This window comes from Pseudomonas vancouverensis, from assembly GCF_004348895.1.
Lineage (GTDB): Bacteria > Pseudomonadota > Gammaproteobacteria > Pseudomonadales > Pseudomonadaceae > Aquipseudomonas > Aquipseudomonas vancouverensis.
This window is the reverse complement of the sequence record NZ_RRZK01000009.1, coordinates 230,687-288,224: the sequence shown is the minus strand read 5'-3', so window position 1 is coordinate 288,224 and position 57,538 is coordinate 230,687. Positions and strand designations below refer to the sequence as shown.

Sequence of the window (57,538 nt, the reverse complement as noted above, 5' to 3'; positions counted from 1 at the left end):
GTATTACGGTCACTTCAAATGCAACCTGCGGCGGATTGCCGATTACCCGAACCTGTCGAACTGGTTGCGTGAGATTTATCAGTGGCCGGGCATCGCCGAGACAGTCGATTTCACCCACATCAAGCACCATTACTACGCCAGCCACCGGACCATCAATCCGACCGGCATCGTGCCGAAAGGTCCGGCGCAGGACTTCAATGCGCCGCATGATCGCGAGCGGCTGAGTGGGAAAGGGGTTTGGCGCACGCATCGGAGCTGATCCGAAAATCGCAGCGATTATAAGGGCCTCTTCGCGAGCAAGCTCGCTCCCACATTTGACCGAGTACTCACTTAGGAGCACGGCTAAATGTGGGAGCGCTTGCACGCGAATGGGACGACTCAGTCCTTAAAGCTGACCCTGAGCCCCTTCAAACCACGCCAGCTTCTCGCGCAATTGCACCACTTCACCAACGATCACCAGGGTCGGCGCATGCACTTCATGCTCCGCCACCAAGCGTGGCAAATCGGCCAGGGTCCCGGTAAACACCCGCTGATTGACCGTGGTGCCCTGCTGAATCAACGCCGCCGGGGTATCAGCCGCACGGCCGTGCTTGATCAATTGCTCACAGATGATCGGCAAGCCGACCAGGCCCATGTAGAACACCAGGGTCTGCGCCGGCGCGACCAGATCGGCCCAGGGCAGATCAGTCGAACCATCCTTCAAATGCCCGGTAACGAAACGCACGGACTGCGCATAGTCACGATGGGTCAACGGAATCCCGGCATAGGCCGCGCAACCGCTGGCTGCGGTGATACCCGGCACGACCTGGAACGGGATGCCGTGGGCCGCCAGCTCTTCGATCTCTTCACCGCCGCGACCGAAGATGAACGGATCACCGCCTTTCAAGCGCACCACCCGCTTGCCCTGCCTGGCCAGCTCCACCAATTGCTGGTTGATCTGATCCTGCGGCACGGCGTGATCGGCGCGACGCTTGCCGACATAGATGCGTTCGGCATCACGACGGCACAGCTCGAGAATCGCCGGGGCGACCAAGCGGTCATACAGCACCACGTCCGCTTGCTGCATCAGGCGCAAGGCGCGGAAGGTCAGCAGATCCGGATCCCCCGGCCCTGCGCCCACCAGATACACCTCACCGGTGGCCACCGTCGCTTCACCGTCGATCTTCGCCTGCAGCAGACGCTCGGCCTCGGCGCCCTGCCCGGCCAGTTGCCGATCGGCAATCGGTCCCTGGAACACGTCCTCCCAGAACGCGCGGCGCTGCTGCACGTCGGGAAACAGGCCTTTAACCTGATCACGAAAACGCGCGGCCAAACCGGCCAGATGACCGAAGCTCGAAGGAATCCAGGTTTCGATCTTGGCGCGAATCAGCCGGGCCAGCACCGGCGCATCGCCGCCGCTGGACACCGCAATGATCAGTGGCGAACGGTCGACAATGGCCGGGAAGATCACGCTGCACAGGGCTGGTGCGTCCACCACATTGACCGGTACACACCGCCGATGAGCATCGGCGGAGACTTGCGCGTTCAAGGCTTCATCGTCGGTGGCGGCAATGATCAGCCCGCATCCGTCCAGATCCCCTTCGGCATAACCACGCAGCAGGCATTCGCCGCCGCTGCCGGCCACCAGTTCGCGCAATTGCGTTTCGATTTCAGGTGCAACCACCCGCAGCAGCGCACCGGCATCGGCCAGCAGGCGGGATTTGCGCAAGGCAATCTCCCCCCCACCGACGACCAACACACGACTGCCGCGAAGGTTGTGAAACAGCGGCAGATATTTCATTTAGCCGATGACCTCAAGGCCACCCATGTACGGCTTCAGAACGTCCGGAACACGGATAGAACCGTCGGCCTGCTGGTAGTTTTCCAGCACCGCGACCAGGGTACGACCGACCGCCAGGCCGGAACCGTTGAGGGTGTGCACCAGCTCCGGCTTGCCGGTTTCCGGGTTGCGGAAACGCGCTTGCATACGACGGGCCTGGAAGTCGCCGCAGTTGGAGCACGAGGAGATTTCGCGGTATTTGTCCTGGCTTGGAATCCACACTTCCAGGTCGTAAGTCTTGACTGCGCTGAAGCCCATGTCGCCGGTGCACAGCGCCAGGGTGCGGTAAGGCAGGCCCAGCAGTTGCAGGACTTTCTCGGCGTTGGCGGTCAGGCCTTCCAGCGCTTCCATCGACTGCGATGGCTCGACGATCTGCACCATTTCAACCTTGTCGAACTGGTGCTGACGGATCATGCCGCGGGTGTCGCGACCCGATGCACCGGCTTCGCTGCGGAAGCACGGGGTGTGGGCGACGAACTTGATCGGCAGTTGCTTGGCGTCGACGATTTCGCCGGCAACGATGTTGGTCAGCGACACTTCAGCGGTCGGGATCAGGTACAGATCGGCTTCGCCTTCGCGGGCGATCTTGAACAGGTCTTCTTCGAACTTTGGCAACTGACCGGTGCCTTGCAACGCCGGCGCCTGGACCAGATAAGGCGTGTACGCCTCTTCGTAGCCGTGCTCGGTCACGTGCAGGTTGATCATGAATTGCGCCAGGGCGCGATGCAGACGGGCAATCGGGCCGCGCAGCAGGGCGAAACGTGCGCCGGACAGCTTGGCGGCGGTTTCAAAATCCAGCCAGCCGAACTTCTCGCCCAGGGCGACGTGGTCCTGGACCGGGAAATCGAAGGCCGTCGGCGTGCCCCAGCGGCGCACTTCAACGTTGCCGTCTTCATCTTCGCCCACCGGTACCGATTCGTGCGGCAGGTTCGGGATACCGAGCAGGATCGAGTCCAGTTCGGTCTGGATCGCGTCCAGTTCGACCTTGCCGGCGCTCAATTCGCCCGCCATGCGCTCGACATCCGCCATCAGCGGCGCGATATCTTCGCCGCGCTGCTTGGCCTGACCGATGGATTTGGAACGCGCGTTACGCTCAGCCTGCAGTGCTTCGGTGCGGGTCTGGACGGTCTTGCGCTGTTCTTCCAGCGCTTCGATGCGCGCAACATCCAGCACAAAGCCACGGGATGCCAGGCGGTCCGCTACGTCCTGAAGGTTGCTACGTAACAGTTTGGAGTCGAGCATGTCGGTTTCTCGTTATCAAAGTTTGGTCAGGGACAGGCCGGCCCAGGTGGCGAGCAGCCCGCCGAATACGCTGAGTGCCGCATAGCCCAGGGCCAGCGGCACCTGCCCGCTTTCCAGCAGGCGCACCGTATCCAGTGAAAAGGATGAAAAAGTCGTCAGCCCCCCGAGGAAGCCGACCATCAACCCGGCGCGCACCTCGATGGGCACCTCCGGGCGTATCAAAAACAGGCCGTATAGAACGCCGATCAGCAAACAGCCCACGATATTAACGGCCAGCGTCGCGGTATAGAAGTGCCGCGGCCAATTAGCGTTGATCCAGTTGCCGGTAGCAAAGCGCAGCAAGGTGCCGGCCATCCCGCCGACTGAGACAGCAACTATCAGTGGAAGCACTATTTTCTCCGCTGCCGAGGGCTTAATCGATCGAGTTTTGCCAGGTGATTGAGCTTTTCGCCGATTTTCAGCTCCAGGCCACGGGGCACGGGCTGATAGAACGGGATCGGTTGCAGTTCTTCCGGGAAATAATCTTCCCCGGCGGCGTAGGCATCGGGTTCATCGTGGGCATAGCGGTATTCGTCGCCATATCCCAATTGCTTCATCAGCTTGGTCGGTGCATTACGCAAATGCAGGGGCACCTCCAACGAGCCGTGTTCGGCGGCGGCGCGCAACGCCGTTTTGAAGCCCATGTACACGGCGTTGCTCTTCGGCGCGCAAGCCAGATAGGTGATGGCTTGCGCAACCGCCAGTTCGCCTTCCGGGCTGCCCAGGCGCTCTTGCACTTCCCACGCTGCCAGGCACAGGCTCAGGGCACGCGGGTCGGCATTGCCGATGTCTTCGCTGGCCATGCGCACGACACGTCGGGCCAGGTACAACGGATCGCAGCCGCCGTCGATCATCCGCGCAAACCAGTACAGCGCGCCGTCCGGGTTGGAACCACGCACGGACTTGTGCAGCGCAGAAATCTGGTCGTAAAAGGCTTCGCCGCCCTTGTCGAATCGCCGACGGGTATCGCCGAGCAGGCTTTGCAGGAGGTCAATGCCCATCTCGCTGTTGTCTTCGGCAAGGTCCGAAGCGTTTTCCAGCAGATTGAGCAAGCGCCGGCCATCGCCATCGGCTGCAGAGAGCAGCATCTGGAAACCTTCATCGCTCAACGTCAGATTGCGCTTGCCCAGCCCACGCTCCTCAGTGAGTGCGCGATGCACCAGTTTGCGCAGGGCCGCCTCATCGAGGCTTTTCAGCACGTAGACCCGGGCCCGGGAGAGCAAGGCGTTGTTGAGTTCGAACGACGGGTTTTCGGTGGTCGCGCCGATGAAAATCAGCGTGCCGTCTTCGACGTAGGGCAGGAAGGCGTCCTGTTGCGACTTGTTGAAGCGATGCACTTCGTCGACGAACAGGATGGTGCGCTTGCCGTACTGCCCGGCCTGCTGCTTGGCGATTTCCACCGCCTGGCGGATCTCCTTGACGCCAGCCAGTACCGCCGACACCGTTTCGAAGTGCGCATCCGAGACTTCCGCGAGCAAACGCGCGAGGGTGGTCTTGCCCACACCCGGCGGCCCCCAGAAAATCATCGAATGCAGCGCACCCTGCTCCAGCGCTTCGCGCAAGGGCTTGCCGCGAGCGAGCACGTGCTCCTGACCGACGTACTCGTCCAGGTTGGTTGCGCGCAAGCGTGCAGCCAGAGGTTGGGCGATGGGGGCGCTGCGAAACAGATCCATGACGTAGTGTTAAACCTCTGATGTCGATCCTGTAGGAGCTCGCTCCTACAGGGTTTCTGCGTTTTATTCTTGGATGACGTCCGCACCTTTAGGGATGTCGAACTTGAACTTGGACGCAGGGATCGGTTCGTTGGCCTTCACACCGGTGAACAGGATATTGGTGCGCTGACCGACGCTGTCGATCAACTGCATGTCGTTCACCAGGCCGTTGCGGAACGACAGGCGCAGGCTGTCAAACAGGGTGTCCTTGGTCTTCGGCTTCAAGGTGAAATCAATCACGCCGCCGGCCTCTTTCGCGCTGATGTCGAAGCTCTGGCTGATCTTGGATACGTCACCCGACAACAACAATGCCGGGGTCTGGGTCAGGCGCTGATCGAGATTCTTGATAGTCGCCTGTTCCAGGTCCGGGTCCCACAGGGTGACTTTCTTGCCGTCGGAGACCATGGTCTGTTCGGCCGGCGCATCGGTGTGCCAGTAGAACAGGCCGGGGCGTTGCAGCGACATGTCGCCGGCGGTTTCCTGCAACTGGGTGCCGGTACCATCAAGGGTCAGTTGGGAGAAACGCGCCGACAAGGTCTGGGATTTTTCCAGCAGTTGGGTCAGGCGTGCCACATCCTTGTCATCGGCGTGGGCCGAGAGCGTGGTCAAAGCCAGTACCGGCAGCAACAGCATGCGGATCAAACGCATGGGAGTCCTCATAACATTCGTGGGAATTCGACAGGTGCCTCAAGGCACCTGCCGTTCAATATCAGGTCAGTCGCGCACCGGGCCCGGGGCCAGGACTTCACGCGAACCGTTGGTGTTCATGGACGTCACGACCCCGGCCATTTCCATGGCTTCGATCATGCGGGCGGCGCGGTTATAGCCAATTTTCAGCTTGCGCTGAACTGCGGAAATGGACGCACGGCGGCTTTCCAGCACGAACTGCACCGCCTCGTCGTACAGCGCGTCGGCTTCCGGATCATCGCCGTCACCGCCACCACTGCTGCCTTCGAAACCGCTGCCAGCTTCTTCGACGCCATTGAGGATGTCGTCGTTGTATTCCGGCGCGCCACGCAGTTTCCAGGCTTCCACCACGCGGTGAACTTCATCGTCGGAAACAAACGCGCCATGCACGCGAATCGGCAGGCTGGTGCCCGGCGGCATGTAGAGCATGTCACCGTGACCCAGCAACTGCTCGGCACCGCCCTGGTCGATGATGGTCCGCGAGTCGATCTTGCTCGACACCTGGAACGCCATGCGGGTCGGGATGTTGGCCTTGATCAGACCGGTGATCACGTCCACCGAAGGTCGCTGGGTCGCCAGGATCAGGTGAATACCGGCGGCACGGGCTTTCTGCGCAATCCGCGCAATCAGCTCTTCGACCTTCTTGCCGACGATCATCATCATGTCGGCAAATTCGTCCACCACCACAACGATGGTCGGCAGCTTGCTCAGCAGCGGTGCCTCGTCATGAATGCTTTCGCGCTTGTACAGCGGATCGCTCAATGGCTCGCCGGCGTCTTGTGCTTCCTTGACCTTGGCGTTGAAGCCCGACAGGTTGCGCACGCCCATCTTCGCCATCAATTTGTAGCGGCGCTCCATCTCGGCAACGCTCCAGCGCAGGGCGTTGGCGGCGTCCTTCATGTCGGTAACCACCGGGCACAGCAGGTGCGGAATGCCTTCGTAGATCGACAGCTCGAGCATTTTCGGGTCGATCATGATCAGCTTGGCGTCTTCCGGGCCGGACTTGAACAGGATCGACAGGATCATCGCGTTCACACCCACCGACTTACCGGAACCGGTGGTACCGGCCACCAGCAGGTGCGGCATCTTCGCCAGGTCGGTGATGACCGGTTTGCCACCGATGTCATGCCCCAATGCCAGTGTGACCGGCGATTTGAAGTTATCGTACTCGGGGGTCGACAGTACCTCGGAGAAGCGCACGATCTGCCGGTCTTCGTTGGGAATCTCGATACCGACCGTAGTCTTGCCCGGGATCACCTCGACCACACGGACGCTGGTGACGGCCAGGGAACGCGCCAGGTCTTTGGCCAGGTTGGCAATGCGGCTGACTTTTACACCCGCCGCAGGCTGGATTTCGTAACGAGTAATCACCGGGCCTGGGTGAATCGAGTCCACCGTGACTTCGACGCCGAATTCCTTGAGCTTGATTTCCAGCAGGTGGCCGACGGCCGCCAGGGATTCCGGCGAGTAATTGAGTTGTTTCTTCTCTGCGGGATCGAGGATCGAGATCGGCGGCAATGTGCCTTCAACCGCGCTGTCGACAAATAAAGGCGCCTGCTTCTCTTTTTCCACACGTTTGCTTGGAGCCGCTGGCTTGACCGGAGCCGGGGCAATCACCGGCGGCACCTGTTTCTCCCGCTCGGACATGTGTTTGCTCAACGCCTGCTCGCGCTCGATCAGGCGCTCCTTGACCTTGGCCTGCTCACGCTTATCGGTGACTGTCGGCGCGACCACCTCATCTACGCGGTCGTCGACTTCGCGCAACTGGGCAACCAGTTGTTTGCGCTCGGTCCGTGCCGACCACCAGCGATTGGCGGCGCCCTGGAAGAGTTCGAACAGATCGAGGGTGATCTTACCGGTGACGTCCATGACCTTGAACCAAGACAGGTCGGTGAATACGGTCAGGCCGAACAGGAACAAGGCGATGAACAGCAGCGTGCTGCCCTGGATGTTCAGGGCGTTCTTGGCCAAATCGCCCAGGCTTTCGCCCAGCGCCCCGCCCGCGCCGGCCGGGAGACCGGTCGCGGCATGAAAATGAATATGCGCCAGCGCCGCGCCAGACAACACCAGGAACACCAGGCCGATCAGGCGCCAGGAGAACAGCCAGCCGCTCCACTGCCAGGGTTCGTGACGCTGACGGAAGATCTGGTAAGCCTTGATCGCCAGCAGCAACGGGAAGATATAGGCGAAGTATCCCAGGACCATGAACAGGATATCGGCGCTGTAGGAGCCTGCCGGCCCGCCGAAATTCTGCACGTCGTCGATCTTGCTGTTGTGGCTCCAGCCCGGATCGTCCTTGCCATAGGTCAGCAAGGCCATCATCAGGAACAGGCACAACGCACCGATGGCGATCAACGCACCTTCCTTGAGCCGGTAGTGCAGTTGTTGGCGCCAGAGTGGAACGACGGCTGGTTTAGGTGCTGCGGTGGATTTCTTCAAAACGCTTCTTTTCCTGCGCCAAGGGCGCGTCCATCTGATGAATGTGTATAGAACTGCCAAAAAAACTGCCAAAACAGGCAGGTAAAAAAAAAGTTAACGCACGTAACCGGGACTACTTTTAACACTGCCATCCGGCTTTTATAAACACGGCGCACACTGAATATATGTAACACGCCGGGCATTGTACGGGTTTGTCCGTACGACGCCATGTTTCAAACCCTCGGGTGTAGCATAGTCAACAGCACATGGCATGCTGCTCAATTTGAGCATGCATTCTCTTTTGTGACAAAGGCTTATGAGGTGTTTTTATGAGCGAAGCGAAGCATTCCCGTCTGATTATCCTGGGTTCCGGCCCTGCCGGTTACAGCGCAGCCGTTTATGCCGCCCGCGCCAACCTCAAACCCGTTGTCATTACCGGCATACAGGCAGGTGGCCAGCTCACCACCACAGTCGAAGTCGACAACTGGCCCGGCGATGTCGAAGGTCTCACCGGCCCGGTCTTGATGGAGCGCATGCAAAAACACGCCGAGCGCTTTGCCACCGAGATTGTTTACGACCATATCCATACTGCCAAGTTGCAACAGCGCCCGTTCGAATTGATCGGCGATGGTGCAACTTATACCTGCGACGCCTTGATTATTGCGACCGGTGCTTCGGCGCAATATCTGGGCCTGCCCTCGGAGGAAGCCTTTGCCGGCAAGGGAGTTTCCGCCTGCGCGACCTGCGATGGCTTCTTTTATCGCAATCAGGTGGTCGCCGTGGTGGGCGGTGGTAATACAGCCGTCGAAGAAGCGTTGTACCTGGCCAATATTGCCAAAGAAGTGCACCTGATCCATCGTCGCGACAAATTGCGCGCGGAAAAAATCCTGCAGGACAAACTCTTCGAAAAGGCGGCGAACGGTAATGTTCGCCTGCACTGGAATGAAAATCTGGATGAAGTCCTGGGCGATGCCAGCGGCGTGACCGGCGCCCGGTTGCGCAACAGTCAAACCGGCGAAACCAGAGAACTGCCGCTGACCGGCGTATTTATCGCGATCGGCCACAAACCCAATACCGACCTGTTCACCGGTCAACTGGAAATGCGCGACGGCTATCTGCTGGTCAAGGGTGGCCGGGATGGCAACGCAACGGCCACCGAGATTGCAGGCGTATTCGCCGCAGGCGACGTGGCTGATCACGTCTACCGCCAAGCGGTCACCTCAGCCGGGGCGGGTTGCATGGCGGCACTGGACGCCGAAAAATACCTCGACGACATTCCCGCCGTTTGAAGGCAAACTTCAGGGCGGGTCATTACCCGCCCTACCCTCCTCTTCTGCAAGCCCGGACGCCATGCTGACTTGGTTACAACGCAACACCCTGACCTTTCCGCCACTGGAAAAGGCCATGCGCGAACCCAACGGGTTGCTGGCTGCCGGCGGTGACTTGTCCGCTGACCGCCTGGTCAGTGCCTACCGCCATGGCTGCTTCCCGTGGTTTTCCGAAGGCCAGCCAATCCTCTGGTGGTCGCCCGATCCGCGCACCGTGTTATTTCCCGACGAACTGCACGTCTCGCGCAGCCTGAATAAATTGCTTCGCCAGCAACGCTATCAGGTCTCCTTCGACGAGGATTTCGCTGCCGTCATCCGCGCCTGCGCCGCACCTCGGGAATACGCCGACGGCACCTGGATAACCGAAGCGATGCAAGATGCCTATATCGAATTGCACCGACGTGGTCATGCGCACTCAGTGGAAGTGTGGGACGGCGACGAACTGGTCGGCGGCTTGTATGGCCTGGCGATGGGTCGGTTGTTTTTCGGTGAGTCGATGTTCAGCCGCGCCGACAACGCCTCGAAATTCGGCTTTGCCACGCTGGTGCGTCATCTGAAAGACTCGGGCTTCGTGTTGATTGATTGCCAGATGCCAACCGATCATCTGCACAGCCTGGGCGCACGAGCGATACCTCGTCGCGAGTTTGCGAACTATCTGGCCAGACACCTGGATGAATCTAACTCTGCCACTTGGGTTTGCTGAGCGACTTTTGCGCGCGTGGCTTACAATTAATCGAAAGCATTATCCCGAGGGCTGATCATGACCGAGTTGGCGCGTTTGAAGTTCTATGCCACTCAGCCGCACTCTTGCAGTTATCTGCCCGAGGAACAGGCCACGACCCTGTTTCTGGACCCTAGCCAGCCCATGGATGTGCATGTCTATGCAGATCTGTCCGAGATGGGTTTTCGTCGCAGTGGCGACCATCTCTACCGGCCGCATTGCCAGAATTGCAATGCCTGCGTACCTGCCCGCATCCCTGTGGCCCAGTTCATGCCCAATCGGCAACAGAAGCGCATCTTCAAGCGCAATGCCGATTTGCAGGTACGCCCTGCCAAACCCGGCTTCAACGAAGAATACTTCGATCTTTATCAACGCTACATCGAACAGCGCCATGCCGATGGCGACATGTACCCCCCGAGCCGTGACCAGTTCTCGACCTTTCTGGTGCGCGACCTGCCGTTTTCCCGCTTCTACGAATTCCGCCTCGACGGACGGCTGCTCGCCATCGCCGTGACCGACCTGCTGCCCAATGGCCTGTCGGCGGTTTATACCTTCTACGAACCCACCGAAGAACGCCGCAGCCTGGGGCGTTTCGCGATCCTTTGGCAAATCAGCGAAGCCAGGCGCCTGGGCCTGGAGGCGGTTTACCTGGGCTACTGGATCAAAAACTGCAAAAAGATGAATTACAAGACTCAATATCGCCCCATTGAACTGCTGATAAACCAGCGCTGGGTCGTTCTGAATTAGAGCAAACCCTAAACCCCTTGGCTTAAACCCCATTTTTCGGGCACAATGCACGCCGCTTTTGCCTGGCGCAGTTGCACCGGGCCATTCATTGGACACCGAGGGCTTTACTGCATGTCGAAAGAAGACAGCTTCGAAATGGAAGGCACTGTCGTCGACACCCTGCCCAACACCATGTTTCGTGTGGAGTTGGAAAATGGGCACGTCGTAACCGCGCACATCTCCGGCAAGATGCGCAAGAACTACATCCGTATTCTTACCGGCGACAAAGTGCGCGTCGAGCTGACTCCCTATGACTTGAGCAAAGGGCGCATTACCTACCGCGCTCGTTAATCAGGTCAATACAAGACGCCCGGCATATGCCGGGCGTTTTTGTTTGTCTGCGGTTTGTTGGTTTCGTTGGTTTGGAGTGAATATCCGTTTCTGCGGTAACGGATATACACTCAATCCAAAAAGCAAAAAAGGCGCCCGAAGGCGCCTTTCGCTTTCAACAGCCGTCAGGCCATCTCCGCCGTAGTCTCAAACTCAAAGGTCAGCTCGCCATCCTTGATGTCGATGTGCACCACACCACCATGCTCAGCCAGCTCACCAAAGAGAATCTCCTCCGCCAGCGGACGCTTGATCTTGTCCTGGATCAAGCGAGCCATCGGACGAGCACCCATTGCCACATCGTAACCACCTTCGGCCAGCCAGCTGCGAGCCGCATCGGTGACTTCCAGCAACACGCGCTTGTCTTCCAGTTGCGCCTGAAGTTCGGTAAGGAACTTGTCCACCACGCTCTTGATAACCTCATGACTGAGGCGACCAAACTGGATGATGGTGTCCAGACGGTTGCGGAACTCCGGCGTGAAGCTCTTCTTGATCACTTCCATTGCATCGGAAGAGTGATCCTGGAAGGTGAAACCGATCGAAGCACGCGCCGCCGTTTCGGCACCGGCGTTGGTCGTCATGATGACGATCACGTTACGGAAATCCGCCTTGCGCCCGTTGTTGTCGGTCAGGGTGCCGTGGTCCATCACCTGCAACAGCAGGTTGAAGACTTCCGGATGCGCCTTCTCGATTTCATCGAGCAACAGCACGCAGTGTGGCTGCTTGGTGATGGCTTCGGTCAGCAGACCGCCCTGGTCGAACCCGACATAACCTGGAGGCGCACCGATCAGACGCGATACGGTGTGGCGTTCCATGTATTCGGACATGTCGAAACGAATCAGCTCGACGCCCAGCGCCTTGGCCAACTGCCGTGCCGCTTCGGTTTTACCGACACCGGTCGGTCCTGCGAACAGGAACGAACCGACAGGCTTGTCAGGGGATTTCAGGCCGGCACGGGACAGCTTGATCGCGGTCGCCAGGGAGTCGATTGCCGCATCCTGACCGAATACCGTGAGTTTGAGGTCACGCTCCAGGTTACGCAGCAGCTCCTTGTCGGAACTGGTGACGTGTTTCGGCGGAATTCGCGCGATTTTCGCCACGATGTCCTCGACCTGAGGCACTTCGATGCGTTTTACGCGTTTTTCGGCCGGCTGCAGACGCTGATAGGCGCCCGCCTCGTCGATTACATCGATGGCCTTGTCCGGCATGTGCCGGTCATTGATGTAACGCGAAGCCAGTTCGGCGGCTGCGCGCAACGCTTCATCGCTGTACTCGATGTTGTGATGCTGCTCGAAACGCCCTTTCAGCCCGCGCAGGATACCGACGGTGTCTTCCACCGATGGCTCCGAGACGTCGACCTTCTGGAAGCGTCGAGCCAGGGCACGGTCCTTCTCGAAGATGCCGCGAAATTCCTGGAACGTGGTCGAACCGATGCAACGGATATCGCCCGAAGACAGTAGTGGCTTGAGCAGGTTCGAGGCATCCATCACGCCGCCGGACGCAGCACCCGCACCGATGATGGTGTGAATCTCGTCGATGAACAGGATCGCTTGCGGACGTTTTTTCAGCTCATTGAGCAACGCCTTGAAGCGCTTCTCGAAATCACCGCGGTATTTGGTACCCGCCAGCAAGGCGCCCAGATCAAGGGAGTAGACCACGCTGTTGGCCAGCAGGTCCGGTACCTGATTGTCGACGATACGCTTGGCCAGGCCTTCGGCAATCGCGGTTTTACCCACGCCCGCCTCGCCGACCAGCAACGGATTGTTCTTGCGACGACGCGCCAGAATCTGCGCGACACGTTCGACTTCCAGCTCACGGCCTACCAATGGATCAATTCGACCCTGACGCGCAAGTTCGTTGAGATTACTGGCATAAGCATCCAGAGGATTGCCTGAAGAGGAAGACTCACCGCCCTCATCGTCCTGCATATCTTGCTCACCTTCAGAGTGATCGCCTTGCCCGGGCACCTTGGAGATGCCATGGGCGATATAGTTGACGACATCAATGCGGGCAACGCTCTGCTGTTTCAGCAGGAACACTGCCTGACTCTCTTGCTCACTGAAGATCGCGACCAGCACGTTGGCGCCGGTCACCTCACGTTTGCCCGAGCTCTGTACGTGGAACACAGCACGTTGCAGGACACGCTGAAAGCCCAGGGTCGGCTGGGTTTCGCGATCTTCGTCGTGGACGGGGATCAGTGGCGTGGTGGAGTCGATGAACTCCTGCAGGTCGTGCTTGAGTTTGTCGAGGTTTGCACCGCACGCACGCAAAACGGTGGCGGCAGCCTCATTGTCCAATAGGGCCAGCAGGAGATGCTCTACGGTCATGAACTCATGACGCTTCGAACGGGCTTCCTTGAAGGCAAGATTGAGGGTGACTTCGAGCTCGCGGTTTAACATAGCTTCACCTCATACCCAAGTGGTCGGCGTTAACCGTCCTTCTCGATTTCACAGAGTAGCGGATGCTGGCTTTCCCTGGCGTACTGGTTGACCTGCATGGCCTTCGTCTCGGCGATGTCGCGGGTAAACACTCCACATACTGCCCGCCCTTCTGTATGGACGGCCAGCATGACCTTGGTCGCCAGCTCGCGATTCAGGTTAAAAAACACCTCGAGCACTTCGACGACGAAATCCATCGGTGTGTAGTCATCGTTGAACAAAACCACCTTGTACATCGGCGGCGCCTGCAATGCAGGCTTTGCTTCCTGAACAGCAACGCCTGCGGAATCGTCGTCGTGTAAATCAGGGCGATCCTGATTGAATGTTAGTCGAATCTGGCTGATTGCATGCATGGAAAGAAAGGTTCGTCAGTTGTTCAAATTCATTGGTGGGGGCGGCTGCCAGCGTTTTCAAGCACAACTGCTAGGTCAGCTTGACTATCGGCAAAACGGTGTTACAACCAATAGAGCCCACAGTGGGTAAAAAAGGTCCGCGGAGTCAATCTTATTTACAGGTTCGACTGCGGATGTACTGGATGATACTCCAGTGATGGAGTCTGTTGCAGAGGGAGTTGGGTATGGCAGTCGGCAAGGTGAAGTGGTTCAACAATGCCAAGGGTTACGGATTCATCAACGAAGACGGCAAGACTGAAGATTTGTTTGCCCACTACTCGGCCATTCAAATGGAAGGTTATAAAACCTTGAAAGCCGGTCAGACCGTCGCTTTCGACATTATCCAGGGGCCTAAAGGGCTGCACGCCGTCAACATCGGCAACCCTGTCGATAAATCGAAAGATGCGACACAGATCGCACCGGAAACTGCCAAGGCCTGAAACCGCAGCCTCATCCAGTCATAAAAAAACCGTCTGACTCAGGAGCCAGACGGTTTTTTGTTTGCCTGCGCTTTATTACATGTGCGAGATCAACGCATCACCGAAACCGGAAGAAGACACCAGCTTCGCACCTTCCATAAGACGCTCGAAGTCATAGGTCACGGTCCGGGCCTTGATTGCGCCATTGGTACCCTTGATGATCAAGTCTGCCGCCTCGGTCCAGCCCAGATGGCGAAGCATCATTTCCGCCGACAGGATCACCGAACCCGGGTTGACCTGGTCCTTGCCTGCGTATTTCGGCGCAGTGCCGTGGGTGGCTTCGAACATGGCCACGGTGTCAGACAGGTTGGCACCTGGCGCGATACCGATACCGCCCACTTCCGCCGCCAGGGCGTCGGAGAGGTAGTCACCGTTGAGGTTCAGGGTGGCGATCACGTCGTATTCAGCCGGACGCAGCAGGATCTGCTGGAGCATGGCGTCGGCGATGGCATCCTTGACGATGACTTCTCGGCCGGTTTTCGGGTTCTTGAACTTCATCCACGGGCCGCCATCGAGCAACTCGGCGCCGAACTCCTCCTTCGCCACCTCATAGCCCCAGTCCTTGAAGGCACCTTCGGTGAATTTCATGATGTTGCCCTTGTGCACGATGGTCAGCGACTTGCGGTCGTTATCCACTACATATTGCAGGGCTTTGCGCACCAGGCGCTTGGTGCCTTCCTTGGAAACCGGCTTGATACCGATGCCGCAATCCTGGTCGAAACGGATCTTGGTGACACCCATTTCTTCCTTGAGGAACTTGATGACCTTGGTGGCCTCAGGGGAGCCAGCCTTCCATTCGATACCGGCATAAATGTCTTCGGAGTTTTCGCGGAAGATCACCATGTCGACGTCGCCTGGCTTTTTCACCGGGCTGGGCACGCCTTCGAACCACACCACCGGACGCAGGCACACATACAGGTCAAGCTGCTGGCGCAGGGCCACGTTCAGCGAGCGAATGCCGCCACCGACCGGCGTGGTCAGCGGGCCCTTGATGGAGACGACGTAATCTTTCACGGCGTCCAGGGTTTCCTGGGGCAGCCAGGTGTCCTGGTCGTAGACCTGAGTCGCTTTTTCGCCAGCATAGACTTCCATCCAGGAAATCTTGCGCTTGCCCCCGTAGGCTTTCGCTACGGCAGCATCAACCACTTTGATCATCACAGGACTGACATCGACACCAATACCGTCACCTTCAATGAAGGGGATGATCGGGTTATCAGGGACATTGAGAGAATGGTCTGCATTGACGGTGATTTTTTCGCCGACGGCTGGAACCTGAATCTTCTTGTAACCCATGCTGAACTCCATTGATTGGATTGAACATCTGGCTTGGTTCGAGCGTAACCCAGTTGAATCGGCGCGCAAACCCTATGTTCCACCCATCTGCTGCCGAGCCCTGCAACTCGCCACCTACAAGCCTGAAAGCAAAGGGAAAAGTGCCAAACTCAAGCACGACGAACGAGCTTGCGCCCCGCTCGCCCCTGCGACCTTTAGACCAATGGACGAGAATGGATACGCATGAACCATCGGCAGATTGCCAGCTACCTATGTATAATGCCGCCGCTGACTAAAGGGTCACGTCAGGTTGAACAGCTCTACGATGAGTGTTTCCGCCCGTTAAGCCAGTCTGTTACCGCAGCCCGGCTACTTGACACCCTACTGATGCACCCAACATCACAGCAACGAAACCTCGATATTCGGCTCATGGATGACTTTGAACGAACGCGCTTACCCGGCGCCCTCGAGTTTCTGCGCACGCTTTAGCAAAGAAGAGAGAGTTAATCCGAATATGCCCACCCGCTCGAAGATCATCTATACCTTCACCGACGAAGCCCCAGCCCTCGCCACCTATTCATTGTTGCCTATCGTAGAGGCCTTCACCGCCTCCGCTGATATCGCCGTGGAAACCCGCGATATCTCTCTTGCAGGGCGCATCCTGGCCAGCTTCCCCGAGCAACTGGGTGACAAAGCCGTAGCCGACCACCTCGCCGAACTGGGCGCCCTGGCCGTTACGCCTGAAGCCAACATCATCAAGCTGCCGAACATCAGCGCCTCGGTTCCGCAACTGCAAGCCGCGATCAAAGAGCTGCAAGCCCAGGGCTACGCACTGCCGGACTACCCGGAAACCGTGACCTGCGACGCCGACAAAGAAGCCAAGGCGCGCTACGACAAGGTCAAGGGCAGCGCCGTGAACCCGGTCCTGCGCGAAGGCAACTCCGACCGTCGTGCACCACTGTCGGTCAAGAACTACGCGCGCAAGCACCCGCACAAAATGGGCGCCTGGGCCAAGGACTCCAAGTCCCACGTAGCCCACATGAGCACCGGCGATTTCTACGGCAGCGAGAAAGCTGCCCTGATCGACGCCGCTGACGCCGTGAAAATCGAACTGATCGCAAAAGACGGCACCGCCACCGTCCTCAAGGAAAAAACCAGCGTACAAGCCGGTGAGATCCTCGATTGCGCCGTGATGAGCAAAAACGCCCTGCGCGCCTTCATCGCCGCCGAAATCGAAAGCGCCAAGGCGCAAGGCGTGCTGCTGTCGGTTCACCTCAAGGCGACCATGATGAAGGTCTCCGACCCGATCATGTTCGGCCAGATCGTTGCCGAATTCTATAAAGACGCCCTGGCCAAGCACGCTGACGTGCTGGCGCAGATCGGCTTCAACCTGAACAACGGCATCGGCGATCTGTACGCTCGCATCAAGGCCCTGCCGGCCGAGCAACAGGCTGCCATCGAAGCTGACATCCAGGCGGTCTACGCCGTTCGTCCGTCGCTGGCGATGGTCAACTCCGACAAAGGCATCACCAACCTGCACGTGCCGAGCGACGTCATCGTCGACGCCTCGATGCCAGCGATGATCCGTGATTCCGGCAAGATGTGGGGCACCGACGGTCAGCTGCACGACACCAAGGCGGTGATCCCGGATCGCTGCTACGCGACCATCTACCAGGCCGTGATCGAAGATTGCAAAGCCAATGGCGCTTTCGATCCGACCACCATGGGCAGCGTGCCAAACGTCGGCCTGATGGCGAAGAAAGCCGAAGAGTACGGCTCCCACGACAAGACCTTCCAGATCAAGGCTGACGGCGTGGTTCGCGTCACCGACAGCAAGGGCAACCTGCTGATGGAACAGGCTGTTGAAGCCGGCGACATCTTCCGCATGTGCCAGACCAAAGACGCGCCGATCCAGGACTGGGTCAAACTGGCCGTCAACCGTGCTCGCGCCAGCAGCACTCCGGCCATCTTCTGGCTGGACCCAATGCGCGCCCACGACGGCGTAGTGATCGAGAAAGTTCAGGCTTACCTGAAGGATCACGACACTGCCGGTCTGGACATCCAGATCATGGCGCCGGTCGATGCCATGAAGTACACCCTGCAGCGCACTCGCGAAGGCAAGGACACCATTTCGGTGACCGGCAACGTACTGCGCGACTACCTGACCGACCTGTTCCCGATCATGGAGCTGGGCACCAGCGCCAAGATGCTGTCGATCGTCCCGCTGATGAACGGCGGTGGCCTGTTCGAAACCGGCGCCGGCGGTTCGGCACCGAAGCACGTGCAACAACTGCTGGAAGAGAACTTCCTGCGTTGGGATTCGCTGGGTGAATTCCTGGCACTGGCGGCGTCCCTGGAACACCTGGGCGTGACCTACAACAACGCCAAGGCACTGGTACTGGCCAAGACCCTCGACCAGGCAACCGGCCTGTTCCTGGACAACAACAAGTCGCCATCGCGCAAAGTCGGCAACATCGACAACCGCGGCAGCCACTTCTACCTGGCGCTGTACTGGGCCCAGGCCCTGGCCGCCCAGACCGAAGACGCTGCACTGCAAGCGCAGTTCGCGACCCTGGCCAAAACCCTGACCGAGAACGAGGCAACCATCGTTGCCGAGCTCAACGCCGTTCAGGGCAAGCCAGTGGACATCGGCGGTTACTACCACGCCGACGCCGAGCTGATCAGCAAGGCCATGCGCCCGAGCGCAACCTTCAACGCGGCGGTTGCTGCGCTGGTGTAAGGTTGTAAGGGAACATCACAAACCCCGGCCCTGCGCCGGGGTTTGTGCTTTCCGGGCCTCACACAATGCTGAATAAACACTCAGCGCCTGTGGGAGCGGCTAGCTCCCACAGGTGATCGGTTTAAACAGTAGAATGCCGTCACACCCGAATCCGAGGAAACCCCATGGACTGGAAACCCCACATCACCGTCGCCACCATCGTCGAAGACAACGGCCGCTTCCTGATGGTCGAAGAACTCAAGCACGGTCGCGTTGTACTCAACCAGCCGGCCGGTCACCTGGACCCGAATGAAACCCTGACCGAAGCCGCCGTGCGCGAAACCCTCGAAGAGACCGGCTGGGACGTCGAAGCGACCGGCGTACTGGGCATTTATCTCTACACCGCGCCGAGCAACGGCGTGACTTACCAAAGGGTCTGCTTCATCGCCAAGGCCTTGAAACACAACCCCGAATACCAACTGGACGATGGCATCGTCGGCGCCAAGTGGCTGACCCGTGAGGAATTAATGACCCAACGGGATAACTGGCGCAGCGAGTTGATCATCCGCTGCATCGACGATTATCTGGCCGGCTTGCGCTTCGGCCTCGAATTGATCCGTCCTTCTCTTTAGCCTTGCAGGCCCGAGCCTGTTAGAATCGCGTCCTTTTTCAAGACACTCATTGAATCCCTATGCGTGATCCAGCCCCTTCTGACACACAAAAGAAGCGCGTCATTGTCGGCATGTCCGGCGGCGTGGACTCCTCCGTTTCCGCTCTCCTGCTGATCGAGCAGGGCTATGAAGTGGAAGGCCTGTTCATGAAGAACTGGGAAGAAGACGACGGAACCGAATACTGCACCGCCATGGACGACCTGGCGGATGCGCAAGCCGTGTGCGACAAGATTGGCATAAAGCTGCACACCGCCAACTTCGCCGCCGAGTACTGGGACAACGTGTTCGAGCATTTCCTGGCCGAATACAAGGCCGGACGCACGCCGAACCCGGACATCCTGTGCAACCGCGAGATCAAGTTCAAGGCGTTCCTCGACTACGCCATGATGCTCGGTGCCGACCTGATCGCCACCGGCCACTACGTGCGTCGCCGCGACATCGACGGCCGCACCGAACTGCTCAAGGGCCTGGACCCGAACAAGGACCAGAGCTACTTCCTGCACGCCGTCGGCGGTGAGCAGATCGCCAAGACCCTGTTCCCGGTCGGCGAGCTGGAAAAACCCCAGGTGCGCGCGATTGCCGAAAAGTACGAACTGGCCACGGCAAAGAAAAAGGACTCCACCGGGATCTGCTTTATCGGCGAACGCCGCTTCAGCGACTTCCTCAAGCAGTACCTGCCTGCGCAACCGGGCGAGATCAAGACCACCGAAGGCGAAATCATCGGCCGCCATCACGGCTTGATGTATCACACCATCGGCCAGCGCCAGGGCCTTGGCATCGGCGGCCTGAAAGACGCCAGCGACGAGCCGTGGTACGTGCTGATCAAGGATCTGGAGCACAACGAACTGATCGTCGGCCAGGGCAACGACCATCCGTGGCTGTTCTCCCGCGCCCTGCTCGCCTCGGACATCTACTGGGTCAACCCGATCGACCTGAGCCAGCCACGCAAGCTGACCGCCAAGGTTCGTTATCGTCAGGGCGATCAACCCTGCACCCTGGAAAAAACCGCCACCGGCTACCGCGCCACCTTCGATGACCCGCAACGCGCGGTCACCCCAGGCCAGTCCGTGGTGTTCTACGACGGTGAAGTCTGCCTTGGCGGCGGCGTCATCGAAGTGGCAGAGCCGTGGACGAGCAAAGGTCAGGCCCTATGAGCCCGACCCAGGAGCAACTGACAGCACTGGGCGGCGTGTTTCTCGCCGCGGTGCTGGTGGACAGGATTGCCAAAACCGGCCAGACCAACGAAGCGGGCCTGACCTGCATGCTCGGCAGCCTGCTGATTCGCGACCCCAAGGACACCCTGGAAGTCTACGGCGGCGACGACCTCAACCTGCGTGAAGGTTATCGCGCCCTGATCGGCGCCCTCGAACGCGATCCGAGCGCCCTGCAGCGCGAGCCGTTGCGTTATGCCCTGGCCATGCTCGGCCTCGAGCGCCAGCTGTCCAAGCGCAACGACATGCTCGACATCATTGGCAAGCGCCTGCCGCAGATCCAGTCCCAGGTCGAACACTTCGGCCCGGCCCACGAAAACGTCATTGCCGCCTGTGGCGCGCTGTACCAGGACACCCTCAGCACCCTGCGCCAGCGCATCCAGGTGCACGGCGACATGCGCAACCTGCAGCAACCCAGCAACGCCTCGAAAATCCGCGCCCTGTTGCTGGCCGGCATCCGTTCTGCGCGCCTGTGGCGACAGTTGGGCGGCCATCGCTGGCAGTTGGTGTTCAGCCGGCGCAAATTGCTCAAAGAACTTTACCCATTGATGCGTAACGAATAACTCGCATCGATAGCGCAACACATCGCAATACGCGTAATACGCCGGTCAGTTGGCGACGGACCGGCGGATTTTTTCATGTATGATACGCGCCCCATTTCGTTGCCCGACTGTCCGAGAACACCCCATGCAGCTTTCTTCGCTCACTGCGGTTTCCCCTGTAGACGGCCGCTACGCCGGCAAAACCCAGGCCCTGCGCCCAATTTTCAGCGAGTACGGCCTGATCCGTGCGCGCGTTCTGGTTGAAGTGCGCTGGCTCCAGCGCCTGGCCGCTCACCCTGCCATCAGCGAAGTGCCGGCGTTCTCCGCCGAAGCCAACGCAGTGTTGAACACCCTGGCGGAAAACTTCTCTCTGGAGCACGCCGAGCGCGTCAAAGAGATCGAGCGCACCACCAACCACGACGTCAAAGCCATCGAGTACCTGCTCAAGGAGCAGGCGGCCAAGCTGCCGGAACTGGCCAAGGTCAGCGAATTCATCCACTTTGCCTGCACCAGCGAGGACATCAACAACCTGTCCCACGCCCTGATGCTGCGCGAAGGTCGTGATGACGTGATGCTGCCGCTGATGCGCCAGACCGCCAACGCCATCCGCGAACTGGCCATCCGTTTCGCCGACGTGCCGATGCTGTCGCGCACCCATGGTCAGCCGGCCTCGCCGACCACCCTGGGCAAAGAACTGGCGAACGTGGTTTACCGCCTGGAGCGTCAGATCGCTCAAGTCGCCGCCGTGCCACTGCTGGGCAAGATCAACGGCGCTGTCGGCAACTACAACGCCCACCTCTCGGCCTACCCGGACATCGACTGGGAAGCCAACGCCCGCGCCTTCATCGAAGACGAGCTGGGCCTGGGCTTCAACCCGTACACCACGCAGATCGAACCGCACGACTACATTGCCGAGCTGTTCGACGCGATCGCTCGCTTCAACACCATCCTGATCGACTTTGACCGTGACATCTGGGGCTACATCTCCCTGGGTTACTTCAAACAGCGCACCATTGCCGGCGAAATCGGTTCGTCGACCATGCCGCACAAGGTCAACCCGATCGACTTCGAAAACTCCGAAGGCAACCTGGGCATCGCCAACGCACTGTTCCAGCACCTGGCAAGCAAGCTGCCAATTTCCCGCTGGCAGCGCGACCTGACCGACTCCACCGTGCTGCGCAACCTCGGTGTCGGCTTCGCCCACAGCGTGATCGCCTACGAAGCCAGCCTCAAAGGCATCAGCAAGCTCGAGCTGAACGCTGAAAAGATCGCTGCCGACCTGGACGCCTGCTGGGAAGTCCTGGCTGAGCCGATCCAGACCGTGATGCGCCGCTACAACATCGAAAACCCGTACGAGAAGCTGAAAGAATTGACTCGCGGCAAAGGCATCAGCCCTGAAGCGCTGCAGACTTTCATCGACGGCCTGGACATGCCAGCCGCCGCCAAGGCCGAGCTGAAACTGCTCACCCCGGCCAACTACATCGGCAACGCTGTAGAGCAAGCAAAACGTATCTGATCGACCGTTAGACCCCGATAAGACGCCCGGCCGCGCCGGGCGTTTTTATTCCCGTCTGAAAAGTGCTTTTTTTCAATAGGTTACACATGAATCCTGACACTCCTCTGCAACTTCTGGGCGGCATCACGGCACGCGAGTTCCTGCGCGACTACTGGCAGAAAAAACCACTGCTGATCCGTCAGGCAATTCCTGATTTCGAAAGCCCGATCGACGCCGACGAACTGGCCGGCCTGGCCCTCGAGGAAGAAGTCGAATCGCGCCTGGTGATCGAGCACGGCGAACGCCCTTGGGAACTGCGCCGCGGCCCGTTCGCCGAAGACGAATTCAGCAAGCTGCCAGAGCGTGAATGGACCCTGCTGGTGCAAGCCGTCGACCAGTTCGTACCGGAAGTCAGCGAGTTGCTGGAAAACTTCCGCTTCCTGCCGAGCTGGCGCGTCGACGACGTGATGATCAGCTTCGCAGCGCCGGGCGGCAGCGTCGGTCCACACTTCGACAACTACGACGTATTCCTGCTGCAAGGCCACGGCAAGCGCAACTGGAAAATCGGCCAGATGTGCGACTCCGACAGCCCGCTGCTGCAACACGCGGACCTGCGCATCCTCGCCGAATTCGAGCAGACCGAAGAATGGGTCCTGGAACCGGGCGACATGCTGTACCTGCCGCCACGCCTGGCCCATTGCGGCATCGCGGTCGATGACTGCATGACCTACTCGGTCGGCTTCCGCGCGCCGAGCGCCGCTGAAGTGCTGACCCACTTCACCGACTTCCTCAGCCAGTTCCTGCCGGACGAAGAGCGCTACACCGACGCTGACGCCCAGCCGGCCGCCGATCCGCATCAGATTCAGCACGATGCCCTGGATCGCCTGAAAAGCCTGCTGGCCGAGCACATGAGCGATGAGCGCCTGCTGCTGACCTGGTTCGGCCAGTACATGACCGAGCCGCGCTACCCTGAACTGGTCGTTGGCCCGGAAGATCTTGCCGAAGACGACGTGCTCAACGCGCTGGAAGACGGCGCCGTGCTGATCCGCAACCCGAGCGCACGCCTGGCCTGGTCGGAAGTCGATGATGACCTGCTGCTGTTCGCCAGCGGCCAGAGCCGCTACCTGCCGGGCAAACTGCGCGAGCTGTTGAAGATGATCTGCGCCGCCGACGCCCTGCACACCGACAACCTTGGCCCATGGCTGAGCGATGAAGACGGCCGCGGCCTGCTGTGTGAACTGGTCAAGCAAGGAAGCCTGGGGTTTGCCGATGAATAAGATTCACGTACGTGTCGCAGACTGGCAAAAGGACAACGCCGAGATCCGGCGCATTCGTGAAACGGTATTCGTCGCCGAACAGTGCGTGCCTCCAGAACTGGAGTGGGATGCCGATGACGCCACCGCCGTGCATTTCCTCGCTTTCGAAGGTGACTTTCCGATCGGCACCGCGCGCCTGTTGCCCGATGGTCACATCGGCCGGGTATCGGTACTCAAGGACTGGCGTGGCCTGAAAGTCGGCGATGCACTGATGCAAGCGGTGATCGGCGAAGCCGAGGAGCGCGGGCTGAAGCAGCAAATGCTCAGCGCCCAGGTCCAGGCCACGGCGTTCTATGAGCGCCTGGGTTTCAGCATGGTCAGCGAGGAGTTCCTGGAAGCCGGGATTCCGCATGTCGATATGGTTCGCCATTCGGCTTGAGACGCAGGCGTAGCTATCGCGAGCAAGCTCGCTCCCACAAGGGATCTCCAGTGGACATGGATTTTGTGTCAGATAGAGAACCACTGTGGGAGCGAGCTTGCTCGCGATGACGGCCTCAAGCTCACTCCAAAACGCCCCGACATCCACCGATGCCGGGGCGTTTTGCTGCCCAGGATTCAACTACCATCACCTCAGGCCGACAAACTGGCAATATCAAGCCTCTAGATCGCGGAGATAACGGACATGTCCCTACGCACCCTGCTCGCCACCCTGCTCCTCGGCTGCAGCTTTTCGGCGGTGGCAGCCACGGAAATCGTGCCCCTCAAATACCACACCAGCGCCGATATGCTGCCTGTAGCACAGGACTACATCGGCAAGGATGGCCAGGTCAGCGCCTACGGCAGCCAACTGATCGTCAACGCCGATCAACGCAAGATCGACGAGCTCAAGGCCTTGCTCGCGCAGCTCGACACGGCACCCAAACGCTTGCTGATCACGGTCGACACCAGCGACAGCAATGGCCAAGGCAACCAGGGCTACTCGGTGAACGGCGCCAAACCCAGCCAGACCCGCATCATTGACTACAGCACCGCCAGCCGCGAAGGCGGTGTTCAGCAAGTGCAGGCCAGCGAAGGCACACCGGCGTTGATCCAGGTCGGCCAGAGCGTGCCGATCACCAGCAGCCAGACCGACTCCTACGGCGGCTACAGCAGTCAGACCCAGTATCGCAACGTCACCCAGGGGTTCTACGTCACGGCAAACGTCACCGGCGACATCGTTCACCTGTCGATCAGTACCAACCGTGACCGCATGAGCCAGGAACGTCCCGATGTAGTGAACGTGCAAAGCACCGACACAACGGTCACCGGGCGCCTGGGTGAATGGATCCTGCTGGCCGGGATGAATGGCCAGACGCTAGCCGACAAACAGGGCCAGACCCGCACCTACTCGACCCAGAGCCGCAATGACATGACCTTGCGGGTAAAAGTCGACACCCTGGACTAAAGCACCGAAAACTGACCGGCGAGTCGTATTAGACCAAAGATGTAGTGCTTGAAAAAAAGCACTACAAAACGTTTGACGAGTTAAAAAAGCAAAGGCATGATGGCCTCGCTCCCGCTAATCAGGGGCCCTGGCAAGGGCCTTCGAGGCGATGTTCGCACCTACCCCCGCGAACCGCTTCGTGTCTGTACCGCCCACAAGGTGTGTTTGACGAGGTTGTCGACTGGAACGAAGTTGTCCCGAGGGACGGAAGCGTAATTAGGTAACCCGGCAGCACACTGATGTTCGTACCAAGGCCCACGACGCCCGAATGCGCCCGCAGTTCGCCTTTACCTGCTCACTTCCCCTCGAGCCCATCGTTCATCCCGTCGCCCTCCCCGCCATACCGACTTGACCGCCAAAGCTTCTGGTCAGCGAGCGCAGGAATTTTCCACCGCAGAACAACTTTTCATAAAGACGCGACGAGGTTTATCTCCCATGGCACTGACACGCGAACAGCAAATTGCAGCCCTCGAAAAAGACTGGGCTGAAAACCCGCGCTGGAAAGGCGTGACACGCACTTACTCCGCTGCTGACGTCGTCCGTCTGCGTGGCTCGGTTCAGCCTGAGCACACCTTTGCGAAAATGGGCGCCGAGAAGCTGTGGAACCTGGTTACCCAGGGTGCCAAGCCAGCCTTCCGTCCAGAGAAAGATTTCGTCAACTGCATGGGCGCCCTGACTGGCGGCCAGGCTGTTCAGCAGGTCAAGGCCGGTATCCAGGCCATCTACCTGTCGGGCTGGCAGGTGGCTGCGGACAACAACTCCGCAGAATCCATGTACCCAGACCAGTCGCTGTACCCGGTGGACTCGGTTCCAACCGTGGTCAAGCGCATCAACAACGCCTTCCGTCGTGCTGACCAGATCCAGTGGAAAGCCGGCAAGAACCCGGGCGACGCAGGCTACATCGACTACTTCGCGCCAATCGTCGCTGACGCCGAAGCCGGCTTCGGCGGCGTACTGAACGCCTACGAGCTGATGAAGAGCATGATCGAAGCAGGCGCCGCCGGCGTTCACTTCGAAGACCAACTGGCTTCCGTGAAAAAATGCGGCCACATGGGCGGCAAGGTACTGGTTCCAACCCAGGAAGCCGTACAGAAGCTGACCGCAGCTCGTCTGGCAGCTGACGTTGCCGGTACCCAGACCATCATCCTGGCCCGTACCGACGCCAACGCCGCTGACCTGCTGACTTCGGATTGCGACCCGTACGACCAGCCGTTCGTGACTGGCGAGCGCACCCAGGAAGGTTTCTACAAAGTACGCGCCGGTCTGGACCAGGCAATCGCCCGTGGCCTGGCTTACGCTCCGTACGCCGACCTGATCTGGTGCGAAACTGCCAAGCCGGACCTGGAAGAAGCCCGTCGCTTCGCTGAAGCGATCAAGAAGGAATACCCGGACCAGTTGCTGTCGTACAACTGCTCGCCTTCCTTCAACTGGAAGAAAAACCTGGACGACGCGACCATCGCCAAGTTCCAGCGTGAACTGTCCGCCATGGGTTACAAGCACCAGTTCATCACCCTGGCCGGCATTCACAACATGTGGCACAGCATGTTCAACCTGGCGCACGACTACGCCCGCAACGACATGACTGCCTACGTGAAACTGCAAGAGCAAGAGTTCGCTGACGCCGCCAAAGGCTACACCTTCGTGGCTCACCAGCAGGAAGTGGGCACTGGCTACTTCGACGACATGACCACTGTGATCCAGGGCGGCTCGTCGTCGGTTACCGCTCTGACCGGTTCGACTGAAGAAGAGCAGTTCCACTGATCTGCTTCGCCTGAGTCAACAGCCGCTGCGGATCGAATAGAAAGCTAACCGCAGCGCTGCACATCTGACGCCCCGACTGGTTCGGGGCGTTTTTTTTGTCTGGATTTCAGCCAAAGACAAGCCTGTCACCCGGCCATCGACCCAGCACTTGTGAACTGTCGTCACACCCTGTTTGAAGCATTTGGGGCTAATGCGCGCCTCGCTTAAGGCTTAGGGTACGAGCCATCGCCGTCTCGTTGCGGCGTTACGACAATAATAATGCGCTGATTCGAGGTACAAGCCGATGCGTGATGACAAAGACAAGGCTAACAACGAGCTAGGGAATGGCTTGAAAGGGCGACAGGTCACGATGATCTCGATCGGTGGCGTGATCGGCGCCGGCCTTTTCGTGGGTTCGAGCAATGCCATTGCGGCCGCCGGCCCTGCGGTACTGGTGTCCTATGTGTTTGCCGCGATCATCGTGGTGCTGGTCATGCAGATGCTCGGCGAAATGGCGACCGCCCGGCCGGACACTGGCTCATTCTCTTCTTATGCGGATCAGGCCATCGGGCGCTGGGCCGGGTTTTCCATCGGCTGGCTGTACTGGTGGTTCTACGTGCTGGTCATTGCCATCGAAGCCATCGTGGCCGGCAACATCCTCGGCGACTGGCTAGGCATTTCGCACTGGATGGCAGCCTTCGGTATCACCTTTGCCCTGATCCTCTGCAACAGCCTCAGTGTCGGCTCGTTCGGCACCCTGGAATACTGGCTGTCGCTGTTCAAGGTGGTGTCGATCGTCGGCTTCATTGTCCTCGGCGTGCTGGCCATTCTCGGCCTGCTGCCCGGCTCATCCACCAGCGGCTTTTCCAATCTTTACGCCAACGGGGGTTTTGCCCCTAACGGCAATGTGGCGATTGTCGCTGGATTGCTGACGGCGATGTTCAGCTTCCAGGGCAGCGAAGTGGTGACGATCGCCGCCGCCGAATCCAAGGATCCGAAAGCCAACATCAAGAAAGCGATTCGCGCCGTCGTATGGCGCCTGGGCTTGTTCTACCTGGGTTCGATGTTCGTGGTGGTGTGCCTGATTCCGTGGAATGCACCCGACCTGGCACACGGCTCCTACCAGGCCGTGCTGAGCGCAATGAACATCCCCTGGGCGCCGCAAATCATGAGCATCGTCGTTCTGGTGGCGGTCACCAGTTGCCTGAATTCGGCCATCTACACCGCTTCGCGCATGGCGTATTCACTCGCCCGACGTGGCGATGCACCCAAGGCCGTGTCGCGCACGACCCGCCAAGGCGTTCCGCTATTGGCCGTCGCCCTGACATCGCTGGCAGCACTGACCGCACTGACTGCCAACTATCTGTTGCCCAAGGAGGTGTTTCAATTCCTTCTGGCCACCAGCGGCGCGCTGGCGTTGCTGATGTACCTGGTGATCGCCTGCACGCAATTGTGCATGCGTCGCAAACTGGTTGCTCAAGGCAAAAAACTGGAAGTGCGGATGTGGCTGTTCCCCTACCTCACAATCCTGACGATCATTTTCATCCTGGCCATTTTCGCGATCATGGCGGCCTTCCCCGGCCAACGCGCGGAACTGCTCTCCACGCTAGGCCTGACCACGGTGCTGGTGATCATTGGCGCGTACCTGCAGAAGTCACAGCCCGAGCTTTCGGCGCGACGCAGCGCCATGGCGCCGGTTGAACCTGTCTCCCCACAAGCACTGGCCTGAATAGCGGCAACTACTGTGACTGCGCTTCACAGTGAGTGTGCCCGCCACCCTGTTTTTCGCGACTGATCACCGCCCTAATCTGCGTACAGCCCCGGCTGACGCATGAGCGGGGCTCCCCAAACTGACAAGGAATACCCCATGAGCATTGCTCCAAAACCTGATGCACTGGCCATCCCCTATCAATTGCCGCAAGTGCCGTTCATGGCCCCCGACATGGTTCACCCCGGCGTGCTTGGCCAATGGCTTGAAGACGACCGACTCTGGGTACCGGTAACCGACTCCGTCTCGTTCAAGCCTGTGCTGCTAAGCGTTTCGGGCGGCTACTACATCAACCTGCTGCGCGTGCGCAAAAGCGGTGTGCTGTCGCGCCATCGCCACACCGGCGGCGTTCACGCCCTGGTGCTCAAGGGGCGCTGGTACTATCTGGAGCACGACTGGATCGCCGAGGAAGGCTCGTTTGCGTTCGAACCGCCGGGAGAAACCCACACCCTGTTCGTACCGGAAGATGTCGAAGAGATGATCACCTGGTTCCACGTTCAGGGCGGCTATACCTACGTGGACCCGCAAGGCGTGGCGGTCGGTTACGAGGACGTTTTCACCAAACTGGAAACAGCCCGCGCGCACTACAAAACCCTGGGGCTGCCAGACGACTACATCGAACAGTTCATTCGCTGAATCCACACAGTGGCAGGCGCCTGACCGGTACAGGAGGCAAACATTGGATAACTACTCGCAGCTGCTGGCGTTTCTCTGGGCCACCGAGCACGGTAATTTTTCCGCTGCCTCTCGTGCCCACGGGCTGACGCCATCAGCCATCAGCAAACTGATCTCTCGCCTGGAGGACCGCCTGCAGGTGCGCCTGTTCCAGCGCGGCACGCGCAGCTTGTCGCTGACCGAAGAAGGCGCAGCCTATCTGGTCAGCGCTCGCGCGGTGATCAATGCCATGGCCGAAGCGGATTCACTGGCTGAAGCCTTTCCGACTCGCGTCAGCGGCATGCTACGTATTCACACCATGTCGACCTTTGCCAAGCATCAGATCATTCCGTGGCTGCCGGAGTTTCTCGCCGCCTACCCCGGGCTGACGATCGATATCCAGATCGGCGCGCAATTCTCCGATCAGTTCGATCAGGGCCTGGACCTGGCCATTCACAGCGGCGTGCTGCCCGACTCGACGCGTATCGCACGCAAGATCGGCCAGAGCCGCTGGATCATCTGCGCCTCACCGGACTACCTCGCCCGCCATGGAACCCCCGAACACCCGCAACAATTGCTCGAACACACCTGTTTCAGCTTTGGCTTCAACAGTGTCTGGAATGACTGGGATTTCCTCATCGATGGCAATCCCACCCGCGTCCCGGTCATCCCCAAGGCAACCTTTGCCCAGGGGGACCTGCTGCGCGACCTGGCGCTCAGCGGCGCGGGCATCGTGCGCCTGGCCGAGTTTCATATTGGTCAGGATATCCACGAAGGCCGCCTGATCCCGCTGCTGCAGAACCACAGCCCGGACAACTTCGAACCGATTTACATGATCTACACCAACCGCAAGCATCTCAGCCCCAGGATCCGTGTGTTCCGCGACTTTCTCGAGCAAAAACTCGCCCAAAGCCCCTGGAACACCCGCCAGTCCTGAGCGCGACTGAACGCTCTGCTGCCGCTACCTACGAATAATGCAAAGAGGCCCCTATGCGTAACCTGATTGGCGATGTCTCAAGCGCCGCTCGCATCCTTCCCGACCTCAATGGCCAAACCCTGTTCATCAAGAACGGCAAGGGCGCCTACCTGTGGGACGATCAAGGTCGTCGCTACATCGACACTGCACTCGGCTTCGGTGCCGTGCTGCTGGGACATGCCAACAACATCGTCAACGAACAAGTGGCGGCAGCCCTGGCCGATTCCGCCGCGCCGTCGTGGGCGCATGTTCGCGAGCATGCAGCGGCCTCTGCATTGGCCGCGCACACCGGCGCCTTGAGCAAAGTCATTTTCACCAATTCCGGCAGTGAAGCCGTGCATTTGGCCTGCCGTGCCGCACGCGCCTACACCGGACGGGCGCGGATCGCGAAAATGGCGGCGGGATTCGACGGCTGGTTCGATGACGTCAGTTTCGGCAACGTCTCATCCAGTGAAGCGAGTTTCGCCGACGGACAACGCCCCTCCACCCCGCGCACCACGCTGCTGCGCTTCAACGACTTTGAGGACGTGGATCGGCTGTTCGCCGAAGACCCGGACATCGCTGCAGTGATCCTTGAACCCATGCTGGCCAACGCAGGCTGCATCATGCCGGCGCCGGGTTACCTGCTGCACGTTCAGCAAGTCGCCCACCGGCATGGCGCACTGGTTATCTGTGATGAGGTGCTGATGGGCTTTCGCCTGCATGCGGGGCTGGCAGGTCTGCAAGCGGGTCTGGACCCGGACATCGCCAGCGTCGGCAAGGCAATCGGCAATGGCGTGCCGGTTTCGGCGATCGTCGGCAAGCCGCACATCCTGGCCGGCTTCGAAGAGGGACGCGTTTTGCGCGGGGGCACCTTCAGTGGCAACCCGATCGCCTGCGCGGCCGTGATCAGCACATTGGCGCAATTGGATGACGCGGATTACCGGCGCCTGATCGAGCGCGGCGAGGCCCTGCGTGCTGCCGTGGAAACCTCGTTCAAGGCCCAGGGCATCCTCGTCAGTACCAGCGGTTACGGCAACGTCTTTGGCATCTGGCCTTCGGCGAAGGCACCGACGACCTATGAAGAAGCATTGATGTTTGGTGATGCCACGTTCAGCAAGGCGTTGCACCTGGCGCTGCGAGAAGCCGGCGTGTTGCTGATGCCCTCGCCCTACGGGCGGGTTTATCTGTCATTCGACCATGACGATGAGGTGGTCGAGGCAATGAAGGCCGCGTTTGCGGTCGCCGCTTCGAAGCTGGCATCCCGCTTCGCCCGGTAGTTACCCAACCGGCCAAGCCGTTCAGGCTCGACGTGCTGCCCGCATCGAGCCTGAGCGCGCGCCAGAAAACTCCGCCAAAACGTCGCTCGCCGCTACTTGCAATAACGTGCAAGTTAGACAACTTCCCGACGCCTCCCCCTTTAAACAGTTACAAAACCACGCCAAACAATATTGATTATCATTTAGGAGCAACTATATTCGTTACAGCATAAACAAAACATAATTGAGCAAATGCCAGCTAATGCCCACAGGCCAAGGGTTACAGGGCTTTGAGGTCGCGCTATGTCCTTATTCCTATAAATAATTTCGCTATAGGAATTTTACTTGCAGGGTGTTTAGCCATAAAATCAGCGGGATTGATTGCTGCGACATATCGTCACTGCGTTGTTACTTTTCAAGCTCAGAGACCTTTGCTCTCTGTTAAGGATTACCAGCATGCCCGAAGCGACAGGACTCATGGCCCACAACTGGGGCTTTGCCATTTTCCTTCTCGGCGTTGTCGGCCTCTGTGCCTTCATGCTTGGTGTTTCCAGCCTCCTCGGGTCAAAAGCCTGGGGCCGCAGCAAAAACGAACCGTTCGAGTCCGGCATGCTACCTACAGGTGGCGCCCGCTTGCGGCTCTCAGCCAAATTCTATCTGGTCGCGATGCTCTTCGTGATCTTCGATATCGAAGCCCTCTTTCTCTTTGCATGGTCTGTGTCCGTCCGCGAAAGCGGCTGGACCGGATTCGTCGAAGCTCTCGTTTTCATAGCAATTCTGTTGGCAGGCCTTGTCTACCTATTCCGAGTGGGCGCCCTTGACTGGGCTCCGGAAGCTCGGCGCAAGCGGCAAGCGAAGCTGAAACAATGAGGCTTTGGCAATGCAATACAATCTCACCAGGATCGACCCCGATGCTCCTAACGAGCAGTATCCGATTGGCGAACGGGAAACCGTTTCCGATCCGTTAGAAGATCAAGTCCACAAAAACATTTTCATGGGCAAGCTCGAAGACGTGCTGAGTGGCGCGGTCAACTGGGGGCGTAAAAACTCCCTGTGGCCGTACAACTTCGGCCTTTCGTGCTGCTACGTGGAAATGACCACCGCCTTCACGGCGCCCCACGACATCGCGCGCTTTGGCGCCGAGGTGATCCGGGCATCGCCGCGTCAGGCGGATTTCATGGTTATCGCCGGTACCTGCTTCATCAAGATGGCGCCGATCATCCAGCGCCTCTACGAGCAAATGCTCGAGCCGAAGTGGGTTATCTCCATGGGTTCGTGCGCCAACTCCGGTGGCATGTACGACATCTACTCTGTCGTTCAAGGGGTGGACAAATTCCTGCCCGTGGACGTCTACGTACCTGGCTGCCCGCCCCGCCCTGAAGCTTTCCTGCAAGGCCTGATGCTGTTGCAGGAGTCGATTGGCCAGGAGCGTCGCCCACTGTCCTGGGTCGTTGGCGATCAAGGCGTCTACCGCGCCGATATGCCTTCGCAGAAGGAACAGCGCCGCGAACAGCGTATCGCAGTCACCAACCTGCGCAGCCCCGACGAAGTCTGATCCAGATTTGCTTCTTCAATAGAACGAACACCTGGCTTCATTCTTTACGTTGACCGAAAGCGATAAATAACCATGACTACAGGCAGTGCTCTGTACATCCCGCCTTACAAGGCAGACGACCAGGATGTGGTCGTCGAACTGAACAACCGTTTTGGCCCAGAGGCGTTCACCGCCCAGGCGACTCGCACCGGCATGCCGGTGCTTTGGGTTGCCCGTGCCAAACTCGTCGAAGTCCTGACCTTCCTGCGCAACCTGCCCAAGCCGTACGTCATGCTCTATGACCTGCACGGCGTGGACGAGCGTCTGCGCACCAAGCGTCAAGGGCTACCGAGCGGTGCCGACTTCACCGTGTTCTACCACTTGATGTCGATCGAGCGTAACAGCGACGTCATGATCAAGGTCGCCCTGTCCGAAAGTGATCTCAGCCTGCCGACCGTCACCAGCATCTGGCCGAACGCCAACTGGTACGAGCGTGAAGTCTGGGACATGTACGGCATCGACTTCAAAGGCCATCCGCACCTGTCGCGCATCATGATGCCGCCGACCTGGGAAGGTCACCCGCTGCGCAAGGACTTCCCGGCGCGCGCCACCGAATTCGATCCGTTCAGCCTGACCCTGGCCAAGCAACAACTTGAGGAAGAAGCCGCGCGCTTCAAGCCTGAAGACTGGGGCATGAAGCGTTCCGGCCCGAACGAGGACTACATGTTCCTCAACCTCGGTCCGAACCACCCTTCGGCCCACGGTGCATTCCGCATCATCCTGCAACTGGACGGCGAAGAAATCGTCGACTGCGTGCCGGACATCGGTTACCACCACCGTGGTGCCGAGAAGATGGCCGAGCGTCAGTCCTGGCACAGCTTCATTCCGTATACCGATCGTATCGACTACCTCGGCGGCGTGATGAACAACCTGCCGTACGTGCTCTCGGTCGAGAAGCTGGCCGGCATCCAGGTCCCGCAGAAGGTCGACACCATCCGCATCATGATGGCCGAGTTCTTCCGGATCACCAGCCACCTGCTGTTCCTGGGCACCTACATCCAGGACGTCGGCGCCATGACCCCGGTGTTCTTCACCTTCACCGACCGCCAGCGCGCCTACAAGGTCATCGAAGCCATCACCGGTTTCCGCCTGCACCCGGCCTGGTACCGCATCGGCGGTGTTGCCCACGACCTGCCGCGTGGCTGGGAAAAACTGGTCAAGGAATTCGTCGACTGGCTGCCAAAGCGCCTGGACGAGTACACCAAGGCCGCCCTGGAAAACAGCATCCTCAAGGGTCGTACCATCGGCGTTGCCGCCTACAACACCAAAGAGGCCCTGGAATGGGGCGTCACCGGTGCCGGCCTGCGTTCGACCGGTTGCGACTTCGACCTGCGTAAAGCGCGTCCATACTCCGGCTACGAGAACTTCGAGTTCGAAGTGCCGCTGGCCGCCAACGGCGATGCCTATGACCGCTGCATGGTTCGCGTCGAAGAGATGCGCCAGAGCATCAGGATCATCGACCAGTGCATGCGCAACATGCCGGAAGGCCCGTACAAGGCGGATCACCCGCTGACCACGCCGCCGCCGAAAGAGCGCACGCTGCAGCACATCGAAACCTTGATCACGCACTTCCTGCAAGTCTCGTGGGGCCCGGTCATGCCGGCCAACGAATCCTTCCAGATGATCGAAGCGACCAAGGGCATCAACAGTTATTACCTGACGAGCGATGGCGGCACCATGAGCTACCGCACCCGGATTCGCACCCCGAGCTTCGCCCACCTGCAACAGATCCCTTCGGTGATCAAAGGCAGCATGGTCGCGGACTTGATTGCGTACCTGGGGAGTATCGATTTCGTTATGGCCGACGTGGACCGCTAAGCATGAACAGCACGCTTATCCAGACAGACCGTTTCACCTTGAGTGAAACCGAGCGCTCGGCCATCGAGCACGAGCTGCATCACTACGAAGACCCGCGCGCGGCGTCGATCGAAGCCCTGAAGATCGTCCAGAAGGAACGCGGCTGGGTGCCGGACGGCGCCTTGTACGCCATCGGCGAGATCCTCGGCATCCCGGCCAGCGACGTTGAAGGCGTGGCGACGTTCTACAGCCAGATCTTCCGTCAGCCCGTCGGCCGTCACATCATTCGCGTCTGCGACAGCATGGTCTGCTACATCGGCGGCCACGAATCGGTGGTCAGCGAAATCCAGAGCAAGCTCGGCATCGGCCTGGGTCAGACCACCGCCGACGGTCGTTTCACCCTGCTGCCGGTCTGCTGCCTCGGCAACTGCGACAAGGCGCCGGCGTTGATGATCGACGACGACACATTCGGTGATGTGCAGCCAGCCGGCGTTGCCAAATTGCTCGAGGGCTACGTATGACCCTGACTTCTTTCGGTCCGGCCAACCGCATCAAGCGTTCGGCCGAGACTCACCCGCTCACCTGGCGTCTGCGCGATGACGGCGAAGCTGTCTGGCTCGACGAATACCAGGCCAAGAACGGCTACGCTGCTGCGCGCAAGGCCTTTGCCGACATGGCTCAGGACGACATCGTCCAGACCGTGAAGGATTCCGGCCTGAAAGGCCGCGGCGGTGCAGGCTTCCCCACTGGCGTGAAGTGGGGCCTGATGCCGAAGGACGAATCCATCAACATCCGCTACCTGCTGTGCAACGCGGATGAAATGGAGCCCAACACCTGGAAAGACCGCATGCTGATGGAGCAACTGCCCCATCTGCTGATCGAAGGCATGCTGATCAGTGCCCGTGCACTGAAAACCTACCGCGGCTACATCTTCCTGCGTGGCGAGTACACCACCGCCGCCAAGCACCTCAACCGTGCCGTGGAAGAAGCCAAGGCCGCAGGTCTTTTGGGCAAGAACATCCTGGGCAGCGGCTTCGATTTCGAGCTGTTCGTCCACACCGGCGCCGGGCGTTACATCTGCGGTGAAGAAACCGCACTGATCAACTCCCTCGAAGGCCGCCGCGCCAACCCGCGCTCCAAGCCGCCCTTCCCTGCCGCCGTTGGCGTGTGGGGCAAGCCGACCTGCGTGAATAACGTTGAAACCCTGTGCAACGTGCCGGCGATCATTGCCGACGGCGTGGACTGGTACAAATCGCTGGCCCGCGAAGGCAGTGAAGACATGGGCACCAAGCTCATGGGCTTTTCCGGCAAGGTCAAGAACCCTGGCCTGTGGGAATTGCCATTCGGCGTTACCGGTCGCGAGCTGTTCGAAGACTACGCCGGCGGCATGCGCGACGGCTTCAAGCTCAAGGCCTGGCAGCCAGGTGGCGCCGGTACTGGCTTCCTGCTGCCGGAGCACCTGGACGCACAGATGTACGCCGGCGGCATCGCCAAAGTCGGCACCCGTATGGGTACCGGCCTGGCCATGGCGGTGGACGACAGCGTCAACATGGTCTCGCTGCTGCGCAACATGGAGCAGTTCTTCGCGCGCGAATCCTGTGGTTTCTGCACCCCGTGCCGTGATGGCCTGCCATGGAGCGTCAAGCTGCTGATGGCCATCGAGAACGGTCAAGGCCAGCCAGGCGACATCGAGACCCTGCTGGGTCTGGTCGGATTCCTCGGCCCGGGCAAGACCTTCTGTGCTCACGCACCGGGCGCCGTGGAGCCATTGGGCAGCGCAATCAAATACTTCCGCCACGAGTTCGAAGCCGGCATCGCGCCCACCAGCGCCGCCGTCCCGCCTCTGGCAAGGCCGATCGTAGTCGGCGCGTAAATGCTTAAAAAGGCGAAGGGTCCGTGCCCTTCGTCTTTCGTTCGATGACGCCTCTCAAGGGCTGTTTGGATTCGGACGAACAACAAGATTCCATTAGCCACGCCCGCTGACACCGGGCCAACGAAGAACTTTGAACCATGGCCACTATCCACGTAGACGGCAAAGCGCTCGAAGTCGATGGGGCAGACAACCTGTTACAGGCATGTCTGTCTCTGGGCCTCGATATTCCGTATTTCTGCTGGCACCCTGCCCTGGGCAGCGTTGGCGCTTGCCGCCAGTGCGCGGTCAAGCAGTACACCGACGAGAACGACACCCGTGGTCGTATCGTCATGTCCTGCATGACCCCTGCCACCGACAACACCTGGATCTCCATCGACGATGAAGAATCCAAGGCCTTCCGCGCCAGTGTTGTCGAATGGCTGATGACCAACCATCCGCACGACTGCCCTGTGTGCGAAGAAGGCGGTCATTGCCACCTGCAAGACATGACCGTGATGACCGGCCACAACGAGCGCCGTTATCGCTTCACCAAGCGTACCCACCAGAACCAGCAACTGGGCCCGTTCATTTCCCACGAGATGAACCGCTGCATCGCTTGCTACCGCTGCGTGCGCTTCTATAAGGACTACGCTGGCGGCACCGACCTGGGTGTGTACGGTGCCCACGACAACGTGTACTTCGGTCGCGTTGAAGATGGCGTGCTGGAAAGCGAGTTCTCCGGCAACCTCACCGAGGTCTGCCCGACCGGTGTGTTCACCGACAAGACTCACTCCGAGCGCTACAACCGCAAGTGGGACATGCAGTTCTCGCCGAGCATCTGCCATGGCTGCTCCAGCGGTTGCAACATCTCTCCGGGCGAGCGTTACGGTGAACTGCGTCGCATCGAAAACCGCTACAACGGTTCGGTGAACCAGTACTTCCTGTGCGACCGTGGCCGTTTCGGCTATGGCTACGTCAACCGCACCGACCGTCCACGTCAGCCACTACTGGCCGATGGCACCAAGCTGAGCCTGGACGACGCGCTGGATAAAGCCGCCGACCTGCTGCGCGGCCGCAACATCGTCGGTATCGGTTCGCCCCGCGCCAGCCTCGAAAGCAACTACGCGTTGCGCGAACTGGTCGGCGCCGAGCACTTCTACTCCGGTATCGAAGCCTCCGAACTGGAGCGCATCCGCCTGGTCCTGCAAGTGCTCAAAGACAGCCCGCTGCCAGTACCGAACATGCGCGACATCGAAGACCACGACGCCGTATTCGTCCTCGGTGAAGACCTGACCCAGACCGCAGCGCGCATGGCCCTGGCCCTGCGTCAGTCGGTAAAAGGCAAGGCCGAAGACATGGCCGAAGCCATGCGCGTCCAGCCTTGGCTCGACGCCGCGGTGAAGAACATCGGTCAGCACGCGCTGAACCCGCTGTTCATCGCCAGCCTGGCTGAAACCAAGCTCGACGACGTCGCCGAAGAGTGCGTTCACGCAGCTCCCGACGATCTGGCGCGCATCGGTTTCGCCGTAGCCCACGCCCTCGACGCCAGCGCACCGGCCGTTGAAGGCCTGGACGCTGAAGCCCTGGAACTGGCCAAGCGCATCGCCGACGCCCTGCTCGCGGCCAAGCGCCCGCTGATCATCGCCGGTACTTCCCTGGGCTCCAAAGCCCTGATCGAAGCCGCCGCGAACATCGGCAAAGCCCTGAAGCTGCGCGAGAAGAACGGTTCCATCAGCCTGATCGTGCCAGAGGCCAACAGCCTCGGCCTGGCCATGCTCGGTGGCGAATCGGTCGACGCTGCGCTGCAAGCCGTCATCGACGGTAAAGCCGACGCCATCGTCGTGCTGGAAAACGACCTGTACACCCGCACCTCGAAAGCCAAGGTCGATGCGGCACTGAACGCTGCGAAAGTAGTGATCGTTGCCGACCATCAGAAGACTGCCACCAGCGACCGCGCCCAACTGGTTCTGCCGGCTGCCAGCTTCGCTGAAGGCGACGGCACCCTGGTCAGCCAGGAAGGCCGTGCCCAGCGTTTCTTCCAGGTGTTCGACCCGCAATACATGGACGCGAGCATCCTGGTTCACGAAGGCTGGCGCTGGCTGCACGCCCTGCGCGCCACCCTGCTGAACCAGCCGATCGACTGGACCCAGCTGGACCACGTCACCGCTGCCGTCGCTTCGAGCACGCCGCAACTGGCTGCCATCGTTGACGCCGCACCGTCCGCCGCGTTCCGTATCAAGGGCCTGAAACTGGCCCGTGAACCGCTGCGTTACTCCGGTCGTACCGCCATGCGCGCTGACATCAGCGTTCACGAGCCACGTACCCCGCAGGACAAGGACACCGCGTTCGCCTTCTCCATGGAAGGTTACTCGGGTTCCGCCGAACCCCGTCAGCAAGTCCCGTTCGCCTGGTCTCCGGGCTGGAACTCGCCGCAGGCCTGGAACAAGTTCCAGGACGAAGTCGGTGGTCATCTGCGCGCTGGCGACCCGGGCACCCGCCTGATCGAAAGCACCGGTGATTCGCTGAACTGGTTCGCCGCTGCGCCACGTGCATTCAACCCGGCGCCGGGTACCTGGCAAGCCGTGCCGTTCTTCCACCTGTTCGGCAGCGAAGAGAACTCTTCGAAAGCCGCCCCGGTTCAGGAACGCATTCCAGCGGCCTACGTTGCTCTGGCCAAGTCCGAAGCCGACCGCCTGGGCGTCAACGACGGCGCACTGCTGAGCCTCAATGTTGCCGGCCAGACCCTGCGTCTGCCGCTGCGCATCAATGAAGAGCTGGGCGCAGGTCTGGTGGCACTGCCTGCGGGCATCGCTGGCATTCCACCGGCATTCGCCGGCGTATCCGTTGATGGTCTGCAGGAGGCAGCTCAATGACCTGGTTCACCCCTGAAGTGATCGATGTGATCCTCTCGGTCGTCAAGGCTGTCGTCATCCTGCTGGCCGTTGTGGTTGCAGGTGCACTGCTCAGCTTCGTCGAACGTCGCCTGCTGGGCTGGTGGCAGGACCGTTACGGTCCGAACCGTGTTGGCCCGTTCGGCATGTTCCAGATTGCTGCCGACATGCTGAAGATGTTCTTCAAGGAAGACTGGACCCCGCCGTTTGCCGACAAGGTGATCTTCACCCTGGCACCGGTGGTGGCCATGTCCGCCCTGCTGATCGCCTTCGCCATCATCCCGATCACCCCGACCTGGGGTGTCGCGGACCTGAACATCGGCCTGCTGTTCTTCTTCGCCATGGCCGGCCTGTCGGTCTACGCAGTGCTGTTCGCCGGCTGGTCGAGTAACAACAAGTTCGCCCTGCTGGGCAGCTTGCGTGCCTCGGCGCAGACCGTGTCCTACGAAGTGTTCATGGGCCTGGCCCTGATGGGCATCGTGGTTCAGGTGGGCTCGTTCAACATGCGCGACATCGTTGAATACCAGGCTCAGAACCTGTGGTTCATCATTCCGCAGTTCTTCGGCTTCTGCACCTTCTTCATCGCTGGCGTCGCCGTGACTCACCGTCACCCGTTCGACCAGCCGGAAGCGGAACAGGAACTGGCGGACGGTTACCACATCGAATACGCCGGCATGAAATGGGGCATGTTCTTCGTCGGCGAATACATCGGCATCATCCTGATCTCGGCGCTGCTGGTCACCCTGTTCTTCGGTGGCTGGCACGGTCCGTTCGGCATCCTGCCGCAACTGTCCTTCGTCTGGTTCGCACTGAAGACCGCGTTCTTCATCATGCTGTTCATCCTGCTGCGCGCCTCTATCCCGCGTCCGCGTTATGACCAGGTGATGGACTTCAGCTGGAAATTCTGCCTGCCACTGACCCTGATCAATTTGCTGGTGACCGCTGCGGTTGTGTTGTGGAACACACCTGCGGTTGCGGTTCAGTGAGGATTTGACCCATGTTCAAATATATTGGCGACATCGTTAAGGGTACCGGTACCCAGTTGCGCAGCCTGGTCATGGTCTTTGGCCATGGCTTTCGCAAGCGCGACACCCTGCAATACCCGGAAGAGGCGGTGTACCTGCCGCCGCGCTACCGTGGCCGTATCGTCCTGACCCGCGACCCTGACGGCGAAGAGCGCTGCGTAGCCTGCAACCTGTGCGCCGTGGCCTGCCCGGTCGGTTGCATCTCGCTGCAGAAAGCTGAAACCGAAGACGGTCGCTGGTACCCGGACTTCTTCCGCATCAACTTCTCGCGCTGCATTTTCTGCGGTCTCTGCGAGGAAGCCTGCCCGACCACCGCGATCCAGCTGACACCGGATTTCGAGATGGCCGAGTTCAAACGTCAGGACCTGGTGTACGAGAAAGAAGATCTGCTGATCTCCGGCCCCGGCAAAAACCCTGATTACAACTTCTATCGTGTTGCAGGTATGGCGATTGCCGGTAAGCCGAAAGGCTCCGCGCAGAACGAAGCCGAACCGATCAACGTGAAGAGCTTGCTGCCTTAAGGAAGAACGATGGAATTCGCTTTCTATTTCGCATCGGGTATCGCTGTGGTGTCCACGCTTCGCGTGATCACCAACACCAACCCCGTGCACGCCCTGCTCTACCTGATCATCTCGTTGATCGCCGTGGCCATGACCTTCTTCGCCCTCGGCGCACCTTTTGCCGGTGTGCTGGAAGTGATCGCCTACGCCGGCGCCATCATGGTGCTGTTCGTGTTCGTGGTGATGATGCTGAACCTGGGGCCCGCCTCGGTTCAGCAAGAGCGCGTCTGGCTCAAGCCCGGCATCTGGCTGGGCCCGGTCGTGCTGGCCGCCCTGCTGCTGGTTGAACTGCTTTACGTGCTGTTCAGCCACTCCAGCGGCGCTGCCGTCGGTCTCACCACCGTAGACGCCAAGGCCGTGGGCATCAGCCTGTTCGGTCCTTACCTGCTGGTGGTCGAACTCGCCTCGATGCTGCTGCTCGCTGCAGCCGTCACGGCGTTCCATCTGGGCCGCAACGAAGCCAAGGAGCAATGACGATGCCTGCTATCCCTATGGAGCATGGTCTGGCGGTCGCCGGCATCCTGTTCTGCCTCGGTCTGGTCGGCCTGATGGTCCGCCGCAACATCCTTTTCGTGCTGATGAGCCTGGAGGTCATGATGAATGCCTCCGCGCTGGCGTTCATCGTTGCCGGTAGCCGCTGGGCGCAGCCGGATGGACAGATCATGTTCATCCTGGTGATCAGCCTGGCAGCCGCCGAGGCCAGTATCGGCCTGGCGATCCTGCTGCAACTGTATCGCCGCTTCCACACGCTCGATATCGACGCTGCCAGTGAGATGCGCGGATGAACCTACTCTTTCTGACTTTCGTATTCCCTCTCATTGGGTTCCTGTTGCTGTCGTTCTCCCGCGGCCGCTTCTCGGAAAACCTGTCGGCACTGATCGGCGTCGGTTCCATCGGCCTGTCGGCAATTGTCGCGGCCTATGTGATCTGGCAATTCAACGTCGCGCCACCTGAAGGCGGTCACTACACGCAAGTGTTGTGGCAGTGGATGGCGGTGGAAGGCTTCACGCCGAACTTCGCCCTGTACCTGGATGGTCTGTCCGTGACCATGCTCGGTGTGGTGGTGGGTGTCGGCTTCCTGATCCACCTGTTCGCTTCCTGGTACATGCGCGGTGAAGACGGCTACTCGCGTTTCTTCGCCTACACCAACCTGTTTATCGCCAGCATGCTGTTCCTGGTCCTGGGCGATAACCTGTTGTTCCTGTACTTCGGCTGGGAAGGCGTGGGCCTGTGCTCGTACCTGTTGATCGGTTTCTACTACAGCAACCGCAACAACGGTAACGCCGCACTGAAAGCCTTCATCGTCACCCGTATCGGTGACGTGTTCATGGCCATCGGCCTGTTCATTCTGTTTGCCCAGCTGGGCACGCTGAACGTCCAGGAACTGCTGGTGCTGGCACCGCAGAAATTCCAGGCCGGCAACATCTGGATGGTCCTGGCGACCCTGATGCTGCTCGGTGGCGCTGTCGGTAAATCCGCACAACTGCCGCTGCAAACCTGGCTGGCGGACGCAATGGCCGGCCCTACCCCGGTTTCGGCACTGATCCACGCCGCAACCATGGTGACCGCGGGCGTCTACCTGATCGCCCGTACCCACGGCCTGTTCACCCTGGCGCCGGAAATCCTGCACCTGGTGGGCATTGTCGGCGGCGTGACCCTGGTCCTGGCAGGTTTCGCTGCACTGGTGCAAACCGACATCAAGCGTATCCTCGCCTACTCGACCATGAGCCAGATCGGCTACATGTTCCTGGCCCTGGGCGTTGGCGCCTGGGACGGCGCGATCTTCCACCTGATGACCCACGCCTTCTTCAAGGCCCTGCTGTTCCTTGCCTCCGGTGCGGTGATCGTTGCCTGCCACCACGAGCAGAACATCTTCAAGATGGGCGGTCTGTGGAAAAAACTGCCACTGGCCTACGCCAGCTTCATCGTTGGCGGCGCGGCCCTGGCGGCCCTGCCACTGGTGACCGCAGGCTTCTACTCCAAGGACGAAATCCTCTGGGAAGCGTTTGCCAGCGGCAACCACGGTCTGCTGTATGCAGGTCTGGTCGGCGCGTTCATGACGTCGCTGTACACCTTCCGCCTGATCTTCATCACCTTCCACGGTGAAGCGAAGACCGAAGCCCACGCCGGTCACGGCATTGCTCACTGGCTGCCACTGTCGGTACTGATCGTACTGTCGACGTTCGTCGGCGCGATGATCGTTCCACCGCTGCACGGCGTACTGCCAGAAAGCGTCGGCCACGCCGGCGGCGAAGCCAAGCACAGCCTGGAAATCGCCTCGGGCGCCATCGCCCTGGCCGGTATCCTGCTGGCCGCGATGCTGTTCCTCGGCAAGCGCCGCTTCGTCACCGCCATCGCCAACAGCGGCATCGGCCGTTTCCTGTCGGCTTGGTGGTTCGCTGCCTGGGGCTTCGACTGGATCTACGACAAACTGTTCGTCAAGCCATACCTGGCGATCAGCCACATCCTGCGCAAAGACCCGCTGGACCAGACCATCGGTCTGATCCCGCGTATGGCCAAAGGCGGTCACACCGCCCTGAGCCGTACCGAAACCGGTCAACTGCGTTGGTACGCCGCCTCGATGGCTGCTGGTGCCGTGCTGGTTATCGGTGCCGTCGTGCTGGTAGCGGTCTGATATGAACCTTGCGAACTTGCGAAAGGAATTGAGCCCGTCATGATTCTGCCTTGGCTAATCCTGATCCCCTTCATCGGCGGCCTGCTGTGCTGGCTGGGTGAGCGCTTCGGCGCCACCCTCCCCCGCTGGATTGCGCTGATCACCATGTCCCTGCTGCTCGCCCTCGGCCTCTGGCTGTGGGCCCACGGCGACTATTCGTTTGCACCGAAACCGGGTGCCGATCCGACCTGGGCGCTTGAATTCAAGCACGTCTGGATCCAGCGCTTCGGCATCAACGTGCACCTGGCCCTCGACGGCCTGTCGCTGTTGATGATCATGCTCACCGGCCTGCTCGGTGTGCTGTCGGTCCTCTGCTCGTGGAAAGAGATCCAGCGTCACGTCGGCTTCTTCCACTTGAACCTGATGTGGATCCTGGGCGGTGTCGTCGGCGTGTTCCTCGCCCTCGACCTGTTCATGTTCTTCTTCTTCTGGGAAATGATGCTGGTGCCGATGTACTTCCTCATCGCGCTCTGGGGTCACAGTTCTTCGGACGGCAAGAAAACCCGGATCTACGCGGCGACCAAGTTCTTCATCTTCACTCAGGCTTCCGGCCTGATCATGCTGGTGGCGATCCTCGGTCTGGTACTGGTCAACTTCAACAACACCGGCGTGATTACCTTCAACTACGCCGACCTGTTGAAAACCAAGATGTCGATGACCACCGAGTACATCCTGATGCTCGGCTTCTTCATCGCCTTCGCGGTCAAGCTGCCGGTCGTGCCGTTCCACTCCTGGCTGCCTGATGCTCACGCCCAGGCACCGACCGCCGGTTCCGTCGACCTCGCCGGTATCTTGCTGAAAACCGCTGCCTACGGTCTGCTGCGTTTCGCCCTGCCGCTGTTCCCCAACGCTTCGGCCGAATTCGCGCCGATTGCCATGACCCTCGGTCTGATCGGGATCTTCTACGGCGCGTTCCTGGCTTTCGCACAAACCGACATCAAGCGTCTGATCGCCTTCTCGTCCGTTTCCCACATGGGCTTCGTCCTGATCGGCATCTACTCCGGCAGCCAACTGGCGCTGCAGGGCGCAGTCATGCAGATGCTGGCGCACGGTCTGTCGGCCGCGGCACTGTTTATCCTCAGTGGTCAGTTGTACGAGCGCACCCACACCCGGGACATGCGTGAAATGGGTGGCTTGTGGTCGAAGATCGCCTACCTGCCGGCCATCAGCCTGTTCTTCGCGGCTGCATCGCTGGGCTTGCCGGGTACCGGCAACTTCGTCGGCGAGTTCCTGATCCTGATCGGCACCTTCCCGTTCGCGCCATGGGTCACCGTGATCGCGACGACCGGCCTGGTGTTCGGTTCGGTCTACTCGCTGATCATGATCCACCGTGCCTACTTCGGCCCGTCCAAATCGGACGCGGTGCTGCACGGCATGGATGCTCGCGAACTGATCATGGTGGTCGGTCTGGCGGTATTGCTGATCTACATCGGCGTTTACCCGCAACCGTTCCTCGACACCTCTGCCGCAACGATGCATGGCGTGCAGCAGTGGCTGGGCACCGCCTTCACTCAACTCGCTTCGGCCCGGTAAGAGCGCTATGGAATTCACAACTCAACACTTTATCGCGCTAGCGCCGCTGTTGATTACCAGCCTCACCATTGTCGTGGTGATGCTGGCAATCGCCTGGCGCCGCAACCACTCCCAGACCTTCCTGATTTCGGTCGCAGGTCTGAACCTGGCCTTGCTGTCGATCCTGCCGGCACTGAAAGTCGCGCCACTGGCCGTGACCCCGCTGCTGCAAATCGACACCTTTGCCTGCCTGTACATGGCGCTGATCCTGGTCGCCACCCTGGCTTGTGTGACCCTCGCCCACGCCTACCTCGGCGATGGCGGCTCGGGTTACCCGGGCAACCGTGAAGAACTGTATCTGCTGATCCTGATGGCCGCTGCCGGTGGCCTGGTACTGGTCAGCGCACAACACCTGGCCGGGTTGTTCATCGGTCTGGAACTGTTGTCGGTGCCGGTCTACGGTCTGGTGGCCTACGCCTTCTTCAACAAGCGTTCGCTGGAAGCCGGCATCAAATACATGGTGCTGTCGGCTGCCGGTTCCGCGTTCCTGCTGTTCGGTATGGCCCTGCTCTACGCTGACGCTGGCTCCCTGAGCTTCACCGGTATCGGTCAGGCGCTGGCCGCTACCGGCCTGCCAAGCCCGCTGGCGCAACTGGGCCTGGGCATGATGCTGATCGGCCTGGCGTTCAAGCTGTCGCTGGTACCGTTCCACCTGTGGACTCCGGACGTGTACGAGGGTGCTCCGGCGCCGGTTGCCGCGTTCCTGGCGACTGCGTCGAAAGTGGCCGTGTTCGCGGTGATGGTGCGTCTGTTCCAGATCTCCCCTGCTGCCAGCAGCGGCGTGCTGAGCGACGTCCTGACCGTCATCGCCATCGCCTCGATCCTGTTCGGTAACCTGCTGGCGCTGACCCAGAGCAACCTCAAGCGTCTGCTGGGTTACTCGTCCATCGCCCACTTCGGTTACCTGCTGATCGCCCTGGTGGCGAGCAAGGGCCTGGCCGTTGAAGCCATTGGCGTCTACCTGGTCACCTACGTGATCACCAGCCTCGGCGCCTTCGGCGTGATCACCCTGATGTCCTCGCCGTACAACGGTCGTGACGCGGACGCCCTGTACGAATACCGTGGCCTGTTCTGGCGCCGTCCGTACCTGACCGCCGTACTGACCGTGATGATGCTGTCCCTGGCCGGCATCCCGCTGACCGCCGGCTTCATCGGCAAGTTCTACATCATCGCCACCGGTGTCGAATCGCACCAATGGTGGCTGGTCGGCTCGCTGGTACTGGGCAGCGCCATCGGCGTGTTCTACTACCTGCGCGTCATGGTCACCCTGTACCTGATCGAACCGAACCTGCGTCGTCACGATGCCCAGCTGCACTGGGAACAACGTGCAGGCGGCGTGATGCTGCTGGCCATCGCGGTACTGGCATTCTTCCTCGGCCTGTACCCACAACCACTGCTGAACCTGGTTCAACAGTCGGGTCTGGCGGGTTGATCGCTTAGCGACACTTGGTAGAAAACAGAAACGGCACCTTCGGGTGCCGTTTTTGCGTTTGTAGGATTTGTTACTGCTATCTGCCGTCCGGCTGTTATTGCTGAAAGCTCTCGCGAATATTGTCCTCTGCGTCTTACAGCCAGTCGTGAATGATTGGTTTTATCTTGTGCTCTCTGGAGAAGTCGATCCGAAGGGAACAAACAATGAAACGCGACGTTTTTTATGAATTGGTCAGTGATTGCACCACATTGACCAACGAACGCTGCATGGATGCCACGCCTGAACGCTATAGCGTCATGCCCGACCTGCTGCCATCCGCTCGCATTCGCAACTTTGCACCTCCAGCAGATTCTGGCTATATTTGTCCAGAATCGGGGAGGCGCATCATGATCATCGTTCCGTTGGCCGAAGCCAAAAACAATCTATCCAAACTCGTCGATGACGCAGCCGCCGGGCAAATCATCACGATCGCAAAACACGGCCGCCCCCTCGCCCGCCTGGTCCCGGTGGAGCGACCACGGGGGCAACGAATCGGTGCAATGAAAGGCAAACTGATCCTGACCGATGATTTCGACACTCCCCTTCCAGACGATTTGCTGGATGCTTTTGAAGGCCATCCGGCATGAGGGTGTTGCTTGACACCCACGTGCTGCTTTGGGCGCTCGCAGACGATCAAAAGTTGTCTGCCAAAGGCCGCCAGCTCATCAATAACGCGGCAGAGGTTTATGTCAGCGCTGCGACGTTCTGGGAAATGGCGATTAAAGTCAGTCTCGGAAAACTCAGCGTTGACCTGGAGGAGATTCGGCATTACTGCGTCGAATGCGGGTTCATCGAGCTACCAATCTCATCGGAGCATGCCATTGCGGTGAAGGACCTTGAGCCTCATCACCGCGATCCATTCGACCGCCTCATCGTGGCAACAGCCATGACCGAACCAATGAAGCTGCTCACCGCAGATCCAGTTGTTGCCAAATACACCCCACTGGCCATTTTGATTTAGCGATCTGCTGAAGTGCAGGTGATAGTCGAGTATCTGCTGGCCACTCTGTAACCCTTACAGTTCACGACTATGCACCTTGGGTAGCACCCTGCTCTTTCAACAGGAAGTGGCTTCTATGATGTTCGCTTACAAATCCCGGGTTTGTCCGACCGCCTTATCATTCACGACAACTGGATCATGGGATTTTTCCTTGGCAACGAACAACTCCACGGAGCGGTCATTGGCGGACATCATTCTGTCGAAGGTGCGGTCACCACCGCCTTCGGCCATCGCCAGGGACGACACCACCAAAGCCAACAAAAACGCACCAATCTGTAAAGGTTTCATGCTTGCTTCCTCATTTAAGTAACTGACGGGATCAAGGTAACAAGCCGAACCTTTCGTGGCGGTGGCGTGGAAATTACATATCCGTTATGTGGCTTTCCGACTGTTTGCCCCATACACATGACAATTGGCAGCGCTAGCCTGCTAGCGATGGCGATAACGCCGGCACCATGAAAAACGGCACCTTACGGTGCCGTTCGCTTTTCAACGGTCCAGCCTTTACTTACGCGCATCCGCCCAAGATTTCAGCAGCTCGTTGTAGCTCACGGTTTCGCCCTTCGGCTTCTCGTTCGCCAGTTTCGGCTTAGGCGCACCAGGCTGGTCAAACCAGTATTGCGCGTCGCGTTCCGGGTTCATTTTCGGTGCGCAGGTGGTTTGCACTTTTGAACGCTCGAGACGGCTCATGATGGCGTCCTGGTCCTTGGCCAGACCATCGAGGGCCTCTTGCGGGGTCTTGTCGCCGCTGGCGGCTTCAGCAATGTGGCTCCACCACAACTGCGCCAGGCGTGGATAGTCCGGCACGTTGGTCCCGGTCGGGGTCCATTGCACGCGGGCCGGGCTGCGGTAGAACTCCACCAGGCCACCGAGTTTCGGTGCCAGGTCGGTCATCGCCTGCGAGTTGATGTCCGACTCGCGAATCGGCGTCAGGCCGACGATGGTTTTCTTCAGCGACACGGTTTTCGAGGTCACGAACTGCGCGTACAGCCAGGCCGCCAGTTTTTGTTTCTCAGGCGTCGATTTCATGAAGGTCCAGGAGCCCACGTCCTGATACCCCAGCTTCATCCCCTCTTCCCAGTACGGTCCGCGCGGCGAAGGCGCCATTCGCCATTTCGGAGTGCCGTCGCTGTTCACAACCGGCAGACCCGGCTTGGTCATGTCGGCGGTAAATGCGGTGTACCAGAAGATCTGCTGGGCGATGTTGCCCTGGGACGGTACCGGGCCGGACTCGGAGAAGGTCATGCCCGCCGCTTCCGGTGGTGCATAGGCTTTGAGCCAATCAACGTATTTCTGTGTGGCAAACACGGCTGCAGGTCCGTTGGTATCGCCGCCGCGGGTCACGCTGGAACCGACCGGGTGGCAGTCCTCGACGCGAATCCCCCACTCGTCCACTGGCAAGCCGTTGGGGATGCCCTTGTCGCCACCACCGGCCATGGAGAACCAGGCATCGGTGAAGCGCCAGCCCAGCGACGGGTCTTTCTTGCCGTAGTCCATGTGCCCGTAGACACGCTTGCCGTCGATTTCCTTGACGTCCTCGCTGAAGAACTTGGCGATGTCTTCATAGGCCGACCAGTTCACCGGCACGCCCAACTCGTAGCCGTACTTTTCCTTGAACTTGGCTTTGAGCTCCGGCTTTTCGAACCAGTCGGCGCGGAACCAGTAGAGGTTGGCGAACTGCTGGTCGGGCAACTGATAGATCTTGCCGTCCGGCGCAGTGGTGAAGGAAATGCCGATGAAGTCCTTGATGTCCAGGGTCGGCGAAGTGAAGTCCTTGCCTTCGTTGGCCATCAGGTCGGTGATCGCTTCGGTCTTGCCGTAGCGGAAGTGCGTGCCGATCAGGTCCGAGTCGTTGACCCAGCCGTCATAGATGCTCTTGTCCGACTGCATCACCGTCTGCAGTTTTTCCACCACGTCACCTTCCTGCAGCAGATCGTGGGTGACCTTGATCCCGGTGATCTCGGTGAACGCCTTGGCCAGGACCTTGGATTCGTACTCGTGGGTGGTCAGGGTTTCGGAAACCACCTTGATGTCCATCCCGCGAAACGGCTCGGCCGCCTTGATGAACCACTTGAGTTCGGCGAGCTGTTGATCGGCCGTCAGGGTCGACGGCTTGAACTCGTTGCCGATCCACTTCTTCGCAGCGTCTTCGTAGGCATCGGCCCAGGCAGCTGCGCTCAAACCACTGAGTGCCAGCATGGTGGCCAATGAAATGCTATGTCGCAGCTTATTGTTTTTGTCGAACATAGAAACCTCCCGTTTAAATTTCGGAGCAAGATTGCCGAGCAATTCGACTAGCCCCAACGCATCACCACCAACAGCCACACCAGGGACAACGCCGAGGCGACCCAGATGCTCCAGTCGGTCACGCCGATGACCAGCAAATGCAGGTAGGCGCTGCCGAGAAGACCGATAAACAAGCGATCGCCACGGGTGGTGGCAATCGGTAGAAAACCTCGCCGCAGCACACTCGGCGAGCGCAATTCCCAGGTGGTCATGCCCACCAGGATCAAGGCAATCGTGCAGAAGAACGCCGTCGTCGGGACGGTCCAGCTCATCCATTCCATCATCAGTTCCTCATACCCGGCCCAGGGCAAAGCCCTTGGCCACGTGGTTGCGCACAAACCAGATCACCAGCATGCCCGGCAGGATGGTCAATACCCCCGCCGCCGCCAGTACGCCCCAGTCGATGCCGGAGGCCGAGACCGTGCGGGTCATCACCGCGGCAATCGGCTTGGCGTTCACTGAAGTCAGGGTGCGCGCCAGCAGCAGTTCGACCCAGGAAAACATGAAGCAGAAAAACGCCGTGACACCGATGCCGGAGCCGATCAGCGGGATGAAAATCTTCACGAAGAACTTGGGAAAGCTGTAGCCATCGATGTAGGCCGTTTCGTCAATTTCCTTCGGCACCCCGGACATGAAGCCTTCCAGAATCCACACCGCCAGCGGCACGTTGAACAGGCAGTGGGCCAGGGCGACGGCGATGTGGGTATCGAACAGGCCAATGGAGGAATACAGCTGGAAGAACGGCAGCAGGAATACCGCCGGAGGCGCCATGCGGTTGGTCAGCAGCCAGAAGAACAGATGCTTGTCCCCGAGGAAGCGATAGCGCGAAAAGGCATAGGCCGCCGGTAGCGCCACGCTCAGGGAAATCACCGTGTTCAGGCTCACGTAGTACAGCGAGTTGAGGTAACCGGTGTACCAGCTCGGGTCGGTGAAGATCACCTTGTAGTTGTGGAAAGTGAAATCCTGGGGAAACAGCGTCAGGCCGCCGAGGATTTCAGTGTTGCTCTTGAAGGACATGTTCAGCAGCCAGTAGATCGGCACCAGCAGGAACAGCACGTAGACCAGCAGCGGAATCAGCTTTCTTTTGCTCATGGCGGGCCTCAGCGGTTGGCGTCTGAGTGAGTCATGGCGGTGTAGAACAGCCAGGACACCAACAGGATGATCAGGAAGTACACCAGCGAGAACGCGGCCGCGGGACCCAAGTCGAATTGCCCTACAGCCATCTGCGTCAGTGTCTGACTCAGGAAGGTCGTGGCATTGCCCGGCCCGCCGCCGGTGAGCACGAACGGCTCGGTGTAGATCATGAAACTGTCCATGAAGCGCAGCATCACCGCGATCAGCAGCACGCTCTTGAGCTTGGGCAACTGGATATGCCGGAACACCGCCCAGGCCGAGGCGCGGTCGATGCGTGCGGCCTGGTAGTACACGTCCGGAATCGCCCGCAACCCAGAGAAGCACAACAGCGCCACCAGCGAGGTCCAGTGCCACACATCCATCACCAGCACCGTGACCCAGGCGTCCATGGTGTTGGCCGCATAGTTGTAGCTGATGCCCATGGCATTGAGGCTCGAACCGAGCAAACCGATGTCGGCGCGGCCGAAGATCTGCCAGATGGTGCCGACCACGTTCCACGGAATCAGCAAAGGGATCGCCAAAACGATCAGCACCACCGATGACCAGCGACCCTTGGTCGGCATGGTCAGCGCCACGGCAATACCCAGGGGGATTTCAATCGCCAGCACGCAGGCCGAATAGATGAACTGGCGCAGCAAAGAATCGTGCAGGCGCGGATCGAGCAACACCTGTTTGTACCAGTCGGCGCCGACGAAGTAGCGGCTGGACTGATCGAAAATGTCCTGCACGGAATAGTTGACCACCGTCATCATCGGGATCACCGCACTGAACGCCACCAGCAGGAATACCGGCAATACCAGCCACCAGGCCTTGTTGTTCTGCACCTTGTTCATGGCTGCGCCTCCTTGCCGGCTTGCACTTCGAGCAGGAAATCATCGGCGTAGACCATCAGCCACTGCGCCGGAAAACTGATGTATGCCGTGCCTTGCGGCACCGGTTTGTCTTCGGCCAGACGTACCTTCAGCGTGGCGCCATCGAGGTTGAGGGTCATGATCTTGTAGGTGCCCAGGTCTTCAACGTGTACGACCTGTGCCCGCAGTGCGTCATCAAAGGCTTCGTCCCACACGTGGATGAACTCCGGACGAATGCCGACCTTGAGGCTGTCCCATTGCGCTTCGGCGATACGCTGCTGCATGACCTCGGACAGCGGCAAATGCGTCGAGGCGAAACCGACGCCACCCGGTTGCGGCTGCACCTCGATCAGGTTCATCCCCGGGCTGCCGATGAAGTAGCCGACAAAGGTGTGGCTCGGCCGCTCGAACAATTCCCGTGGCGTGCCGAACTGGACGATCTGCCCGCCGTACATCACCGCGATCTTGTCGGCGAAGGTCGAGGCCTCCAGCTGATCGTGAGTGACGTAGACCATGGTGATGTTGAACTGCTCGTGGATTTGCTTGAGCTTGCGCCGCAGTTTCCACTTCAGGTGCGGGTCGATCACTGTCAAGGGTTCATCGAAGAGGATCGCCGAGACGTCATCTCGGACCAGCCCACGGCCCATGGAGACTTTCTGTTTTTCATCGGCGGTAAGGTTACGGGCCTTCTTGCCGAGCAGGTTTTGCAGGTCAAGCACCTCGGCAATTTCCTGCACCTTGCTGTGAATTTTCGCCTCGGCCATGCCCTGATTACGCAGGGGAAACGCCAGGTTGTCGAACACCGTCATGGTGTCGTAGACCACCGGAAACTGGAAAACCTGGGCGATGTTGCGCTTCTCGGGGGTCAGGTCATTGACCGCTTTGCCGTCGAATAGCACATGGCCCTGGGATGGGCTGAGCAACCCGGAAATGATGTTGAGCAAGGTCGACTTGCCGCACCCCGAAGGACCGAGCAGCGCAAAGGCGCCACCCTGCTCCCAGATGTGGTCCATCTCGCGGATGGCGTAATCTTCAGGCCCGCTCGGGGTTTTGGTGTAGCTGTGGGCGAGATTCTGCAAACGGATTTCGGCCATCAGGCAACCCTCGCGACACGACGGCCCGGCGCTTGTACAAGACGCCCCTGGGTATCGAACACAAACAGTTTATGGGTCGGGATGTAGATGCGGATCGGTGCATCGACGTCGTATTCATGAACGCCGGGCAAGTGCAGCACCAGCAGGAAATGCTCGTTGCGCACGTGGAGGAAGGTTTCCGAGCCGCTGATTTCAGCGACTTCGACCGTCACCGCCAATTCGAGGTCATCGTCATTGCTCGGCACCAGAGAGATGTGGCTGGGGCGCACGCCAAAACGGAACTCGCCCTCACCCACCGGACGCAAATCGACGTTCAGCGGAAAATGTACGAAGTTGGCAAAACTCACCTCGTTACCAGCAATACGTCCGGGCATCAGGTTGATCGGCGGCTCGGAAAACAGTTCGGCTGCCAGCACGGTTTGTGGCTGGTGGTAGACCGAGGACGACGGGCCACTCTGGATCACACGGCCCTCATGAAGAATGGTGGTGGTGCCGCCCAAAGCCAGGGCTTCATTGGGCTCGGTCGTGGCATAAATGGCGATGGTGTGGCGCGCCTTGAACAGCTCACGCATTTCCTGGCGCAGTTCTTCGCGCAGTTTGTAATCGAGGTTGACCAGCGGTTCATCGAACAGGATCAGTTCGGCATCCTTGACCAACGCCCGGGCCATGGCCGTGCGTTGCTGCTGGCCACCGGACAGCTCCAGAGGGTAGCGCTGCAGAAACTTCTCGATGCGCAGCATTCGTGCGGTTTCCTGCACTTTGCTGTGGATCTGTTCGTTGGAAATCCCGGCCTGGCGCAGTGGTGAGGCGATGTTCTCGAACACCGTCATGGTCGGGTAGTTGATGAACTGCTGATAGACCATCGACACGTTGCGCAGGCGCACCGGACGCTGGGTGACGTCGGCGCCGTTCATCAGGACGCGGCCGCTGTCGGGCTTGTCCAGGCCGGCCATCAGCCGCATCAGGCTGGTTTTGCCGGACAGCGTGCGGCCCAGCAACACATTGAAGGAACCGGGTTCAAAGCTCAGGTTCGCGTCGTCGATCCAGATCTGGCCCTCGACGGTGCGGCTGACGTGCTCCAGGGTGAGTGACATGGCTCGGCCTTTTTATTATTGGAGTCAAGCGACCGAGGCTCTAAAGCGACATTTGTGCCAGAAACTGCAAGCGATTGATTCAGCTCGATATTCGTTGAAATGACTGAGAAGTCACGTTCATTGCTGAACACAAATGAACAATCGGAAATGAACAACTGAACAGTTCACCGATTGACAATGAACAATAGTGAACAACACTCTACGGATGCTTTTTGCGGTGATTTTATTTACGCGCAAGATCAAATGTGGGAGCGAGCTTGCTCGCGATAGCGGTGGTTCAGTCGATGCATTAGTTAAATGACACACCGCCATCGCGAGCAAGCTCGCTCCCACAGGGGTTCTGCGCAGTTTTCAAGGTTTGTACTCATAACAATAATAAAAACGCTGTTTTCAGAGACTGATTGCCATGGCCGCCCCCGCCTCGCCGCTGTCCCACGACGCCATCATCCAGGACTCCTGGTCCCGCTGCCGCGCCTTTGGCCTCAGTCATCAGAGCACGCCGGCGTTCGATCAGTTGCCCGCGGCCGGCATTGCCCACCTGTTGGAAAGCCAGCACTCGCTGGTGCAAACCACTCACCAGGAAGTACTGCCCTACTACGAAAACATCCTGAGCAATTCCAACTGCCTGATCATGCTCGCCGACCGCCAGGGCCAAGTGCTCACGTCCTGGGGCACCCAGCGCTTCATCGAGCCGAAACTGGCCCGTGGCTTCAGCGCCGGGGCCAGCTGGATGGAACAGTGCAGCGGCACCAACGCCATCGGCACCGCCCTGGCCTGCGAGCAAGCGGTGCACATCGAACACGACGAACACTTTCTCAAGGCCAACCGTTTCATGACCGGTTCTGCCGCACCGATCTTCGATGCCGAGCGCAAGGTGATCGCGGTGCTCGATGTCTCCAGCGACAGCTACCTGCCACCCTCCCACACCCTGGGCATGGTCAAGATGATGAGCCAGACCGTGGAAAACCGGCTGATCCTCAACCTGTTCCACGGCCAGCATTTCCAGCTGACTTTCAATACCGGGCTGAACAACCTCGACAGTCAGTGGGCCGGTTTGCTGATCTTTGACGAGAGCGGCCAGGTGCTGTCGGCCAATCGCCGCGCCGATAACCTGCTGGGCATCAAGTTGTCGCGGGTCAGTGTGGAAAGCCTGTTCAACGTGTCCCTACTGGAGCTGCTGAACCAGCCTGATGGCCTGCCATTCGCCTTGCAAACCTCTGGGCGCAACCGCTTTCAATGCCTGTTGAAGCGACCGAAACAGGCGCCGATCCAGGCTCGGCTGTTTGCTGAAACCAAGCGTGCCGAACCGGTCGTGACAGCACCGGCGCCCATCAGCCTGGGCAGCCTGCACTTCGGCGACAGCCGCGTGGAGAAGGCCGTGCGACAAGCCGAGCGTTTGCTGGAAAAAGACATTCCGTTGTTGATTCACGGCGAAACCGGGGTCGGCAAGGAAGTGTTCGTCAAAGCCCTGCACCAGGCGAGCTCACGCAGCAAGCAGGCGTTCATCGCGGTGAACTGTGCGGCGATTCCCGCCGAACTGGTGGAGTCCGAGTTGTTCGGTTACGAAAAAGGCGCATTCACCGGGGCCAATCAGAAAGGCAGCATCGGCCTGATCCGCAAGGCCGACAAGGGCACGCTGTTCCTCGACGAGATCGGCGACATGCCGCTCCCGACCCAGGCTCGCCTGCTGCGGGTATTGCAGGAGCGCTGCGTGCAGCCGGTGGGCAGCAGCGAATTGTTCCCAGTGGACTTGCGCATCATTTCAGCCACCAACCGCTCGCTGCGCGAACAGGTGCAATTGGGGCGCTTTCGCGAAGACCTGTATTACCGCATTGGCGGCCTGACTTTGGAGCTGCCACCACTGCGCGAACGCAGTGACAAGGAAGCATTGTTCAAACGCCTGTGGGAACAGCACCGCGAACCCTCGCAATGGGCCGGGTTGAGCAACGAAGTGCTGACGTTGTTCAGCCGCCATCCGTGGCCGGGGAATTTGCGCCAGGTCAGCAGCGTGATTCAAGTGGCATTGGCCATGGCCGAAGAGCAGCCGGTGCGGCCTGAGCATCTACCGGATGATTTTTTTGTCGACCTGGACATGGAGCCGGTGGAGTCGCCGGAAACCTTGCAGGTGAATTTGAATGATGCCGAGGATCTGAATCGGCAGTTGCAGGCGGCGGGGGGGAACATTTCCTATCTGGCGCGGCGGCTGGGGGTCAGTCGCAATACCTTGTACAAGCGCTTGCGCCAGGCGGAATGACCCGGTAGGCCGCAGCGGTCATGTCCGGCTTGAGACCATCGCGAGCAAGCTCGCTCCCACAGGGTTCGTGGGATACCCGAACGTAGTGTTCACAGCTGATCCCTGTGGGAGCTGGCTTGCCAGCGATGAGGCCATCAAATCCAGCAACCTGGTTGGCTGCTAATCCGCCATCGCGAATAAGTCGGATCGCCGCACCGTCGTTCCTGGAATGTTTTTGTGATTGACCTTACAAGCCAAACTGTGACGAAATGTTTCAGCTTGTCGTCCTGCTAGTACCATCCAAACACCTCCCTCCCTCTTATTCTCACAGGATAAGTGCTTTGACAAACATCTGTTCTACCGGCCTTGATATCGGTTTTGCCTCGCTCGATTACCTGCAAATCGGCATCCTGGGCATCATTCAAGGCATCACCGAGTTGCTGCCTGTTTCCTCCACCGCCCACATGCGCATCATCCCGGCCCTGCTCGGTTGGCCGGATCCCGGTTCGGCGTTTTCCGCAGCCATGCAACTGGCCGCGCTGGCGGCGGTGGTCAGTTACTTCTGGCGGGATGTGCGGCAGGTGGTGACCGGCAGTGTCGGCGCGGTGCGCCAGGGCGATTACAACAATCAATGGTTCAAGCTGGCGGTGGCCATCATTCTGGCAACAATCCCTATCGGCATTGCCGGTCTGGCCCTGTCCTCGACCCTCAATGCCTGCAACTCGCCATTGCGTGGCTTGATGGTGATCGGCATTTCCTGCGTGGTAATGGCCGTGCTGCTGGCCGCGGCCGAACTGAGCTGCCGCCATCGCCGCACCGTCGGTGAAATGCGTCTGCGGGATGCGCTGATCGTCGGCATTGCGCAAGTGGGTGCGCTGATTCCCGGGGTTTCCCGCTCGGGCTCGACACTGACCGCCGCACTGTTCCTCAATTTCAAACGCGAAGAAGCGGCACGCTTCTCCTTCCTGCTGGGCTTGCCCGCCATCGCCCTGGCCGG

At 59.8% G+C, this 57,538-nt stretch carries 52 protein-coding genes (2 of these 52 cut by a window edge); 36 read left to right on the top strand and 16 right to left on the bottom strand.

The features are described from left to right. Window positions 1–259 carry the end of a glutathione S-transferase family protein gene (locus tag EIY72_RS11020; RefSeq protein ID WP_093223724.1) on the top strand. It extends 749 nt beyond the left edge of the window, so only the last 259 of its 1,008 coding nucleotides appear in the window; its start codon lies beyond the left edge, outside the window; the stop codon is at window positions 257–259. Window positions 260–385: 126 nt separating this feature from the next. Here EIY72_RS11020 and cysG read toward each other — a convergent pair whose 3' ends face one another. The 6 genes from cysG to EIY72_RS10990 form a co-directional block, all read right to left on the bottom strand. Next, window positions 386–1,780, bottom strand: a complete 1,395-nt coding sequence (gene cysG / locus EIY72_RS11015) for a siroheme synthase CysG (RefSeq protein WP_093223727.1) — start codon at window positions 1,778–1,780, stop codon at window positions 386–388. Beyond that, window positions 1,781–3,061, bottom strand: a complete 1,281-nt coding sequence (gene serS / locus EIY72_RS11010) for a serine--tRNA ligase (protein WP_093223730.1) — start codon at window positions 3,059–3,061, stop codon at window positions 1,781–1,783. Between the two features lie 15 nt (window positions 3,062–3,076). Further along, window positions 3,077–3,451: a fluoride efflux transporter CrcB gene (gene crcB, locus EIY72_RS11005; protein WP_008049383.1), complete on the bottom strand. Its 375-nt coding sequence runs from the start codon at window positions 3,449–3,451 to the stop codon at window positions 3,077–3,079. Further along, the gene (locus EIY72_RS11000) at window positions 3,451–4,773 is read right to left on the bottom strand and encodes a replication-associated recombination protein A (protein ID WP_093223732.1); all 1,323 of its coding nucleotides are present in this window, start codon (window positions 4,771–4,773) and stop codon (window positions 3,451–3,453) included. Before EIY72_RS11000 ends, crcB begins: the two co-directional genes overlap by 1 nt. 63 nt (window positions 4,774–4,836) lie before the next feature. Next, complete coding sequence (lolA, locus tag EIY72_RS10995; protein WP_093223734.1) at window positions 4,837–5,460, bottom strand: outer membrane lipoprotein periplasmic chaperone LolA; 624 nt, start codon at window positions 5,458–5,460, stop codon at window positions 4,837–4,839. Between the two features lie 66 nt (window positions 5,461–5,526). Further along, the gene (locus tag EIY72_RS10990; protein ID WP_093223736.1) at window positions 5,527–7,938 is read right to left on the bottom strand and encodes a DNA translocase FtsK; all 2,412 of its coding nucleotides are present in this window, start codon (window positions 7,936–7,938) and stop codon (window positions 5,527–5,529) included. Between the two features lie 308 nt (window positions 7,939–8,246). Here EIY72_RS10990 and trxB point away from each other — a divergent pair, with 308 nt between their 5' ends. The 4 genes from trxB (at window position 8,247) to infA (ending at window position 11,043) form a co-directional block, all read left to right on the top strand. Further along, window positions 8,247–9,206: a thioredoxin-disulfide reductase gene (gene trxB / locus EIY72_RS10985; protein WP_093223739.1), complete on the top strand. Its 960-nt coding sequence runs from the start codon at window positions 8,247–8,249 to the stop codon at window positions 9,204–9,206. Window positions 9,207–9,267: 61 nt separating this feature from the next. Then, window positions 9,268–9,948 (top strand): leucyl/phenylalanyl-tRNA--protein transferase, encoded by a 681-nt coding sequence (aat, locus tag EIY72_RS10980; protein WP_093223742.1) that lies wholly within the window; start codon window positions 9,268–9,270, stop codon window positions 9,946–9,948. A gap of 57 nt (window positions 9,949–10,005) precedes the next feature. Then, window positions 10,006–10,713 carry an arginyltransferase gene (locus EIY72_RS10975; protein WP_093223745.1) on the top strand — a complete coding sequence of 236 codons (708 nt, stop codon included), beginning with the start codon at window positions 10,006–10,008 and terminating at the stop codon, window positions 10,711–10,713. A 111-nt stretch (window positions 10,714–10,824) separates the two neighbouring features. Beyond that, a complete protein-coding gene (infA, locus tag EIY72_RS10970) occupies window positions 10,825–11,043 on the top strand; it encodes a translation initiation factor IF-1 (RefSeq protein ID WP_002553999.1) in 219 nt (72 codons plus the stop codon). Window positions 11,044–11,207: 164 nt separating this feature from the next. Here the strand turns inward: infA and clpA are convergent, their stop codons facing one another. Together clpA and clpS are read right to left on the bottom strand one after the other, a co-directional pair. Continuing rightward, window positions 11,208–13,478, bottom strand: coding sequence for an ATP-dependent Clp protease ATP-binding subunit ClpA (gene clpA, locus EIY72_RS10965; protein ID WP_093223748.1), 2,271 nt, complete (start codon window positions 13,476–13,478; stop codon window positions 11,208–11,210). Window positions 13,479–13,507: 29 nt separating this feature from the next. Next, on the bottom strand, window positions 13,508–13,870 hold the full coding sequence (gene clpS / locus EIY72_RS10960; protein ID WP_093223751.1) for an ATP-dependent Clp protease adapter ClpS: 363 nt from the start codon (window positions 13,868–13,870) through the stop codon (window positions 13,508–13,510). A gap of 224 nt (window positions 13,871–14,094) precedes the next feature. Here clpS and cspD point away from each other — a divergent pair, with 224 nt between their 5' ends. Continuing rightward, complete coding sequence (gene cspD / locus EIY72_RS10955; RefSeq protein ID WP_093223754.1) at window positions 14,095–14,349, top strand: cold shock domain-containing protein CspD; 255 nt, start codon at window positions 14,095–14,097, stop codon at window positions 14,347–14,349. Window positions 14,350–14,424: 75 nt separating this feature from the next. On the opposite strand, the gene icd is transcribed toward cspD, so the two are convergent. Continuing rightward, the gene (gene icd / locus EIY72_RS10950; RefSeq protein ID WP_093223757.1) at window positions 14,425–15,681 is read right to left on the bottom strand and encodes an NADP-dependent isocitrate dehydrogenase; all 1,257 of its coding nucleotides are present in this window, start codon (window positions 15,679–15,681) and stop codon (window positions 14,425–14,427) included. 493 nt (window positions 15,682–16,174) lie between these two features. Here icd and EIY72_RS10940 point away from each other — a divergent pair, with 493 nt between their 5' ends. The 28 genes from EIY72_RS10940 (at window position 16,175) to EIY72_RS10805 (ending at window position 47,810) form a co-directional block, all read left to right on the top strand. After that, entirely contained in the window at window positions 16,175–18,400 is a 2,226-nt protein-coding gene (locus tag EIY72_RS10940; RefSeq protein ID WP_093223766.1) for an NADP-dependent isocitrate dehydrogenase, read from the top strand. Window positions 18,401–18,564: 164 nt separating this feature from the next. Beyond that, window positions 18,565–19,011, top strand: coding sequence for an NUDIX hydrolase (locus tag EIY72_RS10935; RefSeq protein WP_093223769.1), 447 nt, complete (start codon window positions 18,565–18,567; stop codon window positions 19,009–19,011). Window positions 19,012–19,070: 59 nt separating this feature from the next. Further along, entirely contained in the window at window positions 19,071–20,204 is a 1,134-nt protein-coding gene (mnmA, locus tag EIY72_RS10930) for a tRNA 2-thiouridine(34) synthase MnmA (RefSeq protein ID WP_093223772.1), read from the top strand. Further along, a complete protein-coding gene (gene hflD / locus EIY72_RS10925; RefSeq protein ID WP_093223775.1) occupies window positions 20,201–20,824 on the top strand; it encodes a high frequency lysogenization protein HflD in 624 nt (207 codons plus the stop codon). Before mnmA ends, hflD begins: the two co-directional genes overlap by 4 nt. A 124-nt stretch (window positions 20,825–20,948) precedes the next feature. Further along, a complete protein-coding gene (gene purB, locus EIY72_RS10920; protein ID WP_093223777.1) occupies window positions 20,949–22,319 on the top strand; it encodes an adenylosuccinate lyase in 1,371 nt (456 codons plus the stop codon). An 86-nt stretch (window positions 22,320–22,405) separates the two neighbouring features. Next, complete coding sequence (locus EIY72_RS10915; RefSeq protein WP_093223780.1) at window positions 22,406–23,575, top strand: ribosomal protein uL16 3-hydroxylase; 1,170 nt, start codon at window positions 22,406–22,408, stop codon at window positions 23,573–23,575. After that, entirely contained in the window at window positions 23,568–23,993 is a 426-nt protein-coding gene (locus EIY72_RS10910; protein WP_056854616.1) for a GNAT family N-acetyltransferase, read from the top strand. Before EIY72_RS10915 ends, EIY72_RS10910 begins: the two co-directional genes overlap by 8 nt. A 243-nt stretch (window positions 23,994–24,236) precedes the next feature. Further along, window positions 24,237–24,998, top strand: coding sequence for a secretin N-terminal domain-containing protein (locus EIY72_RS10905; RefSeq protein ID WP_093223783.1), 762 nt, complete (start codon window positions 24,237–24,239; stop codon window positions 24,996–24,998). A gap of 474 nt (window positions 24,999–25,472) precedes the next feature. After that, entirely contained in the window at window positions 25,473–26,798 is a 1,326-nt protein-coding gene (gene aceA / locus EIY72_RS10900) for an isocitrate lyase (protein ID WP_093223786.1), read from the top strand. 283 nt (window positions 26,799–27,081) lie between these two features. Then, the gene (locus EIY72_RS10895; RefSeq protein WP_093223789.1) at window positions 27,082–28,506 is read left to right on the top strand and encodes an amino acid permease; all 1,425 of its coding nucleotides are present in this window, start codon (window positions 27,082–27,084) and stop codon (window positions 28,504–28,506) included. Window positions 28,507–28,644: 138 nt separating this feature from the next. Next, a complete protein-coding gene (locus EIY72_RS10890) occupies window positions 28,645–29,181 on the top strand; it encodes a 2,4'-dihydroxyacetophenone dioxygenase family protein (protein WP_093223792.1) in 537 nt (178 codons plus the stop codon). A gap of 43 nt (window positions 29,182–29,224) precedes the next feature. Beyond that, entirely contained in the window at window positions 29,225–30,136 is a 912-nt protein-coding gene (locus EIY72_RS10885; protein WP_093223795.1) for a LysR family transcriptional regulator, read from the top strand. Window positions 30,137–30,189: 53 nt separating this feature from the next. Then, entirely contained in the window at window positions 30,190–31,434 is a 1,245-nt protein-coding gene (locus EIY72_RS10880; RefSeq protein ID WP_093223796.1) for an aminotransferase class III-fold pyridoxal phosphate-dependent enzyme, read from the top strand. Window positions 31,435–31,869: 435 nt separating this feature from the next. Then, complete coding sequence (locus tag EIY72_RS10875) at window positions 31,870–32,283, top strand: NADH-quinone oxidoreductase subunit A (protein ID WP_003223812.1); 414 nt, start codon at window positions 31,870–31,872, stop codon at window positions 32,281–32,283. Between the two features lie 10 nt (window positions 32,284–32,293). Continuing rightward, window positions 32,294–32,968: a NuoB/complex I 20 kDa subunit family protein gene (locus EIY72_RS10870; RefSeq protein WP_003223809.1), complete on the top strand. Its 675-nt coding sequence runs from the start codon at window positions 32,294–32,296 to the stop codon at window positions 32,966–32,968. A 72-nt stretch (window positions 32,969–33,040) separates the two neighbouring features. Continuing rightward, entirely contained in the window at window positions 33,041–34,825 is a 1,785-nt protein-coding gene (nuoC, locus tag EIY72_RS10865; protein WP_093223798.1) for an NADH-quinone oxidoreductase subunit C/D, read from the top strand. A 2-nt stretch (window positions 34,826–34,827) separates the two neighbouring features. Next, window positions 34,828–35,325, top strand: a complete 498-nt coding sequence (gene nuoE / locus EIY72_RS10860) for an NADH-quinone oxidoreductase subunit NuoE (protein WP_008020715.1) — start codon at window positions 34,828–34,830, stop codon at window positions 35,323–35,325. Then, the gene (nuoF, locus tag EIY72_RS10855; protein ID WP_093223801.1) at window positions 35,322–36,677 is read left to right on the top strand and encodes an NADH-quinone oxidoreductase subunit NuoF; all 1,356 of its coding nucleotides are present in this window, start codon (window positions 35,322–35,324) and stop codon (window positions 36,675–36,677) included. The genes nuoE and nuoF overlap by 4 nt, the downstream gene beginning before the upstream one ends. A gap of 137 nt (window positions 36,678–36,814) precedes the next feature. After that, entirely contained in the window at window positions 36,815–39,529 is a 2,715-nt protein-coding gene (nuoG, locus tag EIY72_RS10850) for an NADH-quinone oxidoreductase subunit NuoG (protein WP_093223804.1), read from the top strand. Continuing rightward, window positions 39,526–40,533, top strand: coding sequence for an NADH-quinone oxidoreductase subunit NuoH (gene nuoH / locus EIY72_RS10845; protein WP_093223807.1), 1,008 nt, complete (start codon window positions 39,526–39,528; stop codon window positions 40,531–40,533). The genes nuoG and nuoH overlap by 4 nt, the downstream gene beginning before the upstream one ends. Window positions 40,534–40,544: 11 nt before the next feature. After that, window positions 40,545–41,093, top strand: coding sequence for an NADH-quinone oxidoreductase subunit NuoI (gene nuoI / locus EIY72_RS10840; protein WP_007920177.1), 549 nt, complete (start codon window positions 40,545–40,547; stop codon window positions 41,091–41,093). 9 nt (window positions 41,094–41,102) lie between these two features. Continuing rightward, window positions 41,103–41,606 (top strand): NADH-quinone oxidoreductase subunit J, encoded by a 504-nt coding sequence (nuoJ, locus tag EIY72_RS10835; RefSeq protein WP_093223810.1) that lies wholly within the window; start codon window positions 41,103–41,105, stop codon window positions 41,604–41,606. A 2-nt stretch (window positions 41,607–41,608) separates the two neighbouring features. Then, window positions 41,609–41,917, top strand: a complete 309-nt coding sequence (gene nuoK, locus EIY72_RS10830; RefSeq protein ID WP_007946416.1) for an NADH-quinone oxidoreductase subunit NuoK — start codon at window positions 41,609–41,611, stop codon at window positions 41,915–41,917. After that, window positions 41,914–43,767, top strand: a complete 1,854-nt coding sequence (gene nuoL, locus EIY72_RS10825; protein ID WP_093223813.1) for an NADH-quinone oxidoreductase subunit L — start codon at window positions 41,914–41,916, stop codon at window positions 43,765–43,767. Before nuoK ends, nuoL begins: the two co-directional genes overlap by 4 nt. Before the next feature lie 39 nt (window positions 43,768–43,806). Further along, window positions 43,807–45,339 carry an NADH-quinone oxidoreductase subunit M gene (gene nuoM / locus EIY72_RS10820; RefSeq protein WP_093223816.1) on the top strand — a complete coding sequence of 511 codons (1,533 nt, stop codon included), beginning with the start codon at window positions 43,807–43,809 and terminating at the stop codon, window positions 45,337–45,339. A 7-nt stretch (window positions 45,340–45,346) separates the two neighbouring features. Beyond that, the gene (gene nuoN / locus EIY72_RS10815; RefSeq protein WP_093223819.1) at window positions 45,347–46,810 is read left to right on the top strand and encodes an NADH-quinone oxidoreductase subunit NuoN; all 1,464 of its coding nucleotides are present in this window, start codon (window positions 45,347–45,349) and stop codon (window positions 46,808–46,810) included. Between the two features lie 296 nt (window positions 46,811–47,106). Then, window positions 47,107–47,436 (top strand): type II toxin-antitoxin system Phd/YefM family antitoxin, encoded by a 330-nt coding sequence (locus tag EIY72_RS30105; RefSeq protein WP_371315387.1) that lies wholly within the window; start codon window positions 47,107–47,109, stop codon window positions 47,434–47,436. After that, complete coding sequence (locus tag EIY72_RS10805) at window positions 47,433–47,810, top strand: type II toxin-antitoxin system VapC family toxin (protein WP_093223822.1); 378 nt, start codon at window positions 47,433–47,435, stop codon at window positions 47,808–47,810. Before EIY72_RS30105 ends, EIY72_RS10805 begins: the two co-directional genes overlap by 4 nt. A gap of 126 nt (window positions 47,811–47,936) precedes the next feature. Here the strand turns inward: EIY72_RS10805 and EIY72_RS10800 are convergent, their stop codons facing one another. The 7 genes from EIY72_RS10800 to EIY72_RS10770 all read right to left on the bottom strand — a co-directional run bounded on the left by EIY72_RS10800 (window position 47,937) and on the right by EIY72_RS10770 (window position 54,308). Next, the gene (locus EIY72_RS10800; protein WP_093223825.1) at window positions 47,937–48,137 is read right to left on the bottom strand and encodes a co-regulatory protein PtrA N-terminal domain-containing protein; all 201 of its coding nucleotides are present in this window, start codon (window positions 48,135–48,137) and stop codon (window positions 47,937–47,939) included. A gap of 216 nt (window positions 48,138–48,353) precedes the next feature. Next, window positions 48,354–50,096 carry an ABC transporter substrate-binding protein gene (locus EIY72_RS10795; RefSeq protein WP_093223828.1) on the bottom strand — a complete coding sequence of 581 codons (1,743 nt, stop codon included), beginning with the start codon at window positions 50,094–50,096 and terminating at the stop codon, window positions 48,354–48,356. Between the two features lie 47 nt (window positions 50,097–50,143). Next, window positions 50,144–50,416, bottom strand: coding sequence for a DUF2160 domain-containing protein (locus EIY72_RS10790; RefSeq protein WP_093223831.1), 273 nt, complete (start codon window positions 50,414–50,416; stop codon window positions 50,144–50,146). Between the two features lie 10 nt (window positions 50,417–50,426). After that, window positions 50,427–51,227, bottom strand: coding sequence for a carbohydrate ABC transporter permease (locus EIY72_RS10785; protein ID WP_093223834.1), 801 nt, complete (start codon window positions 51,225–51,227; stop codon window positions 50,427–50,429). Between the two features lie 8 nt (window positions 51,228–51,235). After that, the gene (locus tag EIY72_RS10780; RefSeq protein ID WP_093223837.1) at window positions 51,236–52,102 is read right to left on the bottom strand and encodes a carbohydrate ABC transporter permease; all 867 of its coding nucleotides are present in this window, start codon (window positions 52,100–52,102) and stop codon (window positions 51,236–51,238) included. Then, complete coding sequence (locus tag EIY72_RS10775; protein ID WP_093223840.1) at window positions 52,099–53,214, bottom strand: ABC transporter ATP-binding protein; 1,116 nt, start codon at window positions 53,212–53,214, stop codon at window positions 52,099–52,101. The genes EIY72_RS10780 and EIY72_RS10775 overlap by 4 nt, the downstream gene beginning before the upstream one ends. Then, on the bottom strand, window positions 53,214–54,308 hold the full coding sequence (locus EIY72_RS10770) for an ABC transporter ATP-binding protein (protein WP_093223843.1): 1,095 nt from the start codon (window positions 54,306–54,308) through the stop codon (window positions 53,214–53,216). The genes EIY72_RS10775 and EIY72_RS10770 overlap by 1 nt, the downstream gene beginning before the upstream one ends. A 406-nt stretch (window positions 54,309–54,714) precedes the next feature. Here EIY72_RS10770 and EIY72_RS10765 point away from each other — a divergent pair, with 406 nt between their 5' ends. Both EIY72_RS10765 and EIY72_RS10760 read left to right on the top strand, forming a co-directional pair. After that, on the top strand, window positions 54,715–56,562 hold the full coding sequence (locus tag EIY72_RS10765) for a sigma-54-dependent Fis family transcriptional regulator (protein WP_093223846.1): 1,848 nt from the start codon (window positions 54,715–54,717) through the stop codon (window positions 56,560–56,562). 320 nt (window positions 56,563–56,882) lie between these two features. After that, on the top strand, window positions 56,883–57,538 hold the 5' portion of the coding sequence (locus EIY72_RS10760) for an undecaprenyl-diphosphate phosphatase (RefSeq protein WP_093223849.1). It continues 217 nt past the right edge of the window; 656 of the gene's 873 nt are visible here — the first part of the coding sequence; it begins with the start codon at window positions 56,883–56,885; its stop codon lies off the right edge, out of view.

Excerpts from the sequence above, each read along its gene's own strand:
- EIY72_RS10805 (WP_093223822.1), top strand. The coding sequence starts at position 47,433 with ATGAGGGTGTTGCTTGACACCCACGTGCTGCTTTGGGCGCTCGCAGAC.
- EIY72_RS11000 (WP_093223732.1), bottom strand. The coding sequence starts at position 4,773 with ATGGATCTGTTTCGCAGCGCCCCCATCGCCCAACCTCTGGCTGCACGC.
- nuoH (WP_093223807.1), top strand. The coding sequence starts at position 39,526 with ATGACCTGGTTCACCCCTGAAGTGATCGATGTGATCCTCTCGGTCGTC.
- EIY72_RS10905 (WP_093223783.1), top strand. The coding sequence starts at position 24,237 with ATGTCCCTACGCACCCTGCTCGCCACCCTGCTCCTCGGCTGCAGCTTT.
- clpS (WP_093223751.1), bottom strand. The coding sequence starts at position 13,870 with ATGCATGCAATCAGCCAGATTCGACTAACATTCAATCAGGATCGCCCT.
- lolA (WP_093223734.1), bottom strand. The coding sequence starts at position 5,460 with ATGCGTTTGATCCGCATGCTGTTGCTGCCGGTACTGGCTTTGACCACG.
- infA (WP_002553999.1), top strand. The coding sequence starts at position 10,825 with ATGTCGAAAGAAGACAGCTTCGAAATGGAAGGCACTGTCGTCGACACC.
- hflD (WP_093223775.1), top strand. The coding sequence starts at position 20,201 with ATGAGCCCGACCCAGGAGCAACTGACAGCACTGGGCGGCGTGTTTCTC.
- EIY72_RS30105 (WP_371315387.1), top strand. The coding sequence starts at position 47,107 with ATGCCCGACCTGCTGCCATCCGCTCGCATTCGCAACTTTGCACCTCCA.
- EIY72_RS10895 (WP_093223789.1), top strand. The coding sequence starts at position 27,082 with ATGCGTGATGACAAAGACAAGGCTAACAACGAGCTAGGGAATGGCTTG.
- nuoN (WP_093223819.1), top strand. The coding sequence starts at position 45,347 with ATGGAATTCACAACTCAACACTTTATCGCGCTAGCGCCGCTGTTGATT.
- EIY72_RS10790 (WP_093223831.1), bottom strand. The coding sequence starts at position 50,416 with ATGGAATGGATGAGCTGGACCGTCCCGACGACGGCGTTCTTCTGCACG.
- nuoL (WP_093223813.1), top strand. The coding sequence starts at position 41,914 with ATGAACCTACTCTTTCTGACTTTCGTATTCCCTCTCATTGGGTTCCTG.
- nuoE (WP_008020715.1), top strand. The coding sequence starts at position 34,828 with ATGAACAGCACGCTTATCCAGACAGACCGTTTCACCTTGAGTGAAACC.
- cspD (WP_093223754.1), top strand. The coding sequence starts at position 14,095 with ATGGCAGTCGGCAAGGTGAAGTGGTTCAACAATGCCAAGGGTTACGGA.
- EIY72_RS10770 (WP_093223843.1), bottom strand. The coding sequence starts at position 54,308 with ATGTCACTCACCCTGGAGCACGTCAGCCGCACCGTCGAGGGCCAGATC.
- nuoJ (WP_093223810.1), top strand. The coding sequence starts at position 41,103 with ATGGAATTCGCTTTCTATTTCGCATCGGGTATCGCTGTGGTGTCCACG.
- nuoC (WP_093223798.1), top strand. The coding sequence starts at position 33,041 with ATGACTACAGGCAGTGCTCTGTACATCCCGCCTTACAAGGCAGACGAC.
- trxB (WP_093223739.1), top strand. The coding sequence starts at position 8,247 with ATGAGCGAAGCGAAGCATTCCCGTCTGATTATCCTGGGTTCCGGCCCT.
- nuoF (WP_093223801.1), top strand. The coding sequence starts at position 35,322 with ATGACCCTGACTTCTTTCGGTCCGGCCAACCGCATCAAGCGTTCGGCC.
- EIY72_RS10890 (WP_093223792.1), top strand. The coding sequence starts at position 28,645 with ATGAGCATTGCTCCAAAACCTGATGCACTGGCCATCCCCTATCAATTG.
- EIY72_RS10795 (WP_093223828.1), bottom strand. The coding sequence starts at position 50,096 with ATGTTCGACAAAAACAATAAGCTGCGACATAGCATTTCATTGGCCACC.
- serS (WP_093223730.1), bottom strand. The coding sequence starts at position 3,061 with ATGCTCGACTCCAAACTGTTACGTAGCAACCTTCAGGACGTAGCGGAC.
- nuoI (WP_007920177.1), top strand. The coding sequence starts at position 40,545 with ATGTTCAAATATATTGGCGACATCGTTAAGGGTACCGGTACCCAGTTG.
- EIY72_RS10780 (WP_093223837.1), bottom strand. The coding sequence starts at position 52,102 with ATGAACAAGGTGCAGAACAACAAGGCCTGGTGGCTGGTATTGCCGGTA.
- EIY72_RS10935 (WP_093223769.1), top strand. The coding sequence starts at position 18,565 with ATGGACTGGAAACCCCACATCACCGTCGCCACCATCGTCGAAGACAAC.
- icd (WP_093223757.1), bottom strand. The coding sequence starts at position 15,681 with ATGGGTTACAAGAAGATTCAGGTTCCAGCCGTCGGCGAAAAAATCACC.
- EIY72_RS10915 (WP_093223780.1), top strand. The coding sequence starts at position 22,406 with ATGAATCCTGACACTCCTCTGCAACTTCTGGGCGGCATCACGGCACGC.
- EIY72_RS10775 (WP_093223840.1), bottom strand. The coding sequence starts at position 53,214 with ATGGCCGAAATCCGTTTGCAGAATCTCGCCCACAGCTACACCAAAACC.
- nuoG (WP_093223804.1), top strand. The coding sequence starts at position 36,815 with ATGGCCACTATCCACGTAGACGGCAAAGCGCTCGAAGTCGATGGGGCA.
- EIY72_RS10975 (WP_093223745.1), top strand. The coding sequence starts at position 10,006 with ATGACCGAGTTGGCGCGTTTGAAGTTCTATGCCACTCAGCCGCACTCT.
- EIY72_RS10940 (WP_093223766.1), top strand. The coding sequence starts at position 16,175 with ATGCCCACCCGCTCGAAGATCATCTATACCTTCACCGACGAAGCCCCA.
- EIY72_RS10785 (WP_093223834.1), bottom strand. The coding sequence starts at position 51,227 with ATGAGCAAAAGAAAGCTGATTCCGCTGCTGGTCTACGTGCTGTTCCTG.
- nuoM (WP_093223816.1), top strand. The coding sequence starts at position 43,807 with ATGATTCTGCCTTGGCTAATCCTGATCCCCTTCATCGGCGGCCTGCTG.
- mnmA (WP_093223772.1), top strand. The coding sequence starts at position 19,071 with ATGCGTGATCCAGCCCCTTCTGACACACAAAAGAAGCGCGTCATTGTC.
- EIY72_RS10910 (WP_056854616.1), top strand. The coding sequence starts at position 23,568 with ATGAATAAGATTCACGTACGTGTCGCAGACTGGCAAAAGGACAACGCC.
- EIY72_RS10800 (WP_093223825.1), bottom strand. The coding sequence starts at position 48,137 with ATGAAACCTTTACAGATTGGTGCGTTTTTGTTGGCTTTGGTGGTGTCG.
- aat (WP_093223742.1), top strand. The coding sequence starts at position 9,268 with ATGCTGACTTGGTTACAACGCAACACCCTGACCTTTCCGCCACTGGAA.
- EIY72_RS10870 (WP_003223809.1), top strand. The coding sequence starts at position 32,294 with ATGCAATACAATCTCACCAGGATCGACCCCGATGCTCCTAACGAGCAG.
- purB (WP_093223777.1), top strand. The coding sequence starts at position 20,949 with ATGCAGCTTTCTTCGCTCACTGCGGTTTCCCCTGTAGACGGCCGCTAC.
- EIY72_RS10875 (WP_003223812.1), top strand. The coding sequence starts at position 31,870 with ATGCCCGAAGCGACAGGACTCATGGCCCACAACTGGGGCTTTGCCATT.
- EIY72_RS10880 (WP_093223796.1), top strand. The coding sequence starts at position 30,190 with ATGCGTAACCTGATTGGCGATGTCTCAAGCGCCGCTCGCATCCTTCCC.
- aceA (WP_093223786.1), top strand. The coding sequence starts at position 25,473 with ATGGCACTGACACGCGAACAGCAAATTGCAGCCCTCGAAAAAGACTGG.
- clpA (WP_093223748.1), bottom strand. The coding sequence starts at position 13,478 with ATGTTAAACCGCGAGCTCGAAGTCACCCTCAATCTTGCCTTCAAGGAA.
- nuoK (WP_007946416.1), top strand. The coding sequence starts at position 41,609 with ATGCCTGCTATCCCTATGGAGCATGGTCTGGCGGTCGCCGGCATCCTG.
- EIY72_RS10765 (WP_093223846.1), top strand. The coding sequence starts at position 54,715 with ATGGCCGCCCCCGCCTCGCCGCTGTCCCACGACGCCATCATCCAGGAC.
- cysG (WP_093223727.1), bottom strand. The coding sequence starts at position 1,780 with ATGAAATATCTGCCGCTGTTTCACAACCTTCGCGGCAGTCGTGTGTTG.